Raw genomic sequence first — 46444 nt, forward strand, 5'->3', positions numbered from 1 at the left:
ACTTCCGAGAGGCTCTTTCGAACCTCGTCCACGTCGACGATGGCGTCGGCGAGCTCGTAGTAGAAGGGGTCGACCGTCTCGAAGTCGGGCCACTCGACGACGACGTTTTCGAGGTTGTCCGAGAGGATGTTCGACGCCGTCTGGAGCATCGACTGCTGAGCCTCCAACTTGTTCTGCTTCGCTCGCCCCGTGCGCGCGGCCCGCGAGAAGGCCTTGTCGATGAGTTCGTCCGACCGGGGCGTGGTCGGGAGAGACTCGAAAATCATTGCAGTCCGCTACATGGCCGAGCCGTAAAAGCGCGTCCGTTTGGGGTTCGGCGCTTCGAGCGGGGGATTCGCCGTGCAGGTCTCCTGCACGGTTCGACCGGAAGCGGAGGGGTCGCGGGCGGCCCGCCCGCAGACGCCGACGGACGAGAGCGGTCAGCCGGCGACCGCCACGAAGTTCTTGCCCGCCCGCGGCCTACCCCGACCCATGACTGACTGGAAAGCTGTCGCCGTCGGCTTCGTCGTCATCGTCGTTGTCGGCACGGGCGGGCTCGCGCTCCCCGTCGTCGGCCAGATCGGCGCGGGCCTGCTCGGCGGCTTCGCGGCGGGCTACCTCGCGGGCGGCACGCTCGGCAACGGCGCGTGGAACGGTCTCGTCGCGGGCTCTATCTCGGGTATCGTCGTGACGCTCCTCGCGGCGCTCCTCGGGGGCCTCGTGGGACTGGCCGGCGGACCGCTGGGCGGACTCCTCGGCGGCGTCGGTGTCCTCGTCGCGGGCGTCGTGCTGACGCTCGTCTTCGCCATCGACAGCGCCATCGCCGGGGCGGTCGGCGCGTGGGTGAAAGGATAGTCCGGTACGCGCCGAACCCGTCGGCCACCGGGGTCGTCGGGGAGCGTTGAAACGGGTTTAGACAGGTGATAAGCCGCGTTTGGACGCGTGAACGGTCACCGGCTTCTAAAGGGGTTGACCCAATACAGTGACCCCATATGGGTGAAAAGAAGACGTACACCCGGCGAAGAGCCCTCCAATCGATTGGCGCCGTCGCCGTCGCCGGTCTCGCTGGCTGTAGCTCCTCCGGCTCCGAAGGCGAAGGCCCGACGACACAGTCGACCGATACGGAGACTCAGACCACGACTGAGGCGACGACCGACGCGCAGACGACGACGAACGAGACGACCGAACAGACACAGGAAAGCACCGAAACCGGACCCGAAGCCGCCGATTTCGTCGAGAATCCCGAGGAGATACATCCGACGCTGGTCGAAGAGACGTCGGTCCCCTCGGACGAGGTACTTCTCGGCTTTCGGCTCGAAGACTCGTCGCTCCCGTTCACGACCGAGGTGTACCGCGCGGCCGACGACGCCGAGGTCCAAGCGACGGAGACCTACGACACGCAGGACCTCTCGGAAGTCGACCTGCTTCCCGACTCCCCGCAGGCGCTCGACACCGTCGATACCGACCGCGAAGACATCCACTACGGGACGACGACCATCGGAGAGCCGCTGAAAGTGACGCTGGTCGCGCGCAACGAGACCGACACCATCGACTGGAGCGCGTGGTCCAGAACCGGCTATCCGTACGACGGCCACAACGAGGACGACCCCGCGCTCGAAGTCGACTGTTACTGCGGCGGGATGAACTACACCGCGCCGAGCGGCGGGACGTGGGCGCGGGTGATTCAGGTGACGCCGACCGAACGCGTCGAGACGGGAACGACAATCGCGCTCAACTGGACGTCGAGCCGACTCTGAAGGGCGACCGAATCGGTTCACCGCCGCTGACTGGGGCTACTCGCGTTCGAGGTACTCCCGTTGAATCTCGACGACTTCGGTCGAGTCCGCGCACTCCGAGTACCGGCGCAGCGGTTCCTCGTTGAGTTCGAGGAACGTGTGGCCCCAGTTGAACTTCGAGAGCACGTCTTCGGCCCGCGTTTTCTCGCCGAAGATGCAGAGCGCGGCGGCTATCGCCTCGACGGTCGTCAACTGCATCGGGTGACCGAAGTTCACGGGGTTGGCGGCGACGAGATACGGGAGCGCGCGGTGCTCGCCGGGCAGCGAGAACATGGCCTCGCCGGCCGACTCCCACGAGCAGTCGAGCGCGACGAGCGCGCTCGTGTCCGCGTCGGCTGGCGACAGCGCCCTGTCGGCGTGGGGGTTGAGCACGACGCCGTAGGGGGTCTCGCGGTCGGAGCCGTGGAGGACGGCCATGTCGAAGCGTTCGAGCTTCTTCGCCGTGCACTTCTTCGGGTCGTCGTCGCCCTCGTATCGAACGTGCAGGTCCACAGCCGGGGTACGCGACTGGCCGAGAAAAGCGTCCCGAACGCGGCGTCGGCGCGCGCGCGACGCGTCACGACCGGCGGGTCGGCGTCGGATTCTTCCCGTCGGCCGACGAAGAAAGCGCGTGCATCCCGACGCGACGTATCTGGCCCGGCAGTACTACACGGCGCTCGACCACCACGGATACGACATGCTTCGGAACCTCCTCGAACCGGGGTTCGTCCAGCACCGCGGCGACATGACGCTCTCGGGGCGCGAGGAGTTCGTCTCGTTCATGCGGGACGACCGGCCGCGGAAGGACACGCGACACGTCATCGATCGCTACATCCAGTCGAAGTCCGCCGACGAAATCGTCGTCCGCGGCCATCTCGAAGACCGCGACGGAGACGAGCTGTTCGTCTTCCTCGACCGGTTTCGGGCGCGCGACGGGAAGCTCTCGGACCTGAAGACGTTCGTCAAGTCGTCGCCGAACTGACGGCGCGAGTCGCGAGGTCCGGGAACCGAGGTTCCGTTGGAATCCTCAGAACCGGTTAGGAAGGGCGTGCTGAGTACGGCGGGTGCGTCTATCAGCGGTCAATCAGCCGGATTGCGGTTCGAGGACCCTGCGTCAGCTGGCTTGTTCAGTTCTGCTCCGAGTCCGACTCCTGCAACTGCAATCCCCATCGCGAGCTGCACAAGTGCGAGTCGGTTCCCACCGAGTTGAAGCTCGGAGTGGATACTGTACAGAGGAAACGCCAACAGCAGGGAGAACAGAACCTGCGGGAGGGGGCTACTGTGCTTCAAAGCGGAGCGATTTCGAGTGAGTAGCCAGCCAGCAAGAGCCCAGATGAGGCCAAGCGAAAGCAGCAGTCGCGGGTTCCGCGACCCATCAACAGAGTGGACCCACGCGATGACTGCCCCCACGATGACACCGACCGAGAGGGCTTTGTAATCGGCCATGTCATCAAGACATTTCGTCAACATAAAAAGATTGAATCAGGACCAGACAAACCTCGGTGAATACGGTTAGTATCGGGTTGCGACCGTCCCGCGCTCTCTATTCAGTACGGTCCCAGCAGACGATCAGCGGCTGAGGATTACAACAGAGCCGGAACCGAGGGAATCCGCGAGGCGAGAAAAATACGCAGAGGGAGAATCCAAGAGCGGTTCGTCCCGGTCAGTCCTTCTTACCCGCACCGACCGCGGCCTCGCCGACGGGCTCGTGGCCCTCGATGACCTCGCGGCCGCCCATGTAGGGCTGGAGGGGTTCGGGCACGTCGACCGTGCCGTCCTCGTTCTGGTAGTATTCGAGCAGCGCGACCATGACGCGGCCGACGGCCGTGCCCGAGGCGTTGAGCGTGTGGAGGTACTCCGCCGACTCGTGGCGCTCGGGGCGGTACCGGAGGCCGGCGCGGCGCGCCTGGAAGTCCTCGAAGTTCGAGGCCGACGACACTTCCAGCCAGCGGCCGCCGAGGTCCTCGGGGCCGTCCTCAGACTCCGTGCCGGGGGCCCACACTTCGAGGTCGTAGGTCTTCGCCGACGCGAAGGTGAGGTCACCCGTACAGAGCGAGAGGACGCGGTACGGCAGGCCGAGGCGGTCGAGCACTTCGGCGGCCTCGTCGACGAGGGCTTCGAGCCGGTCGTACGACTCCTCGGGCTCGACGAAGTTGACGAGTTCGACCTTGTTGAACTGGTGGACGCGGACGATGCCGCGGGTCTCGGTGCCGTGTTCGCCCGCCTCGCGCCGGAAGTTCGGCGTGTACGCCTGGTGCTTCAGCGGGAGGTCGTCCTTCAGCAGAATCTCGTCGCGGTACATGTTCGTGACCGGGACCTCCGCGGTCGGACAGAGCCACAGGTCGTCGTCCTCGTAGTTCTCGGTCTCCGCGCCGCCGATTCGGTAGGCGTCCTCCGCGAACTTCGGGAGCTGACCGGTGCCCTCCATCGAGGTGGTCTTGACCGGAATCGGCGGGAACAGGTCGACGTACTCCTGTTCGCGGTGGACGTCGAGCATGAACTGGACGAGCGCGTGTTCGAGCATCGCGCCCTCGCCTTTCAGGAAGTAGAAGCCCGAGCCGGTGGTCTTGGCCGCGCGACCCTCGTCGATGATGTCGAGTTCCTCGCCGAGGTCGTAGTGCGGCGTCACCTCGTCGGGAAGCTCGCGGCGGTCGTCGAAGCCGACGCGGCGGACCTCCTCGTTGTCGGCCTCGTCGGCCCCGACGGGGACCGACTCGTGGGGGAGGTTCGGCAGCTCCATGAGCGCCTCGTCGAGCTCCGCTTCGAGCTCGTCGGCGCGGGTTTCCAGCTCCTGTAGCTCCGTCTTGAGCTCGCCCGAGCGGTCGATGGCCTCCTGTGCTTCCTCGTCTTTACCCTCCTGTTTCAGCTGGCCGATTTTCTGGCTGACCTCGTTGCGCTCGTGGCGGAGGTCGTCGCCCTCGGCCTTCAGCGAGCGCCACTCATCGTACACGTCGAGGACGCGGTCGATGTCCACGCCCTCCATGTTGCGGGCGGCGAGCGCGTCGCGAACTCGCTCCGGTTCGTCGCGGAGCAGTTGCCTGTCAATCATTGGGCTGTGGTTTCCGGGCGGGCGGGAAAATCGTATCGCATCGCCGAGGAACGAGAGCGGAGACCGCACGGAGAGACGCCGGCGAGCGTCGGGGACCGACGCGCCGACTACCAGAGGAACGCCGGCCAGACGAACTGGAAGAGGAACCAGATGAGAATCGTCAGCACGCCGGTCATCACGACGTTGAGGACGGTTCCCGCCCGCATCATGTGCGACTGCTTGATGTGGCCGCTCCCGAAGACGATGGCGTTCGGGGGCGTCGCCACCGGAAGCGCGAAGGCGAACGAGGCGGCGATGGCCCCGCTGACCGCGAGGAACACCGCCGCGGAGACCTCGGTGAGCCCGAGCGTCGCCGCGAAGATGCTCCCGATGCCGATGAGCACGGGAACGATAATCGTCGCCGTCGCGGTGTTCGAGGTCATCTCCGTGAGGAAGATGACCAGAAGCACGATAGCGCCGACGACGAGGATGATGGGCGCGCCGGTCAGGGAGCCGAAGACGGCCTCGGCGAGCCACCGCGTCGCGCCCGTGGAGGCGAACGCGTCGGCCAGCGAGATGCCGCCGCCGAACAGGAGAATCGTCCCCCAGTCGATGTCGACCAGTTCGTCCCACTCCATCGTGTCCGCGAGGACGAGCGTCGGGATGGAGACCATCCCGACCATCACGTAGTACAGGAGGCCTTGATGCCCCTCGACGCCGAGGAGCGTCGCCCCCTCGGCGGTCCCGAACAGCGTGTTGAACACCGGGTCCGAGAGGAACAACTCGAACACGGGATCGAGGCCGCCGACGACCCACAGCCCCGCCGTGGCGGCGAAGATGTACGCGACCCGGCGGCCGCGGGTCGAGAGCGCGCCTTGGTCGGCGAGGTACACGCGCGCCTGTTCGCGGGCACCCTCAACATCGTCGACCTCGGGCGGATAGAAGCGGAACGTGAGGAGGTACCAGACGATGGGGAGGGTGATGGCGACGATTGGGAGGCCGACGAGGAGCCACTCGACGAAGCCGATTTCGTAGCCGAGCAGCGCGTTGAGCTGGGTGGCGACGACCGCGTTCGGCGGCGTGCCGATGAGCGTTCCGACCCCGCCGACGCTCGCGGCGTAGGCGGTGCCGAGGAGCGTCGCTATCTGCATGTTCGAGAAGGAGCCCTCGGCGGCGTCGGCCTCGTAGACCTCCTCGCGGCCGAGCACCTGCGCGAGGACGCCGAGCGCGATGGGCGTCATCATCGCCGTCGTCGCGGTGTTCGAGACCCACATCGACAGGAACGCCGTGGCGAGCATGATAGCGAGGATGAGCCGCCGCGGCGACGACCCCATGACGGCCATGAGCCACAGCGCGATGCGGCGGTCGATGTTGTACTTCTGGAGCGCGTTCGCCAGCATGAAGCCGGCGATGAACAGGAAGATGAGGTGGTCGGCGAAGCCGGCGAGCGCCGGGTCGATGTCGCCGTAGACGCCGTAGGCCGTGAGCAACACCGGTATCGACAGCGCCGTCACCGCGAGGGGGAGCGCGCCGGACACCCAGAGGATGCCGGCGAACACCATCGTCGCTAATGCGTACTGCCCCCGCGTCGAAAGCCCCTCCAGCGACGGCCCGAAGGCCAGCGCGAGGGACGCGACGAGGGCGAGCGTGAAGACGGCGAATCGTCCGCGAGCAGTCTTTGTAACACCGCGTATCATTGATACACGGTATCTCTAACGATAGTCTTACTTAATTATTTTCAATACGGTAGCGAATGGCGGTATATCGGTGTCGACAGCCGCGTTCCCGTCGGAATCGGCAGACGGAAGCGAGGGTCCGCGTCGCGTCACGACGCGAGTTAAAAGTGTTCGACGAGCGTGCGGACCTGCTCGTCGTCGAGTTCCGCGGTGTAGAGTGCGAGCAGGGCGCGTCGGCGCGACCGTGAGAGGCCGCGGCTCCCGGATTCGAGCATCGAGATGTGCGCCTGCATGAGGTCGTCGACGGCGCGTTCGACGGCCCGCTGGTTGTAGCCGGCGGCGACTCTAAGCAGTCGCCACGCCATCGGAGAGATGTCCGTGATATCGACATCCGGAAGCGGTTCGCCGCCCTGTTCGGACATGGAGACGGCTTTGCAGTCGCCCGTAATCAACGTGGGGGGTCGGGGCGACCGAACGCTTTTCTCCCCCGGAGACGGGCGTCAACTATGGCTATTGGCGACGTCGAACCCGTCCCGGACAGCACGGACATCTACTACGTCGACAGCGGGATGTACGAGGTGGAGAAGTACGGCTCGGTCTACCTCATCGACGCCGAGAAGCCGGCGCTCGTCGACACCGGCATCGCCGCCGACAGGGAGGCGGTGTTCGGGATGCTCGACGAGGTCGGCGTCGACGACCTCGCGTACATCCTGCCGACGCACGTCCACCTCGACCACGCGGGCGGCGCGGGTTACCTCGCCGAGCGCTACCCCGACGCGACCGTCATGACCCACGAACTCGGCGCGCCGCACCTCGTGGACCCCTCGCGACTCGTCGAGGGCACGAAGGCGGCCGTCGAAGACCAGTGGCGGTTCTACGACGAACCGCTCCCAATCGACGAAGAGCGCGTCGAGGGGCTCACCGACGGCGACGAAATCGACCTCGGCGACCGGACGCTCACGGTCCACCACGCGCCCGGCCACGCGCCGCATCAGGTGATGTTCCACGACGACGGCGACGACGTGCTGTTCGTCGGCGACGCGCTCGGCATCTGGGAGCCGCGGTCGCGGACGCTCCGGCAGACCTCGCCGCCCTCGCAGTTCCACCTCCAGAAGGCGCTCGACGACGTGCGAACCATCGAGGACATCGACCCCGAGACGGTCTGTTTCGGCCACTTCGGCCCGAGACCCTACGACGCCGACCTCGCGGAGGCGTACAAGCGCGTCCTCGTGGAGTGGGTCGAGGCCATCCGACAGAAGCGCGCGGAACTCGGCGACGACGAGGCCGTCATCGACCACTTCGTCGAGCACACACAGATGGACGAGGTGTGGGGCGCGCGGAAGGCCCGCGACGAAGAGCGCCTGAACACCCGCGGCGTGCTCGGCTACCTCGACTACGTCGGCGACGACGAGTGACGCGACCGGGGTCGCAATCAACGTTTCCCCGCGGTATCGCGGGCTTTCAACAGACCGCACGTACATAGTTTTTAGATGTTGAATTATTACTAACAGAACATGGACTGGCGGGACGCGGAGGCGGCGTTCGACGACCCGGTCATCGAGCGGTCGACCCTCCCACGGATGTTCGAGGCGAGCGCGTCGCGGAACGCCTCGCGAGTCGCACAGCGATACAAAGGCGGCGTCTACCGGCGGTCGCTGGTCGCCGAGGGCGTCGTCCCGGCGGCCCCCGACGGCGACTACGCCGACCTGACCTACGAGGAGATGCGGGGCGTCGTCCGCCGCCTCGCGGCCGGGTTCCGCGACCTCGGCATCGAGAGCGGCGACCGGGTCGGCATCCTCTCGCACACGCGCATGGAGTGGGCGCAGACCGACTTCGCGGTCCTCGGCGCGGGCGGCGTCGTCACCACGGTCTACACCTCGTCGTCGGAGCGACAGACGCGGTACCTGCTTTCCGACCCCGGTGCGAACGCCGTCGTCGTCGAGAACCAAGAGCTACTGGAGCGCGTGCTCGCCGTCGAAGACGAGTTGGACCTGCGGTTCATCGTCGTCGTGGACGAGTACGACGGCCACGACGACCGCGAGGACGTGCTGACGCTCGGCGAACTCTACCGCCGCGGCGAGGAAGTGTACGACGAGGCGGCCTCCGAGTCGCGGCTGGACGAACGCGACCCCGACGACCTCGCCAGCCTCATCTACACCTCGGGGACGACGGGCCGGCCGAAGGGTGTCCAACTCACCCACTGGAACTTCCGGTCGAACGTCAACGAGAGCTACCGGCGCTTCGGCCCGCGCCCGGACAAAGGCGACACGCCGGTCATCGACCCCGACTCGGTGACGCTGTCGTTCCTGCCGCTGGCGCACGTCTTCGAGCGCATGGCCGGCCACTTCATGATGTTCGCGGCGGGCGCGACCGTCGCCTACGCCGAGAGCCCCGACACGCTCCGCGAGGACTTCCGACTCGTCCGCCCGACGACCGGGACGAGCGTCCCCCGGGTGTACGAGAAGCTCTACGACGCGATTCGGGCGGAGGCCGGCGAGTCGCCGGCGAAAAAGCGCATCTTCGAGTGGGCGGTCGACGTCGGGCGGGCGTACCACACGACCGACGCGCCGGGCTACCTGCTCACCGCGAAACACCGCCTCGCCGACCGGCTCGTGTTCGCGCAGGTCCGCGAGGCGCTCGGCGACGACCTCGATTTCTTCATCAGCGGCGGCGGGAGCCTCTCGGCCGAGCTGTGCGCGCTCTACCACGCGATGGGCCTCCCGATTTACGAGGGCTACGGCCTCACCGAGACCTCGCCGGTCATCTCGGTCAACCCCCCCGAGGAGCCGAAAATCGGCACCATCGGCTACCCGCTTCGGACCGTCGAGACGAAACTCGACACGACCGTCGTCGGCGACCGACTCGGCGACGCGGGCGGCGAGGTCGGCGAACTGCTCGTCCGCGGCCCGAGCGTCACCCAGGGCTACTGGAACGACCCCGAGGAGACCGAGGCGGCGTTCGTCGAGGACGACGAGGGCGAACGCTGGTTCCGCACCGGCGACGTGGTCGAACGCCGGCCCGACGGCTACATCGCGTTCCGCGAGCGCGCCAAGCAGATTCTCGTCCTCTCGACGGGCAAGAACGTCGCCCCCGGCCCCATCGAGGACGCCTTCGCCTCCTCGCCGGTGGTCGAGCAGTGCATGGTCCTCGGCGACGGCCGCAAGTTCGTCTCGGCGCTCATCGTCCCGAGTTTCGACGGCCTGCGGGAGTGGGCCGCCGAGGAGGGAATCGACCTCCCGGACGAGCCGGCGGCCGTCTGCCGCGACGACCGGGTGTACGAGCGCATCGAGGCCGAGGTGGACGCGGCCAACGAGAACTTCGAGCCCTACGAGCGAATCAAGCAGTTCCGCGTCGTCCCCGAGGAGTTCTCGGAGGGCAACGACCTGATGACGCCGACGATGAAGAAAAAGCGCCGGAACATCCTCGACCGCTACGCCGACGAGGTGTCGCTCATCTACGACGAGGACCGCCGGCCCGGAAAGCGGCGGAGCCGCGGGCGGGACGCGAGCCAGTAAAATCTGACAGACCAAACTTTTACGAGAATTTTCCACCCATTTGTATTCTCAACTCCGCGGAAATACCGCCCGAGATGTATGGTTTTATCTTCCGTCGCCACATGAACCGAATCCATGGAGGCGATATAGGTGGCCGCAGCAGGAGGGGCGAACCTCATCCCGCTCGTCGCCGCGATAATCGGCATCGGCGTGGTCTCGCAGGTGCTTTCGGACCGGTTTCAGGTCCCCAGCGTCGTGTTCCTCATCGCGTCGGGCATCCTGCTCGGCCCGGAGGTCCTCGGCGTCATCTCTCCCGACTCGTTCGGGAACGCACTACAGGCCATCGTCGGTCTCTCGGTCGCTATCATAGTGTTCGAGGGCGCGTTCCACCTTCGAATCGACAAGCTACGGGAAGCGCCGGCCGCGACGTTCCGACTCGTCACCGTCGGGGCGATAATCTCGTTCATCGCGACCGGCGTCGTCGTCCACTACGCGCTCGGCGCGCCGTGGCCGGTGTCGTTCCTCGTGGGCGCGCTCCTCGTCGCGACCGGGCCGACGGTCATCGCGCCGATTCTCGAAGTCGTCCCGGTCCGCGACCGGGTCGGCGCGGCGCTCGACACGGAGGGTATCGTCAACGACGTGACGGCGGCCATCGTCGCCGTCGTCATCTTCGAGGCCATCCTCGAAGGCGTCAGCAGTCCCAACGCTCTCGTGACGCTGTTCGCCGAGCGCCTCGGCGTCGGCGTCGTCGTCGGCGCAGTCGTCGCCGGGTCGCTGTACTACGCGCTCCGGTACGTCGACCTCTCGCCGGGCAACGCGCCGCAGAACGCGCGTCTGCTCGTCCTCGCCGGCGCGCTCGTGTCCTACGCGGCCGCCGACTACGTCGCCACTGAGGCCGGCATCGCCGCGGTGGCGACCGCCGGTATCCTCCTCGGCAACGCGGACGTGCCGTACGAAGAGGAGATTTCGGCGTTCAAAGGCGACATCACGCTGCTCGTGCTGTCGTTCGTCTTCATCGCGCTCGCGGCGCTGTTGGACTTCCAGAACCTCCTGAACCTCGGCGTCGGCGGCCTCGTCGTCGTCGCCGCCGTCGCGCTCGTGATTCGGCCGCTGTTGGTCTTCATCTCGGCCCGCGGCGACCGATTCACGAAAGGAGAGAAGCTCTTCATGAGCTTCGTCGGCCCGCGCGGTATCATCCCCGCGTCCGTGGCCTCGCTGTTCGCTATCGCCCTACAGGAGGAGGCGACGCGGCTGGCGGCCGAGGGAATGGCCCAGCAGGCCGCCGCGCTGAACCAGAGCGCCTCGATTCTCGTCGGCACGGTCTTCCTCGTCATCCTGACGACCGTCGTCTTCGAGGCCGGCCTCGCTCGCCAGATCGCAGAATACCTCGACGTCATCCCAATGCGTGTACTCATCATCGGAGGCGGGAAAGTGGGCCGTGCGCTCGCCGAACGCCTCGCAGACCGCGGAGAGAACGTGGTCCTCATCGAGCAGGACCAAGAAGTAGTCCAGACGGCCCGGAACATGGGCTTTACCGTCCATCACGGCGACGGCGCCGACACGAGCGTCTTACGCTCCGCGGGGGCCGCGAACGCCAAGTTCGTGGTCGCCGCGACCGGCGACGACGACGTGAACCTGCTCGTCGCGCAGTTGGCGAACTCGAAGTTCGAACCCGAGAGCGTCCTCGCGCGGGCGAACAACCCCGATAACGTCGAGGCGTTCGAAGAACTCGGCGTGCGGACCATCTCGTCGACCATCGCCACGGCGCAGGCGCTCGACAACTACATCGAGCGCCCGTCGATGTCGAACTGGATGGGCGAGATCGGCCGCTCCGGCGACGTCCAGGAGGTCGAGGTCACCGCCGAGCGACTCATCGGGCGGACCATCCGCGAAATCGGTCCCGAACTGCCCGACGGCTGTCTCGTCACGCTCGTCTCGCGGAACGGCGACACGACGGTCCCCAACGCGGAGTACACCCTCCAGGAGGGCGACCGCATCACCATCATCGGCGAGCGCGAGGCCGTCCGGGACGCAGAAGAGTTAGTCAACCCCGAGTAACGGCTCTCGCCGCCCGCCGCGCGGTCGAATTTTTCGCGTCGTCCCCGACCGGTCAGCGCCGCGCCCACCGGACGAACACCGTCCAGTAGCCGACGGTGAGCGCGACGAGGACGTACCAGACGGGCGCGCCGAGGTCGGGGCTCGGAGCGACTCCCGCGGAGGCGACCCCCGCGGCCGCCAGCGCCGCGACGCCCCCCGAGAGAACGGCCGTCGTGAGATTCATCACCGGGATACTCTCGACGACCGAAGTATGAACGTGACGAAAGGCGCACGTATATTCGTGAGCGATAGCCGAGGTCGGCGGTTCGGGGAACCACCGACGCGTGGTCCTCGGATTTCGCTCGCGTCCCACGACGAACCGGGATAAAAACGCGGGGCGACCTTACCGACTGAACTCGATTGCCGCACCTTGGCCGAAGCCGACGCAGAGCGACGCGAGGCCGCGGTCCACGCCGCGCTTCTGCATCTCGTGGATGAGCGTCACCGGGAGGCGCGCGCCGGACGCCCCGAGGGGGTGGCCGAGGGCGATTGCGCCGCCGTTGACGTTGAGTTCGTCCGCGTCGATACCGAGTTCGCGGCGGGAGTACTCACACTGGCTGGCGAACGCCTCGTTGATTTCGACGAGGCCGTAGTCGTCGATGTCGGTGCCGGCGCGGTCGAGGAGGCCGCGGGTGGCCGGGACCGGGCCGATGCCCATGACCGTCGGGTCGACGCCGGCGACGTTGTTCGTGCCGACCGAGGCGAGCACGTCGAGGCCGCGTTCGTCGGCGAACTCGCGGCTGGTGACGAGGACGGCGGCCGCGCCGTCGGTTATCTGCGAGGAGTTGCCGGCGGTGACCGAGCCGTCGCCCGAGAAGGCGGGGTCGAGGCCGGCGAGCACCTCCATCGAGGTGTCGCGGCGGATGCCCTCGTCTTCGGTGACGACGCCGTCGGCCGTCTCGACCGGGACGATTTCGTCGTCGAAGCGACCCGAGTCGGTCGCGTCGGCGGCGCGCCGGTGGCTCCGGAGCGCGAACTCGTCTTGGGCCTCGCGGGAGACCTCGTACTCCTCGGCGACCTTCTCGGCGGTCATCCCCATCTGGAGTTGGAAGATGTTGTACTGCTCGCTCAGTTCCGGGTGGAGGTGCTCGTAGGAGTCGCCGTCCATCGGCACGCGGGACATGCTCTCGACCCCGCCGGCGACGATGCACTCGCGGTTCCCGGCGGCGACGGCGTCGGACGCGGAGATGATGGCCTGCATCGAGGAGGCGCACCACCGGTTGATGCTCGTCGCGGGCGTCCCCTCGCCGAGTTCCGACAGGAGCGCGACGACGCGGGCGACGTTGTTGTCCTGTTCGGTGCGCTGTTGGGCGACGCCCCACATCAGGTCCTCCACGTCGTCGGGGTCGACGTCGTGTTCGTCGAGGATGTGGTCGATGAGCGTGACCGAGAGGTCCTCGCTTCGAACGTCTTCGAACACGCCGCCCGCCTTGCCGAACGGCGTGCGGTACGCGGCCGCGATGACTGGCTCTGGCATGGCACAGTGTCGGGGTTCGAACACCATAAATAGTTTAGAACTCGCTATTCGTCGTTACGAGTTGTTCGCAGGTCGAAAAACGCCGAGAAAGCGGTGAAAGTGGAGACGACGGCACCGACTCTCGGAACGTCAGGAACGAGTGGCGGAGTCGCTGTCCGGCCGACCGGGGATTCCGCCGGTACCCGCGTCGGCGACCGTTGGCTCCGCCGGGAAGAGTTCCGGCGCGACGTCCGCCGAGGCGTGCTCGAAAGGCGCGTCGTCGACGTCGGTGTCGGCGTCGTCTGCCGGGTCGTCGGATGCGATGCGGTCGGTCATGCTCAGTCGCTCGTGACCGGCTGTTCGGCCTTCGCTTCCTCTTCGGCGAACGGGTACCACGACTGCTTCGCGTCGTGCATGTACGGCGCTTCGAACTCCGTCTCCTCGGGGACGCAGTACTCGGTGACCGCCTCGGTCCCCTCGGCGTCGACCCACTCGCGGAACGTCTGTCCGGGCTCGCGGCGCTCGGCGAACGCCTCCACGAGCGACGCGATTGCGCCCGGAACCTCGTCGGCCGGGATGCGCTGTTGAATCCACTCGACGAACGACGGCTCCTCGCCGATGCCGCCGCCGACGCCGATGTCCATCGCCTCGACCATCTCGCCGTCCTTCTGGGCGCGCATACCGAACAGGCCGATGTCGGCCGTGTTCGCCTGCCCGCAGTCGGCGGTGCAGCCGGAGTAGTGAATCTTCAGTTGGCTCACGTCGTCGGGCACGTCCACGTTGTCGCGGAGCCACCGGAGCATCCGGGCGGTCCGGGCTTTCGTCTCCGTGAGCGCGAGCGAGCAGAACTCCGTGCCGGTGCAGGCGACGGTGCCGCGCTGGAACGGGTTCGGCACGGGCGTGTGCTTGCCGAGGAGCGGCTCTGCGAGCAGGTCGTCGAGCTTCTCCTCCGGCACGTCCATCAGAAGCGGGTTCTGCCGGCGGGTGAGCCGGACCTCGCCGGAGCCGTACTCGTCGGCGATGTCGGCCAGTTCGATGGCGTCCGAGGCCGTGAGCCGGCCGACCGCGACGCTGAGACCGACGTAGTAGTCGCCGTTGGCCTGCTCGTGGACGCCGATGTGGTCGTGTTTCCCCGCGGACTCCGGGCGGCCCGCGTTGTAGGTGTACTCGTCGCGGATGTTCTCGCCCGCAGACCGGAGTTCGAAGTCGACGTACTCCTCCTGGAGCAGGTCGCGAATCTTCTCCGTGCCCCACTCGTCCACGAAGAAGCGACTGCGGGCGCGGGCCCGTACGTCGCGGTTACCGTGTTCGTGGTAGAGTTCGACGAAGCCGCGGACGACCTCGTAGGCGCGGTCCTCGTCGGCGACGAAGATGTCGAGGTCGCGGGCGACGCGCGGCTTGCGGGAGCCGAGGCCGCCGCCGACGCGGACGTTGAAGCCGGTGACCGTCTCGCCGTCGATTTCCTTCTCCGCGGGTTCGAGCCCCACGTCGTTTATCGAGTCCTGCGCGCAGCCCTCGCGGCAGCCGGTGACGCTGATGTTGAACTTCCGCGGCATGTTCGACAGCGCGTCGTTCTCGCGGAGGTCCTCCTGGAAGCGGTCGAGGAGCGGCTGGGACTCGACGAGTTCGTGCTTGTCGCGGCCGGCGACCGGACAGCCGGTGATGTTCCGCATCGTGTCGCCACCCGCGGACCGCGAGGAGACGCCCGCGGCTTCGAGTTTGTCCCAGACCTCGGGGATGTCTTCGAGTTCGAGCCAGTGGAGCTGAATCGACTGGCGCGTCGTCAGGTCGATCCACGCGTCGCCGAACTCGGGGTTCTCGACGGGGCCGGAGGCGTAGTCCCGCGCGACCTCGCCGATAGCCCGGAGCTGTCCCGGTTCGAGGACGCCGTTGGCGTTCGTCAGCCGCATCATGAAATAGGAGTCCTGGCCCGTCCGCTGCTGGAAGACCCCCCAGAACTTGAAGCGGGTGAACCACTTGTCCCGTTCCTCCTCGGGGATGGCGTCGACGCCCTTCTCGGCGAACTCCTCTATCTTCTCGCGGACCGCGTCGCCGTAGAGCTCCGACTTCCACGCTTCCTTCTTACTCGCCATTTCCGACCACCAGTGGGCAATTATCCACTATTCCTGTGCGTTTGTTTGCGAACTTGGTCATGTTTCGTGATAACACGACTCGACAGAGGTTCATAAGAGTATTCGTTGAGAATCTTTAGAAATTGACCCAATAGGGCGCATTCGTCCATTCTATAACCGAATATTCCGAATATAAGGTTGTACTTTGGGCAGATAGTCGAGTGATTATTGGATAACCACAATTGAATATAATGGACGATAATGTGGTATGGGGCTCGAACGCGCTCACCGACGAGCGGCGAGCGCGCGCAAGTCGTCGAAGGAGTTCACGTTGTGAAACGCGTGCGTCCCGGCGTGAGCCTCCACTTCGCGGTCGTCGAGGACCGTGACGTCGAGCGCGGACATCACGGCCTGCAGGCGGTCGTCTCCGGCGCGGATGGTATCGGTGCAGGCGACCTCGCCGGCGCGGCAGTGAACGACCGCGGGGAGCGGTTGGGTCGTCTCCGAGACCCGCGGGACGATGCCAGCGCCGCCCTGCAGGCGGCCGAAGAGGTGCGAGATGAACCCGCTCGGAACCAGCGGCATATCGGTCGGGAGGACCGCCGCGTACTCGGCGCTCGTCGCCCGCAGCGCGGTTCGCAGGCCGAAGACGGGGCCCCGGTCGGGGTGTGCGTCCTCCGCGAACCGGACGTCGAAGTCCAAGAGCGCGCCGGCGAGCGAGTCCCGCTGTTCGGCGCGGCAGTTGACGACGAGTTCGTCGACGACGGGGTCGAGCGAGGCGGCGACCCGGTGAATCATGGGCTGGCCGCCGACGGTGGCCGTCGCCTTGTCGATGCCGTCGAATCTGGTCGAGCGGCCGCCGGCGAGGATGATACCCGCGCGGCCGGTGTCGAGGTGTGGGTGCGACGCGTCGGCCATTCTCAGGCGGCGGTGCGTCCGGGTTCGCGGGGCCGTCCGCCGGCGGCGACGAGCGCCATCAGTCGCTCACCTCGGCCGCGAGGAGGTCGGTGGACGCGGTCGTCTCGGGGTGTTCGAGGCGGACGGCGCACTGCTTGAAGTTCGGTTCGTTCGACTGCGGGTCGACCGCGGGGCTGGTGAGTCGGTTGGTCATGGGATGGTGGATAGAGAGCCAGACGAGGCCCGGCGGGACGGCGTCGTCGGGGTCGAGCGTCGCCGGAACCGACGCCCGGCGGGAGACGACGGTGGTTCGGCGGTCGCCCTCGGGGTCGGCGACCGCGTCGCGGTGCGCGTCGATTGTGTCGGGGTGCGCGCGTGCGACCGGCTCGTCCGGCGTGTCGCTTCGCGTGCGGACGCCGGTGTTGTACCCGTCGGCCTCGCGGCCGGTCGTGAGCGTCAGCGGGTACGACTCGTCGGCGGGTTCGGGGAGCGACGGCCCCGAGAGCGCGCTGAACTGCGCCTTCCCCGACGGCGTCGGGAACGACCACGTCGGGTCGTCGGACTCCTCGGCGGCGTCGTAGTAGCGGTAGCCGCCCTCGCTCGTCGGGTCCGGCGCGGGCCAGCGCACGGCGCGCTCGCCGTCGAGTCGCGTGTACGACAGTCCCGAGCAGTCGGCGTCGGTCCCCTCGGTGAGCGCGGCGAACTCGTCGAACAGGTCGCTCGGCGAGACCGACGGCCTCGGGAGCAGTCCGGGCGCGACGCGGGCGGCCACGTCGGCGATGATGTCGAGGTCCTGCCTGACGCCCGGCGGCGTCTCGGTGGCCGCGCGGACCCGCGAGACCGTCCGCTCCATGTTCATCGTGGTCCCCTCGGACTCTCCCCACGTCGCCGCGGGGAGCACCACGTCGGCGAGTTCGACCGTCTCGGACCGGAAGGCGTCCTGCACGACGAGGAACGAGTCTTCGAGGACCTCGCGGGCGGCCGTCGCGTCCGGGAACCCGGCGAGCGGGTTGGTGGCGACGGTCCAGACGACCGACGGCGACGACTCGAACATGCCGACCGGCCCCGGGCCGCTGTCGTCGGGGAGCCGGGAGACGGGCACGTCCCACGCCTCGGCGACGGTCCGGCGGTGGTCCGGGTGTTCGAACGGTCGGTGGCCGGGCCACGTCCCCTTCGAGGAGACCACGCGGGTGCCCATCGAGTTCGCCTGCCCGGTGAGCGAGAAGGGACCGGACCCGGGGCCGAGGTTCCCGGAGGCGAGACAGAGGTTCACGAGCGCGCCGGCGGTCGCGGTGCCCCGGACGCTCTGGTTGACGCCCATGCCCCAGTAGACGAGCGTGGGCGCGTCGAGGAGCGACGCCAGTTTCTCGACCTCGTCGAGGGTGACGCCGGCGTCCGCCGCCGCCTCCTCGACCGGCGGGAGCTCGTCGACGACGCGGTCGAACCCCTCGGTATGTTCCTCGACGAACGCCTCGTCCACGGAGTCGGTTTCGACGAGGCGTCCGAGAATCGCCTGCGCCAGCGCGAGGTCGCCGCCGGGGTCGATGGCGACGTGGTCGTCGGCGACCGCCGCGGTCTTCGTCTCGACGGGGTCGACGACGACGAGGTCGCCGTCGTCGGCCGACTGGCGTATCCACCGGAACATCACCGGGTGGGCGACCGCCGGGTTCGCCCCCCAGACGAGGTGCGTCTCGGCCTCGGGGATGTCGTCGTAGGTCGGCGGCGGCGCGTCGCTCCCGAAGGCGCGGTAGTAGGCCGTGACGGCGCTCGCCATGCAGAGCGTCGTGTTCGCGTCGTAGTTCCGGGTGCCGATACCGCCGCGGGCGAGCTTTCCGAGGGCGTAAGCGGCCTCGTTCGTCTGTTGGCCGCTCCCGAGGACGGCGACCTCGTCGGGGTCGTCGGCCATCGCGTCGTTGATGGCGTCTCCCGCGCGCGTGAGCGCGTCGGACCACGAGGTCTGCCGGAGTTCTCCGTTCTCCCTGACGAGCGGTCGCGTGAGCCACGACCCGTCCGGGTCTGCCGACTCGCGGATGCCGCGGCCGCAGGCCAGCCCGTTGTTCACGGGGTGCGAGGGGTCGCCCCGGACCGCGTCGAGACCGTACGCCGTGTCCGAGCCGAGGTGGACGTGACCGCAGCCGACCGCACAGCGCATGCAGGTCGTCGGGACTTGTTTCGCCACGCGATTCACCACCTACCGTCCGCGTCGAATGTACCGCATTCGGGCAAGTATCCCGTGCCGTTCGTGAATATCATTTCACTTTCTTGGCTCACAGTGGCGGAAGATAACCATAAAGACCTAATCGTTTACGAAGACATATTTTTCCCAATTGTTCTGAAGAAAGAACCAATATACAATCGAATAGAAGGAATATAATCACGTAATCAATCCGTTTTAGAATATATTTTTGAATTATTTTTCTGGAATTAATATCCGATAGCGGTTCAGCGTCTCGTTCCTTGCCATCGAGCCAGTTCGGTCGCGCGCGGCTCCCGGCGGCGCTCCGACGCTCTTATGCGTCTCCCCGGGCAATTTCTGGGGGATGAGTGAACGGGCGCTCGAGGTTGTCGAGTTTCTGCTGACGGCCCACCTCTACACTGACGACCGAACGCTTGACGAAAACGACCTTCCCCCGCGGTATCGGCGCGTCTTCTGGGCGGACGCCGAGGACGACGGCGACGAGGACGACTCGTCGATGGGCGGCATCGAGCGACCGCTCGTCGTGACCGAGTCCGTCGCGCGGAAGGCGACCGGCGTCGAACACCCCTGGGACGCGATTTCAGACCTCATGTTCACCCAGCGTGAGGAGTTCTCCGGGCGTCTCTCGCTGACCCAACCCGAGATGGCGCTGGAGTGGTTCGTCAAGCGAGCCGACCACGACCGGCTCGTGACGAATCCGACCGTCGCCAAGTCGGTCGAGGACCGCGACGACGTGGACGTGACCCACGCGGACGCGAGGGAACAGACCCGGCCGATTCACGCCGACCGCGTGTGGATAGACAGCCTGCTCGACGAGTACTTCGACGACGAGGACGACGCGGAGATGCTCGACCTCGTGCAGGTCCGCGCGCCCGAGGAAATCGAGATGACCCTCGACGACCTCGTGCTCACGACGGACCAAGAGGGCGAGATTCACAAGCTGATGAAGGCCATCGAGCACCGCGAGTACCTCGCGGACATCGGCCTCCGCGAAATCGGGAAAATACTGTTCGTCGGGCCGCCGGGGACCGGCAAGACCACCGTCTCGCGGGCGCTCGCCCACGAGCTCGGCCTCCCGTTCGTCGAGGTGAAGCTCTCGATGATAACGAGCCAGTACCTCGGCGAGACGGCCAAGAACGTCGAGAAGACCTTCGAGGTCGCAAAGCGGCTGTCGCCGTGTATCCTCTTTATCGACGAGTTCGACTCGGTGGCGAAGACCCGCCGGTCCGACGAGCACGCGGCGCTCAAGCGCGCGGTCAACACGCTGCTCAAGAGCATCGACGACATCTCGCTGATTCGCGACGAGGTCATCCTCATCGGCGCGACCAACCACCCCGACCAGCTCGACTCGGCGGCGTGGCGGCGCTTCGACGAGATCGTCAACTTCCCCAAGCCGGACCGCGGGATGCGCGCCGACATCCTCCGGGTCATCACGAACCGGATGGACATCGACGAGTTCGACCCCTCGGCCATCGCCGACGTGACGGAGGGCCTCACCGGCTCCGACCTCCGACTCGTCCTCCGCGAGGCCGTCCTCGAAGCGCTCACCGAAGAGCGGATGGAACTCACGCAGGAGGACCTGCTTGAGGCCGTCGCCGACTTCGAGGAGCGCGACAACCTGAAGAACCTCGACATGATGTCCGACTCGTCGGAACTCGTCGCGGGGTCGGCGTCCGGAGACGGTCACGACCACAGTCACGACCACGACCACGCGGACGAACACGAGGGCGAGACGCAGAAGGACGCCGGCGCGGCGCAGTAAGGCCGCTTTTCTGACAAAACATTTACTAGTGGACCGCAAACGACGAGCCGATGCCCTCCAGTAGACGCCGATTCGTTCGGACAGTCGCGGCGGGCGGGGTTCTGACGGCGCTCTCCGGATGTACATCGGACCCCAAACCGTCCACCGCGACGCCCCTTCCCGAACCCGAGTCGAACCCTGCGCCCGCCACTGGAGACCCGATTACACTCTCGCGCGACTACCGGGGGTCGTCGAAGTACGACTACTATCCGGATACTTCGGAGGTTCGACGACGCACCGGCTATCGCAAACACGTGAACGAGTCGGGTACGACGAAAGAGCCGGTATACGAGCGCGAACCAGCATCGTCGTGGGTGACGCGAGTCGGCGGGACCGTCGCGGGAGCCGAGGCGATGACGACGGTGCGAGAGCGACTCGGCGTGGAGTCGTTAGATAACATCAGCCGAGGGATTGGATACGACGACGGAGAGGCGAGGCGAGTGATGCTCGGCTACGAGGTGTGGCCGAATCGGAGCGGTGAAACGCGAACGCCGTCCGTCGAATTCGAGGCGCTCGTCTCGGCGGTTCCGCGTACGGTTACTGCAGACTTCCAGTTCGAAGCGACGACGCTCTCGGCGACGTTCCACCCCGTGGTCGAATTCCGGCAGATGTACCGGTCCTGACTCGCCGCGGTCGGCCACGTTTATACCTCGCCGCCCCCGTGGTTGAGTCAATGCGCGTGACCCTCCTCGGGACCGGCGACACGACCGGCACGCCCACCGTCGGGTGCGACTGCGAGACCTGCCTCGCGGCCCGCGAGCGAGGCATCGAGCGGACGCGCTTTTCGGTCCACGTGCAAAACGAGCGGACCGGCGAGTCGCTCCTCGTTGACTTCAGCCCCGACTTCCGCCACCAGTTTCTCACGCAGGAGGTGCCGCTTCCCGACGAGGCGCTCGTCACCCACATCCACTTCGACCACCTCGACGGCCTCGGGAACGTCTACCGCCTCCTCGACGACCTTTCGGTCCACGCCGCCGACGAGGTCGACCCGGTCACAGGCGAGAGCGTCGCCGACGCGATTCGCTCGAAGTTCGACTACCTCGACCGCATCTCGGTCGAAGACCGGACGCCGTTCGAGTCGTTCCGCGCCTGCGGCCTCGACGTGACGCTCGTGCCGGTCGTCCACCCGCCGCTGGTCTGTTACGGCGTCGCCATCGAGGACCCCGAGACGGGCGCGAAGCTCTCGCTTTCGGGCGATTCCACCTACGCCATCCCCGAGGAGTCCCGCGACGTGCTCCGCGACCCGGACCTGCTCCTCGCCGAGGCCATCGTCCCCGCGTCGGTCTGCGAGTACCACCCCATCGGCGGCGACGACTACGACGAAAACGGGGTCGCGCGGACCTTCGGCACGAAGCACATGACCCGCGAGGGGGCCATCGCGCTCGGCGAGGAACTCGACGCCGACGAAACGCGCCTCGTCCACGTGGCGCACTACTACCCCGCCGACGAGGCGTTCGAAGACCCGCTGGCGGTCGACGGCGAGGTGTACGAACTGTGAAGCTCCGAACTATCGCCGAGGACAAGGCGTTCAAGTACCTCGTGGTCGCCGGCTTCGCCGCGGCCGCGACGAACTTCGGCCTAACCTACTTCGATACGGGGCGACTCGACTTCTTCGGGGCCGCCCTGCAGTTCGCCCTCGTCGTCGTCATCGGCGTCGCGCTCGTCACCTACTGGAACTACATGGAGCGGCGGGCTGACGCGGAGTGAGGGTCGCTTCGACGCCCCGGCGTCTCTGTCAGACGAACCGGTCGAGTCCCGACTGTCTGCGGACCGCGCCGGGCGGGTCGGCAATCCAGCCCGTCCGCGACTCGCGGAGGCCGTCGCGGTCCAGTTCGGGCGGGTCGGCCGCCTCGAACGCCGGGCAGTCCGCGCCGCACTCGGAGCCGGGGTCGACCACGCGGCCGAAGTGGGCGCAGACCGGGCGGCCGTCGGCGTCGACGCGGGCGTTGGCACAGCCCGGCAGGTCGTACGCGCGCCATCCCTTTCCGTAGGCGCGCTCGGCGAGTCGGAGGCGGGCGGTTCGCTTTTCGGCGGGCGAGACGAGCGCCACGTCGGTGTGCAGCGAGTGGTATTCGACGGGTTCGACGCCGGTCGAGTCGGGCGAAAGCGGGCGGGGGTCGCGGACGACCTCCCGGTCGCCGGTGTCGGGGTCGAAGCGCCAGACGCCGACCTCCTCGGGGATGCGGTTGAGGTGCGCGCCGGTGACGTAGCTCTCGGTCGTGAGAATCACCTCGTCGAAGACCGCGAGGCTCGCGTCGAGGCGGAGCTGTCGGAGCAGGTCGCCGGGGGTCCCGAGGTCGGGTTTGTTCTCGATGCCGACGAGCCGGGCGAACCAGTCGTCGGGATAGCGGGCGGCGCGGCGGACGTACTCCCTGCTCCGGCGGCGCTCGGACTCGAAAAAGCCGACGTCGACGGCGCGGTCGGTGGCGCGTCGGGCGCGGCCGGGACGGCAGTCGAAGCCGTCGCGCCAGAAGACGGCGCTCCCGGCTCCGACGTCGCTCTCGATGGCTGCCGCGGGAATCGCGCGGTCGGTGATGCGGGCGCGCTCGTCGAATCCCGGCCCCGGGACGACGGCGCACACGTCGATGATGCGGCTCCCCGGCGAGGCGACCGACGCGCCGAGTTGGCGCGCGGGGAGCCAGTCCGTCGTCTGTTCGAGGTGGGCGCAGAGCGCCAGTTCGAAGGCGAACTCCGAGGGCGACGACACCGGTGCGGGCACGTGAGGCGCTCGGAGACGGAGCGGCAAAAAGGTCGCTCCCACGGCCGCCGGGTCGTGTCGGTGTTCTCGCATCTGATTCTCGGGGAGGTACCTATTTGAGACAGAGCGCGGCAGTACTGACCGATGAAGGGGGAAAACAACGAAACCCACAGTATCAGGCGGAGAGCGTACCTCGGTATCGCGGCCAGCGCGGGACTCGCGGGTCTCGCGGGCTGTAGCTCCGGAATGACCGCGAGCGCCGCGCGGGCACCGCCGCAGGTTCCCGAGGCGGCGCTCGAAGCCGGCGGCTGGGAGTACATCGGGGGACACTCTCTTGACCCGGCCTTCGAGCAGTCGATCGGTCCGGCGAGCGTCTCCGCGGCGTTCGAGACGGTCGTCTACGAGGACATGGACCTCTCGGAGGAGCTGAAGGAGAAGACGCTCGGGCAGGCCGAGGGGCAGTTCTCGCTGTTCTTCGCGACGCGCGTGACGCTCGACCCGAGCCTGTCGAACCTCCCGAAGGAGGTCCGGGGGACGGTCGTCGACTTGGTCGAAGACCACGCGCGGAAGAACTACGAGGGACAGTTAGAAGACGTGGACGTCACGGACATCGAACAGACGGGCACGCGGTCGACGACGGTCGACACCGGCGAGTCGGCGCGCGTGACCGAGTACGAGGCCACCATCGCCTTCGACGAGATTACGTTCCCGTTCACCGACGAACGGGAGTTCACCATCGAGGGCCAGGAGTTCGACGTCAGCGGGATGCTGGCCGTCTGGGAACACGACGGGACGATTCTCGTCGCCGGCGGCGCACACCCCGGCGAGAACATCGAACTCAGCGTGACCAAGGAGCCGACCGAGGCCATCGAGGTCTCGGTCGACATCGACCTCGGGCTCACGCCCGACGCCTACCGCGAGGAGCTTCAGTCGCTCGTCGCGGGCGTTGAATAACCGGCGAAGCCGGGGGCCGACAGCGGTTCGAGGGGTTACTCGAATCGGTCCGCGAACCGTCGTGCTGGGGGGCACGACGAACCATTTTTCGGAGCGTCGCCGGGACCGGGAGACGCCGCTGAGTCACCGCGCGCGGTGTGTGACCGCCCGACGCGGCCACAGCGCCGCCGCTCCGAGAACAGCACCTTTATCAGTCGTTCGGAGCCAAGTTCACGCAAGATTACTCTCAGGAGGTCAATGGTGACGAAAAACCCACAACAACCGGAGGTGAACATCGGACTCGTCGGTCACGTCGACCACGGAAAGACGACGCTCGTCCAGGCGTTGTCCGGCTCGTGGACGGACCAGCACTCGGAGGAGATGAAGCGCGGTATCTCCATCCGGCTGGGGTACGCCGACGCGACGTTCCGTCAGATTCCCGGCGCCGACGCGCCGGAGTGTTACACGGTCGAAGAGGAGACCGAAGACGGCGAGGAGACGGACGTACTCCGTACCGTCTCGTTCGTCGACGCGCCCGGCCACGAGACGCTCATGGCGACCATGCTCTCTGGTGCCGCCATCATGGACGGGGCCATCCTGCTCGTGAGCGCGACCGAGGACGTGCCGCAGGCCCAGACGGCCGAGCACCTGATGGCGCTCGATATCATCGGCATCGAGAACATCGTCATCGCGCAGAACAAGGTCGACCTCGTCGACCGCGAGCGCGCCCTCGACAACTACGAACAGATCAAGGAGTTCGTGGAGGGAACGGTGGCCGAGGACGCGCCAATCGTCCCCATCAGCGCCCAACAGGAGGTCAACCTCGACCTCCTCATCGAGGCCATCGAGGAGGAGATTCCGACGCCCGACCGCGACGAGACCGAAGACAGCCGGATGTTCGTCGCGCGCAGTTTCGACATCAACCGCCCGGGGACGACCTGGGAGGGACTCTCGGGCGGCGTCATCGGCGGCAGCGTCGTCGCCGGCAAGCTCGACGAAGGCGACGAACTCGAACTCCGTCCCGGCCGCGAGGTCGACGAGGAGGGCCAGACCGAGTGGCGCTCCATCACGACCGAGGTCCGCTCGCTGCAGGCGGGCGGCAACATGGTCGACGAGGTCCGCCCCGGCGGTCTCTGCGGCGTCGGGACCGGTCTCGACCCGAGCTTCACGAAGGGCGACGCGCTCGCGGGACAGGTCGCCGGCGAGCCCGGCACGCTCCCGCCGACGCGCGAGCAGTTCACCATGGACGTGGAACTGCTCGACCGCGTCGTCGGCGGCGAGGAAGACGAGGGTATCGACGAGATATCCACCGGCGAGCCCCTGATGCTCACCGTCGGCACCGCGACCACGGTCGGCGCGGTGACGAGCGCGCGAAGCGGCGAGGCGGAAGTCTCGCTCAAGCGCCCCGTCTGCGCCGCCGAGGGAGCGAAGATAGCCATCAACCGTCGCGTGGGCGCTCGCTGGCGGCTCATCGGTATCGGGACGCTCAAGTGACGTGACCGCCACCGTAGTCGTCATGGACACGAACGCGCTCATGATGCCGGTCGAACTCGACGTCCGCGTGTTCGACGAACTCGACCGGCTCCTCGCGGCCGACGCGGACCTCGTGGTCCCCACGGCCGTCCTCGACGAGCTGGAGAAGCTCTCGTCGGGCGGCGGGACCGAAGGCGTCGCGGCGAGCGTGGGCGCGGACCTGGCGACCCGGTGCCGAGCGGTCGAAACCGAGGAAACGTACGCCGACGACGCGGTCGTCGAACTCGCCGAATCGGGCGAGGTCGACTACGTCGTCACGAACGACAAGCCCCTCCGTGACCGGGTGCTCGACTGCGGGATTCCCGTCGTCGGCATCCGGGGGCACGCCACGCTGGCAATCACGGAACCTTAACGAAACTATGTACAAACGGGTACGACTCAAAGATACAGTCGAAGTCCCACCCCGACACCTGGGCGACGTGACGCCCGAGCGGGTCAAGCGACTGTTGCAGGACAAGTTGGAAGGACGGATGGACGAGGACGTGGGGAGCGTCGTGAGCGTCGTGAACGTCAACGACATCGGCGAGGGCACCGTGCTGCCCAACCGCCCCGGCGTCTACTACGAGGCCGATTTCGACGCCATCACCTACGACCCCGACATGCAGGAGGTCGTCGACGGCATCGTGGTCGAGGTCGTCGAGTTCGGTGCCTTCGTCGGCATCGGCCCGGTCGACGGGCTGCTGCACGTCTCGCAGATATCCGACGAATACCTCGCCTACGACGGCGAGAACCAGCAGCTCGCGTCGACCGAGTCCAACCAGACGCTCGCCGTCGACGACGAGGTGCGCGCCCGCATCGTCACCAAGAGCATCGACGAGCGCAACCCGCGCGACTCGAAGATCGGCCTCACGGCCAAACAGCCGGGGCTCGGCAAGCACGGCTGGCTCGAATCGAAGCGCCAGCAGAGCGAGGCCTCGGCGGAGGGTAACTGATGGCGAAGCCCCGTCTCGCCTGCCGCGAGTGCCACTTCGTCAACGACCCGGACAAACAGACGTGCGAGAACTGCGGGTCGAGCAGTCTCACCGAGGACTGGGCGGGCTACGTCGTCATCACCCACCCCGAAGACAGCGAAATCGCCACCGAGATGAACGTCACCGAACCCGGCGGCTACGCGCTCAAGGTCCGCTGAGGATGCTCACCCTGCCGGCGGCGCTTCGGGCGGCGTTCAAAGAGCCGTTCGGCCCGGTGTACACCGAGGCCGACGACCTCCTCGCAGACGCATCCAGCGAGGGCGCGGGCGCGCCGCTCGTCGCCGTCGGCGACGTCGTCACCTTCCACCTCCGCCGCGCCGGTCGCCCGCCGGACGTGGCCGTCGTCGACGGCAAAACGAAACGCGAGGCCGTCGGCAAGGAGATTCGGCAGGCGGTCGAGACCGGCCGCCTCGTCGAGGTCGAAAACGAACCGGGAACCGTCTCCGTCGCCCTCGTCGAGGCGCTCGTGGCCGCGCTCGACGACCCCGAGCCGACGACGCTGCTCGTCGCGGGCGAAGAGGACCTCGCCACGCTCCCGGCGGTGCTCGCCGCGCCCGTCGGCTCGACGGTCGTCTACGGCCAACCCGACGAGGGAATGGTCCGCGTCGCCGTCACCGACGCGACCAAGACCGAGATGCGGGACCTCCTCGCGCGGTTCGACGGCGACTTCGACGCCGTCGTCGCCCCCATCGACGCCTGAGACGCGGGCGCGCTCGTCCCTTCGAAATCCTTTTACTTGCTTCGGGGGGAATTACAGGTAACTGAACCATGGATATCGAAATCATCTCCGAGGAGGAGAACCCCATGTTGCACCGGACGGACGTTCGATTCGAGATCGTCCACGAGGAAGCGACGCCGTCTCGTCTGTCGGTCCGCGACTCGCTCGCGGCCAAGTTGAACAAGGACTCCGACGAGGTCGTCGTCCACGAACTCGACACGAAGTTCGGCATGCGCAAGACCGCGGGCTACGCGAAGGTCTACGAGAGCCCCGAGTTCGCGCGCGACGTCGAACAGGACCACATGCTCGAACGCAACAAGATCACCGACGCCGACGCCGAAGTCGAAGCCGAAGAGGCGTAATCCCGGCTTCGAACCGTCGTTTCTTCACACTCGATGCGCATTCTCGGAATCGAAGGTACAGCGTGGGCCGCGAGCGCAGCGGTTTTCGAGACCGACGACCCCGACGCGCTCCGCTCCGGGACCGGGCGGACGCCCGACCCCGCGGCCGACCACGTCTTCATCGAATCTGACCCCTACCAGCCGGACAGCGGCGGCATCCACCCGCGCGAGGCCGCAGAACACATGGGGAGCGCCGTCCCCGAAGTCGTCGAGACCGCGCTCGAACACGCCGCGGCGCGGCACGACGGCGACGGCCCCGTCGTCGACGGCGTCGCCTTCTCCCGCGGCCCCGGTCTCGGGCCGTGTCTCCGCATCGTCGGCACGGCGGCCCGGTCGGTCGCCCAGACGCTCGACGTGCCGTTGCTGGGCGTCAACCACATGGTCGCGCACCTCGAAATCGGTCGCTACCAGTCCGGCTTCGACTCCCCGGTCTGTCTGAACGCCTCGGGCGCGAACGCCCACCTCTTGGGCTACCACAACGGTCGCTACCGCGTCCTCGGCGAGACGATGGACACCGGCGTCGGCAACGCTCTCGACAAGTTCACCCGCCACGTCGGCTGGACCCACCCCGGCGGCCCGAAGGTCGAGGCGGCCGCGGCGGACGGCGACTACGTCGAACTGCCGTACGTCGTCAAGGGGATGGACTTCTCGTTTTCCGGCATCATGAGCGCCGCGAAGGACGAGGCGGACGCGGGCACGCCCGTCCCCGACATCTGCGCCGGCCTCCAGGAGACCGTCTTCGCGATGCTCGCCGAGGTGGCCGAGCGCGCGCTGTCGCTGACGGGGACGGACGAACTCGTCCTCGGCGGCGGCGTGGGCCAGAACGCCCGCCTGCGCGAGATGCTCGCGGAGATGTGCGACCAGCGCGGGGCGAAGTTCTACGCGCCCGAACCGCGGTTCCTCCGCGACAACGCAGGCATGATAGCCGCCCTCGGCGCGCGGATGCTCGCCGCGGGCGACACGCTCGCGGTCGAGGAGTCCACCGTGGACCCGAACTTCCGACCCGACCAAGTGGCCGTGACGTGGCGCGGCGCGGACGAGTCGGTCGCTCGCGCCCACACGGACGACGGCGCGATTCGCGGGGCCGAGGCGACCGTCGATATCGGCTCCGACGAGGTCGTCAAGCGGCGCGTGCCGAAGACGTACCGCCACCCGGAACTGGACGAGAGAATCCGCCGCGAGCGGACCAAAGCCGAGGCGCGGCTGACGAGCGACGCCCGGCGCGCCGGCGTTCGGACGCCCGTCATTCGGGACATCGACCCCGTCGAGGGCGTCATCACGTTCCAGCGGGTCGGCGACGCCGACCTCGCGGAGCGCCTCGACGCCGAGGCCGTCCGCGTCGTCGGCGAGTACCTCGCGCGACTCCACGAGGCCGGTATCGTCCACGGCGACCCGACGACGCGGAACGTCCGGGTCGGAGCGGGGCCGGACGGCGACCCGCGCGTGTACCTCATCGACTTCGGCCTCGGCTTCCACACGGGTCACGTCGAGGACCACGCGATGGACCTCCACGTCTTCGCTCAGAGCGTCGAGGGCACCGCAGACGACGCCGACCCGCTTCTCGACGCGCTCGAAGCGGGCTACGAGGCCGTCGGCTCCGAGGAGGTCATCGCCCGGTTGCGAGAAGTCGAGTCCCGCGGCCGGTACCGATAGTCGGCGCGGACACCTCGCCGGAAGGCCAAAACGATTTATCCCGAGCCGGCGTATTCGTCTCACATGGCAGACAAACCGCAGCGCGGAACGCTTTTCGGCATCCCGTACAACTTCGAGCGACCGAGCGCCGGTCGACTGCTCTCGTCGTACTGGCAGCCCGGCAAGGGCATGCTGGTCGAGAAGCCGTTCGGCATCGGCTACACGCTGAACCTCGCGAGCTGGCGGTCGTGGGTCGTCCTCCTCGTCGCCGGCGGCCTCCTCTGGAACGAGCGCCAGAAGGCGGAGGAGACAGAAGAGGAAGCCGAGGCCGACGACGGCCCCGTCGAAGTCATCGTCGACTGAGGCGAAGCGACCGACACCGACGACTTTTCCACGTCCGCCCGCGGAGGGGCGGGCATGCTCCGATACGTCACCACGAACGCGGGGAAGGTCCGCGAGGCGCTTTCGTACCTCGACGACGACGTGACCCAACTCGACTTCGACTACACCGAGGTACAGGCGTCCGACCTCGGCCCCATCGCGGCCCACGGCGCGCGCGAGGCGTACCGCTACGCCGACGAACCGGTGCTCGTGGACGACGCCGGGCTCTTCATCGACGGCTTCGAGGGCTTCCCGGGCCCGTACTCCTCGTACGTCGAAGACACCCTCGGCGTCGAGGCGGTCCACCGACTGGCCGCGGCCGAACTCGACGAGCCCCGGCGGGCCTCCTTCCGATGTGTCCTCGCGTACTGCGACGGCGAGCCCTTCGAGGCGAGTCCGGACCCGATAGACCGCGACGACCGGACCGTCGCGGCCGCCCGCGGCGCGGAGCAGGACGCGGAGGAGACGGAGGCGCTCCCGGTGAAACTCTTTACGGGGAGCGTCAACGGCCGCATCGTCCCGCCGCGCGGCGAGGGCGGCTTCGGCTACGACCCCATCTTCGAACACGACGGCGCGACGTTCGCGGAGATGAGCGCCGAGGAGAAAAACGGCATCTCCCACCGCGGGCGGGCGTTGGCGAAGTTCGCGACGTGGTTTGCTGAGCGAACGGAGTGAGCGAAGCAAACGTCGTCGGGCGCGAAGCGTCCGACGGAAGTACGCCGAGCGGTAGCGAAGCGTCCGACGGAAGTTCGCTGAACGGGAGCGGCCGGCGACCACCGCCACCGGCCGCTACGTTTACCCCGGCGGAGCGACCCCGAGACGCATGGACCCGAGCGACTTCTTCGAGGGCGGGACCGTGACCGTCTCGGCGGCGACCTACGCGGTCGTCAAGACCGAGCGGGGCGACCCGGACGCCTTCGCGACGATTCGAGACGAGAACGAGACGACCGTCGTTGTCGAGGAGGGACAGGTCGACGAGGCGGCCGCCATCGACGTCGAGCGGGGCTGGAAGCGACTCACCTTCGAGATGGTCCTGCCGTTCGAACTCGTCGGCTTTCTGGCGCGGGTCGCGGGCGCGCTCGCCGAGGAGGACATCTCGATATTCGCGCTGTCGGCGTACTCGACCGACCACGTGCTCGTCCCGGGGGGCGACGTGGCGGCGGCCGCGACGAAACTCGAATCGCTCGGCTGTACCGTCGAGCGCGCCGGGACCGACGGCGACGGGAACTAACGTCGAGACTGGTTTGCGAGCGAACAATTTGATACGTTCGGCGTTGACAGACTAGTCGTGATGTTCCCCGACTACGACGAGCCCCTTCCCCTCGTCACCGACCCCTCCAGCGGTATCGACCGCGCGCGCGCCGCCCGATTGACAGCTGACCCTGGCCCCGTCATTCCCCGCAATCGCGGGGGTCGCCACTCAGGCACGACGGGCGCGTACGGGGACGTATGAACCGAGCGAACGTCGTCGCCGCCGGCGCGGCCAGCGGCTACGGAATCGCCGTCTTCGCCGCCATCGCGGTGTTCTTCGGCGACGCCTCGCAGGGCCTCGGTGTCGCCGTCGCGTTCGGCCTCGTGACCGTCCTCGCCATCTTCGCGGTGACGCGCGTCCTCAACGACTGAGCCGACGGGTGGTCGGCGATCCGGCCGGCGCTGGCGACTACGCCCGCGGGTCGCGGTCCGGGCCGGGGTACGACCCGCCTTCGACTTCGACGTAGAGGCTCTCCGGCGCGAACAGCGACGCGAACGCCTTCGGATGGCGAATACTGACCGGGAAGCGACCGCCGAGCGCCGCGCCCGCCCGCGCCGAACTCAGCCGGTCGTCGAACGTGAGGAGGTGCATCGCGCCGCCGCGGTAGGCCGACGCCAGCGCGGGGTTGTCGCCGTCCGGGTGGGAGACGAGTTCGGCCCACGAGTCGACCTTCTCGCGCCAGTCGGCCGCGAGGTCGGCGTCCGCGAGCGACGAGACGACCGCCTCGGTGTCGTCGAGAAGCGGGTCGCTGGCGACGAGCGTCGTCCACGAGTGCCGCCGGAGGTGGTCGAGCGCCGCTCTCGCGGGACCGTCGGCGAGGAGGTCCGCCGCGAGCACGTCGGCGTCGGCGACGACCCGCGCGGGCGAGGGCTCCGTCTCAGGCATCGTCGCCCCGCCGGGCGCGGAGCGCCTCGGTGACGTCGGCTTCGGTGGTCTCGTAGGCGGCGGCGCGGGCGAAGAGCGATTCCCAACTCATGTGCGCTAGGACGGAGGGGTTCGAAAAGAATCCGACGCAACCGATTTCCGGCTCAGGTCGTTTCAAATCCCCGTGATTGAAATCGGTTGTGGTTACATCACATGGGAAACAGTTATTCCCCGTTCGGCGAACCACAATGCATGGCGATAGAGCGACGGCGCTTCCTACAGGCCGCCGGTGTCGGCGCGGTTCTCGGACTGAGCGGATGCACGGGGAACGCGAGTCCCCCGGAGGCGAACAACGAGACTGCGGAGGGCTCCGGCGGGAGCCGAAGCGAGGGCGAGAGCGGCGCGACCCGGGAGCTGACGCTGGCGACGACGACGAGCACGTACGACACGGGGCTGCTCGACGCCCTGAACCCGGTGTTCGAGGAGCAGTTCAACGCCCGGGTGAAGACCATCTCGCAGGGGACCGGCGCGGCCATCGAGACGGCGCGGAACGGCGACGCGGACGTGATTCTCGTCCACGCCCGCGGCGCTGAAGACGAGTTCCTCCGGGACGGCTACGGCGTCAACCGCCGCGACGTGATGTTCAACGACTTCGTCGTCGTCGGGCCGGCCGACGACCCCGCGGGCATCTCGGGGATGGAGAGCGCGACCGACGCCTTTGCGACCATCGCCGAGGCCGAGGCGACGTTCGTCTCCCGCGGCGACGACTCGGGGACGAACAAGAAGGAACTGCTCATCTGGGAGGCCGCCGGCGTCGAGCCGTCGGGAAGGTGGTACCGCGAAATCGGCAAGGGCATGGGCGACACGCTCGTACAGGCCGACCAGTCGGGCGCGTACACGCTCTCGGACCGCGGGACGTTCCTCGCGACGCAGGACAACGTCGACCTCGAAATCCAGGTGCAGGGGCCGCTCAAGGGCGGACCGACCATCCTGAAGAACCCCTACGGCGTCATCCCCGTGAACCCCGCGAAGTACCCCGACGTGAACTACTCGCTGGCGATGGCCTACGCCGGCTTCCTCACGGGGCCCGAGGGACAGGAGATAATCAGCAACTACACGGCGAACGGGTCCCAGCTGTTCTTCCCCAACGCGCTCTCGGAGGAGCCGCAGTTCGGCCAGTACGTCCCCGAGAACTACGACGGCGGGGAGAACGCCTCGTCGTCGGCGTCGGTGTCCGACGCGCAGTTCGAGTCGTGGGTGGCACAGCACGTCCCCGAGGACTTTTAGTCCGGTCGGACCCCACCACCGACCGTGTTCGGCCTCGGCGACCTGAACCTCACCTACCTCGTCAGCATCACGGCCGTCTCGCTGTACGTGAGCACCGCGGCGGTCGCGCTCAGCGCCGCAATCGGCCTGCCCATCTCGCTTTTGGTCGGCTTTCGCGACTTCACCGGGAAGTCCGCCGTGACCTCGCTCATCTCGACCGGCATGGGCTTTCCGAGCGTCGTCGTGGGGCTCGTCGTGCTCTTGGCGCTCTCCCGGTCGGGGCCGCTGGGGGCGTTCGAACTGCTGTTTACGCCCGAGGCGATGATTCTCTCGCAGACCGTCCTCGCGCTTCCCGTCCTCGTGAGCGTCTCGCTGTCGGCGGTCCAGTCGGTCCCGCAGGACCTCAGAGACGCCGCGTTCGCCGCCGGCGGCACCTCGACTGACGTGGCGCTGTTGGTCGTCCGCGAGGCGCGGTACGGCATCGTCACGGCGCTTCTGGCCGCCTACGGCCGCGCCATCAGCGAGGTCGGCTCCGTGCTCATCGTCGGCGGCAACATCGTCTTCTCGGACAGCACGTCGTTCACCCGGACGCTCACGACGGCCATCACCGTCGAGGCGCGGAAGGGGAACATCGAGACTGGCATCGCCCTCGGAGCCATCCTGCTCGCGCTCGTCCTCGGCGTGAACGCCCTCGGCGCGCGGTTCCGCGACCGGACTCCCGGACGGAACGGGAGGGGACGATGACGGCCGGGCTCCACGGTGGCGGGGAGTCCGACGGGTCCGACTCCACATCGACCGGCGCGCGGCACGGTCGGACTCGGCTCGCGGCCCGCGACCTCAGCCACGGTTTCGGCGACGGCGCGGTGCTGGACGACGTCTCGCTCGCCGTCGAACCGGGCGAAATTCTCGCCGTCGTCGGTCCCTCGGGGACGGGGAAGACGACGCTCTTCCGACTGCTCGCCATGTTCGAGCGTCCCGACGAGGGGACGGTCGAAGTCGGCGGCGACGACGTGTGGGACCTCCCGGAGGCTCGCCGGCTGGCGGTCAGACGCCGGGTCGGGATGGCGTTCCAGACCCGGAGCCTCTTTTCGACGACGGTCGCGGAGAACGTCTCCTACGGGCTCCGCGTCCGCCGACCGTGGTCGGCTCGCGTCCGCGACGCGGTAGCGGGGCTGTTCGGCCGCGACGAGCGCGCAGACACCGTCGGCGACGCCCTTCGGACCGTCGGCATGTTCGACAAGGTCGACCGCGACGCCGGCTCGCTGTCGGCCGGGGAGGCCCAGCGCGTCGCCATCGCTCGCGCGCTCGCGCCCGACCCCGACGTGTTACTGCTGGACGAGCCGACCTCGAACCTCGACCCGCGGAACACCGCCGCCATCGAGTCGGCGATGCGCGCGGCCAGAGACCGCGGCATCGCCGTCGCGCTCGCCACCCACGACATGCAGCAGGCCCGGCGGGTGTCGGACCGGACGGCCGTCATCCTCGGCGGGACGTGCATCGAATCGGGGGCGACCGACGCGGTGTTCGAGTCGCCGGACGACGACCGGGTCCGCCAGTTCGTCGAGGGGAAACTCGTCTACTGAACGCGGGGCGTCAGCCGCGGTCTCGTCACCGGTATAACAGCAGATTTTGCGTGTAGATGGCGTGTGACCCCCGTCTGACGCAGATTTAAGGTTCCCCGTACGTACCCGAGGATGGGGCGCGCATTCGGCCTCAGTTCCCATCCTCCCACCGGCGCGCCCGGCACGAAAACCACCACCACCATCGTCGTTCTGGTTTCCCCCGGTACGACACGCGGCGCCGCCACCACGGCGCTGTTTTCCGAGGTAGACTGCGCCGCAGAGCGGCGTCTCGGCCGCGACGACCGGCGTCTGCGTCGGGTCAGCCGAGCAGTTTCGACCGGACTCGCTCCAGCGCGTTTCGCTCCGTGAGGAGCGCGAGCTGGTCGCCGGGCTCGACGGCAGTCCCGGGAAGCGGAATCGTCATCGGCTCGCGCTCCCGGCCGTGGGCGTAGACGCGACCGTCGGCACCGAGGTCGATGTTGGCGACGTGCTGGCCGACGACGGGCGCGCCGTCGGGGACGGTCACCGTCGTCAGTCGGAGCTGGTCGGTCAGGTCGCCGATGGCGTTGAAGTCGCCGCCGAGAAGCGCCGTCTTCGCGCCGGCCGCGCCGAGGCGTTCGGGGTAGATAATCTCGTCCACGTCGTCGGCGTAGCGCTCGTAAATCTCCTGCCGGTAGTCCTCGCTGATGCGCATGACCGTCCGGCAGTCGAACTCCTTGCCGAGCATGCAGGCCGCGAAGTTGACGTTCGGGTCGCCGGTCAGTCCGCCGACGGCGTCCGCTCCCTCGACGCCCGCCTCCCGCAGCACGCTCTCGGTTCCGCCGTCGCCGAGAACGGCCTCGAACCCCTCGTCGCGGGCGCGGTCGACCTTCTTTTCGTCGTTGTCGACGACCGTCACGTCGTGGCCCTCCTCGCGGAGCACGCGAGCGGTCCGCGAGCCCACACGTCCGTACCCAACGATAACGAGTTTCATGGTAGTAGTATGCACACCGGGTGGCTAAAAGATGGCCCCGTCAGGGTCGGGTCCGTTCGAGTCGCTCCCGAACCGAATCGATGGTGTCCGCGAGCGGCGGCGTCCCGAAGAGGGCGACGAGCACCGCGCCGACCGTGTCGAAGATGAGGTCGACGATTGTGTCGCCGAGACCGTACTGGACGAGGACGGACTCGGAGCCGACGGCTTCGGCGGCGAGGCGCGCGCCGAACTCCAGTACCTCCCAGAACACGCCGGCCGCGAGCGTGAAAAGCAGGACGTAGACGAACATGAAGCGGTCGGGGAGGTAGACGGCCTCGGTGTACTCGTCGACGGCCCGCGCGGTGACGTAACCGACGGCCGCGACCACGGTCGCCGAGAGCGTGTGGGTGACGTGGTCCCACCAGTCGATGTAGTTGTACGGGCCGAGCATGCCGACGGCGTGGAGCAACACCGCCAGCGCCAACCAGAGGCCGAGAAGCGGGTGGAGCCGAATCTGCCAGTCGCGGCGGAGCACCGCGGGGAGGAACGTCGCGCTCAGCGCGAGCACCGCGTTGACGACGACGCTCAGGTTCCGCGTGTAGACGCCGACGAGGAAGATACACAGGATGACGGCCTGAATCGCCCGCCCCGCCAGTCGCTCGATTCGACGAGAGACCATTGCGGTGCGCTACGACCTGAGCGCCCTAAATTTGAGCGTGTGACTAGCTAGCACGACCACCGACACCGTTTTTCGCCCTGATTGCATACGCTCCACCGATGATGGCCACCACTCACGCCCTCGCGGGTGTCGTTCTCGGCACCGCCGTGTGGGCGCTGGTCCCCGAGGCCGGGATGCTCCCGGTGCTCGCGGCCGCACTCGGCGGCCTGTTCCCCGACTTCGACCTGTACGCGGGCCACCGGAAGACTCTCCACTTCCCCGTGTACTTCAGCGCGCTCGCCGTGCCCGCAGTCGCGGTCGCCGCGCTGAACCCGACCACGACCACGCTCGCGGTCGCGCTGTTCCTCGCGGCGGCCGCGCTCCACTCCGCGTCGGACGTGCTCGGCGGCGGCCTCGAACTCAAGCCGTGGCTCGGCACCTCCGAGCGCGCCGTCTACGACCACTGGAACGGCCGGTGGCTCGCCCCGAAGCGGCTGATTCGCTACGACGGCGCGCCCGAGGACCTCGCGCTGACGCTCGCCTTCGCCGTCCCGCCGGTCCTCGCGTTCGACGGCCTCGCCGAGACGCTCGTCATCGCCGCGGTCGCCGTCTCCGGCGTCTACGTCCTGCTCCGCAAGCCGATGGTCGCCATCGCCGAGACCGCCGTCGCGGCGATACCCGACCACGTCGTCGACTACGTACCGGAGCGGTTCGTCCGCGACCTTCGGTAAGCGGCTCCCCGTTTTCGAGGCGTCTCGACCACCGATTCTCCGTTTTTCAGCGTCGCTTCCGTCTCGAACCGACAGCCCGCGAGCGGGCCGACCGGGACAAGACACTTATCCGGCGACCGCGCGGTCGAACTCACCAGAGTTCCAGAATGACAGACCAACGACGCGCCGTCAGAGACGCGTACGACCGCCTCGCCGACGACTACCGCGACCAGCGGAACGACGACGCGCCCGCGGCGCTCGACGAGCTCGCCGACGCTCTCGACTCGGGCGCGCGGGTCCTCGACGCCGGATGCGGGCAGGGAACGCCCGTGACGGACGCCCTCGCGGCCGACTTCGACGTGGTCGGCGTCGACTTCTCCCGCGAACAACTGCGACTCGCCCGACGGGACGTGCCGGCGGCGAGGTTCGGGCAGGGCGACATGACGGCGCTCCCGGTTCGCTCGGACGCCTTCGACGCCGTCTGCGCGTTCTACTCCGTCATCCACGTCCCAATCGCAGAACACGAACGGGTGTTCGCGGAGTTCGCCCGCGTCCTCCGGCCCGGCGGCACCCTGCTTTCGACCGTCGGCGGCGAGGCGTGGTCCGGGTCGAACCCCGACTGGCTCGACAGCGGCGTCGAGATGCGCTGGAGTTTCCCCGACATCGAGGAGACCTACGAAACGCTCGATTCGACCGGGTTCGCGGTCGAATCCGAGTTCGTCGTGGACGACGAACTCGGGAGTCAGTACCCGTTCGTGTTAGCGCGATACGAGGGCTGAGGCGGTTGCGTTAGCGGGGAGCGACACGTTCCTCAGTCGGTCGGCTCCGCGGTCGCCGACGGGGCCGCGTCGGTCCGGGACTCCCGCCGGTGGAGCAGGTACGCACAGCACACCGCGACGACGCCCGCGGCGGTGGCGATGCCGAACGCGACGCGGTAGCCGGTCGGCGTGTAGACCCGCGCGCCGGCCACCGTCTCGCCCGTCCAGTAGGCGTCGAGGGCGAGGCCCATCACCGCCGGGAGCAGCGCCGCGCCGAAGTAGCCCATGCTGTTTATCGCGCCCGTGGCCGTCGCGCTCGCGGTGGCGTCGTGGCGCTCCTTGGCGACCGTGAAGGCGATGACGGCCCCGCCCATGACGAACAGCGCCGAGAACAGCAGGACGCCGACGAGCAAGAGCGGCGGCGTCACGAGGAGGAAGACGAGTCCGTACGCGAGGGTGAAGATGACACAGGAGGCGACGATGAGTTCGGTGCGGTAGCCGATGCGGTCCGAGAGCGTCCCGAGCACGGGCGACCCGAGGAGGAAGCCGACGTTGCCGACGAAGACGAAAAGCGACGCCGTCCGGACCGACAGGTCGTAGAGGTCGGCGATGTAGGGCACGCCCCACAGGCCGGTGACGGTGAAGTTCGTGCCCAAGACCAGAAACAGCATCGTCCCCATCAGCCACGTCTCGCCCTCGCGGAGGACGCGCCTCGTGTTCTCGATGACCGTCCCGAGTTCGACCGACGACGCGGGCGGACGAACGCCGTCGAGGGGGTCGAACCCGGCGTCTCGCGGCCGGTCGCGGACCGCGAGGTACGTCACGACGGCGAGGCCGACGCCGCCGACGCCGACCGCGAGAAGGACCGAACGCCAGCCGACCGCGTCGATTGCGACCGCGAGCGACGTCGTCGCGAGCACGCCGCCCATGCCCGCCGCGGCGACGGTCCACCCGGTCATCGTGGCGAACTCGTCCGGCCGGTACCAGTTCGCGAGGAACCGGAGCGTCGCCGTGTAGAGGACGCTTCCACCGAGGCCGAGAAGCGCCCGCGAGGCGAACGCCACCCCGTAGGTCGGCGCGAGCGCGAAGCCGAAGACGCCGAGCGCCATCACGGCGAGTCCGCCGGCGGCGACCCGGCGCGGCCCCGCGCGGTCCACGAGGATGCCCGCCGGGAGCTGCAGGCCGGCGTAGATGTAGAAAAAGGAGGCGTGGAGCATGCCGAGTTCCGCGCCGGTCGTGTCGAACGTCCGCGCGAGGTCGTCGGCGAGGACCGCCGAGGTGACGCGATGGAAACTGACGAGGAGAAACCCCGTCGTCAGGAGCGCCCAGAGCGCCCACCGGACGCGGGTCGGCCCGAACCGCGAAAACCGTGTCATGGCTCAGGCGACAGCGCGTGCGTGTAAATGTCTATCGCGAATATTCGTGTGGGACGGGACGGGCGAGCGGTGGCCCGTTCCCGTCTCCGACTCGACCGTGAGTTCCTCCGCTATCCCCCAAGCGTATATCGGCGGCACGTCACGTACGCGCCATGCTCGCGTCCCTCACCCTCGCGTTGGTCTCGCTCGGCGTCGCCGTCGGGTTGCTCGGCACGCTCGCCGAATCCGACGACCCCGACGAGTACGATTACGTCGTCGCCAAGGACGGCAGCGGCGACTACGAGACGATTCAGGCCGCCATCGACGGCGCGAAGTCGTTCCCGCCGGACCGAATCCGCATCCTCGTCCGAGGCGGCGTGTACGACGAGAAGGTCGAAGTCCACGCGTGGAACCCCGACGTCACCCTCGTCGGCGAGAGCGCCGCAGAGACGGTCATCACCCACGGCGACCACTTCGAGAAAATCGACCGCGGGCGCAACAGCACCTTCTTCACCTACACGCTGAAGGTCCGCGGCAACGACTTCCGCGCCCGAAACCTGACCGTCGAGAACAGCGCCGGCCCGGTCGGACAGGCCGTCGCCCTCCACGTCGACGCCGACCGCGCCGTCTTCGAGAACTGCCGCTTCCTCGGCCACCAAGACACCGTCTACGCGGCCGGCGAGGGCGCGCGTCAGTACTTCTCGAACTGCGACGTCGAGGGGACGACCGACTTCGTCTTCGGCGGTTCGACCGCCGTCTTCGAGGACTGCCGCGTCCACTCGAAAGCCGACTCGTACGTGACGGCGGCCTCAACGCCGGAGAGCGAACCCTTCGGCTTCGTCTTTCTCGACTGCGAACTGACCGCCGACCCCGACGTGTCCGAGGCGTATCTCGGCCGTCCGTGGCGGAATTACGCCCGGACCGCGTTTATCCGCACCCGGATGGGCTCGCACGTGCTCCCCGCCGGCTGGCACAACTGGTCGCGCCCGGAAGCCGAGAAGACGGTCGAATACGCGGAGTACGACAGCCGAGGACCGGGTTCGGAGGGCGAGCGAGTTCCGTGGGCGACGGCGTTGACTGAGGCGGAGGCTGAGCGGTATTCGAAGGCGAACGTGTTGGGTTCGGAGGGTGATGGGGAGTGGTGGGACTGGGAGGAGTGAGAGTGCGAGTGGGGCGGGTCAGTTTCGACCGAAATCCGGCAACTGCTCGGCGACGAGACGCCTCGCTCGGCAGTTGGAGTTCGAGAAGAGCCTAGGCCGGGATGTGAACATCATCTTCATAATCTCTGTATTCAATGTTAAGTTATCGGAATGTCCGACACACGCGCCAAAGTCGAGTCCCTCCGCGAACGCATCCAGGACTCCAACGAAATCAGCGAGGAGGACCGAGAGGCCCTTCTCCAGTTCAGCGACACCATCTACCTCCTGAAGTCGGAGTACACCGACTACCGACACGACAAACTGCTTCGGCACTGCACCCGAATCGCCGAGCAGGTCGGCGGATTGGCCGACTCCCTCGAAGACCGGGGCGCTACCGAAGACATCGTTCGCTGGATCAACCAGACGTATACGAACGAGTACACTAATCACGACTACCGGACGGCGCTCCGGGTCTTCGGTCGGCGTGTCTCTGAGGACAGCGAAATTCCGGACAGCATCGAATGGGTACCCTCGGGAACGTCGAGCAGCCACGACCCGGTGCCGAACCCCTCGGAGATGCTGAAATGGGAAGAAGACGTTCTCCCCATGATCGAAGAGACGCGGAACGCTCGCGACGCCGCCCTGATTGCCGTCGCCTTCGACGCCGGGGCACGGAGTGGTGAGCTGCAGGACCTCACTGTCGGCGACGTGACCGACGCGAAGAACGGCCTTCGCATCTTCGTCGACGGAAAGATGGGACAACGCTCTGTCCTGCTCATCCCGAGCGTTCCCTACCTTCAGCGCTGGTTGTCCGACCATCCGGGCTCCGACGACGGTGACGCTCCCCTTTGGTCGAAGCTCAGCAAGTCGGAGGAGCTGACCTATCGGCGCTTCAGATCCATCTTCGACGACGTGGCCCGACGTGCCGGCGTCACGAAGCCGGTGACTCCGACCAATTTCAGGAAGTCGAACGCCTCCTGGTTGGCCGAGAAGGGAATGAACCAGGCCTACATCGAGGACCGACAGGGTCGGAAACGCGGCAGCGACGCAACCGCGCACTACGTCGCCCGCTTCGGCGGGGAAGCCGAGGACGAATACGCACGTATGCAGGGGGTCGAGGTCGACGAGGAAGAACCCGAACCGATTGGTCCGGTTGAGTGTCCCCGCTGCGGTCGTGACACGCCACGCCACGAACCGGCCTGTGTCTGGTGCAACCAGGCTATCAGTCACGCGGGCATCCAGTCTCTCGACGAGCAGCAACAGGAGGTCCGGGACGCGCTGTTTCGGTTCGCCCAAGAGAAGCCGGAGCTCATCGAGGACTTCAAACGTGCTCGTGATCTCACCGACCTGCTGGAAAACAACCCCGACCTCTTCGGGGACGCTCAGGAGTTCGTCGACGCCCTTTCGGAGAGTTAGCATCTCCTCAGGCCAGTTCTAACTTGATTCGGCCCAGCTGTTCCTCAACGTCCTCGACGCTATCTGACGCCTCGCAGTTAGCGAGCAGAGCGAGGGCGTAAGCACGGGCCTCTTCGTTACCACAGGCGAGCACTCGGCTGAGCATCTCGCTGTTCTCCCGAACGAATTCGTCGAGGTTCTCCTCGTTCATAGCGCCCCCTCTGGAGAGTCTTCTAAGGCGTTCAGGACCGCCAGAGACCGCTCCAGTGGAGTGCCCACCTCCAGGATGGTCCTCACCTGGGTGAGGGAGAGGGGTTCGGCTATCTCACCGTCCTCGTTAGTTCGCTCGTTCTGGATTTCGGTGATGATGGCGAGAGCGTTCTCGACCTCGGAATACGCGCGTTCGTAATGGGCCGCTGTACTTTCCGAGAAGCCCTCTGGGGAGGGGAGTTCGTAGTCGATTCGTTGCCCGCAGACGTTTTCGTTGCTCGGCATTTGGGTTGCGTGTTGGTCGTACCCCGTTCCCGGCCGGGTACACCGACGATGAGGAGAACGCCGAGCAGACCGACGAAAGTTTAAGCCCCATCGGCCCAGATAGCCGATAGGGATTCGCGGCCTGGCCGACGATCCCATCACCGTCGTGCCGTGTTTCGAGCGGAGGTAGCACGGGTACCAATCGCGCATTACCTCGCTCGCCTGGTTGCGGCACGACGTGCGTCACGTCGTGAGCGTGCGATGTCGTGTTTCGTTCCTGTATACCTACGTATCCATCCGTATACCCGGTTTGTAATAAGTCTAAGTTCTTGTTAGACCCTTCAGAAAACCGCAAGGCGGCGGCCCGAAGTTGGTCAAATTTCAGCCCTTGATTTCACGGTTTTTTCGCCGGTCTTTGGTCTCTACCGCGACGGTTGAGAGCTTCCACACCGCGACCAACACGACCACCGCCAGAAGGGCGTGCGACCAATTCACCTGGTGCTGTACCGAGTGCTCGAAGCTGTGGGACCGAACCACCCGACCCTCGACGTTCTCCGGGGAGGGATTCAAAACAGCTCCTCCGTCGGATCGTAGGGCGAGCCCGTCCCGGATTGGTCGGTTGCAGTCGTCCGTTCCGGGCCGGACGTGGCGCTGTTCTCCTCGGAATTGGTCGAATGGGATCGGGCACTCCGCCGTTGCGATTGGTCGAGTACGTCGAGACCGTCCGGATTCTCCCGAACGTAGTACCGGATTGCTCGCCGCACCAGCTCCGACCGGAAGGCGTTGTTCTCGGCTGCGGCCGAGTCAAGCTGTTCTCCGAGAGCCGCCGGGAGACGGCACGAAACGTGGGATGTCACACGTATACTGACGGATACGCTAGATAAATAGATTGGTGAAAGTTCAGGTGGCTCCCGGGTTCATAGAAGTAAGATAGTGCCTCAGGACGGTTGTTCCCTGTTCTCGGTTATTCGTGTTCCTCTTCAACAGCTTCTATCGTTCTGTCCAGTGATTTCACGAGCTTTACCGCGTTCTCGTAATCTGTGACGATTTTATACCCCTCCTCAACTTGCTCGACTACTCCGATACTGGGATGACTCAAGAACTGGAGCGTCTGTGTAATCTCTTCGCCACTGGGCACGTCACTCGGGTCCTGCATTCCAACGACGATCCAGCGGAGGTCAGCAGCAGTTGCAACGGGTCCGTCAGCGCGTTGAAGGGCACGAATCACGTCTAAGATAGTTGAACCAGCATCAACACGGCTCTCGATAGCCTCATTAAGAAGATCGAGCCGATCATCTTGGAACGCCCCGGGGCGAGCTAGTAATTCAAGCACTTCCTCCGGTGCAACGGCGTAACGGTCCCGGCGGTCGAGTAGCTCAATCAAGTCATCGACAGCTAGTGTCGTGAGTTCATTCGTCGTTGCGTTCTCAATGACCTTTGGCGTAAATGCCGGTGCGACAACGATTGCGTGGTCTGCACCTTTTTGGCGACGATGTTTGTCGATATTGGTCGCTTCGAGTGAATTTAGTTTTCCCGAGCTTCGAGTCTTCGCTTCGACTACGACGTGCATGGGAGAACTAATCTCGACATCCGTATCCCCACCTCCTTCGATCCAGTTCGTAGTGCATCCCAGGCGGGTGAACGCTTTCGCGACAAGCTGCTCAAACTCCTCTGAGCGGGTACCGTCCGTACTCGCAGCACGGAGTTCTTCTTTGAGTCCGGGCGTCTCTTCAACATCGTCGTCGTCGACGTGGTGAACCTTTTCACCAGCACCTGTTAGCTCAGCGAGTGCCGTCTCAACGGAATCGTATTCCTCAGTAAGACGTGAGAGGCGATTGTCTGCTACTCGTGTGAACCCTTGGGGTCGATAGGTTTCGTCGTACCCAACGAGTTCATTGAATGCCTCAACGTCCACGTCGGTTTCTTCAACTTCGGTTAGAAACGTGAGGTACTTCCACGGGTTATCAGGGTCCCATCTGTCGTGATCGACGCCGTCATTCCACAGCCGTTCAGCTAATTCGTAGTTCTCTCGCAATAGGATAACCCGCCCACGGGATACGAATCGTCCATCATGGTAGACGAGCGCAACGTCACCCACTTCCACGTTTTGCCATTTTCCAGGTACGGAGCTTCCCCATAGATGGACCCGGTTGTCCTCAGAGGTCACTTCGAGTTCCTCGATGTCCTCGTCAGAGAGGAAGGGAGCGACTTCATCCAGTTCGTGTCCCTGCTTGACGGATTTCTCGTAGTCCTCGTATGCGTCTTGACGGCCGGCAGTAAAGATGACAATTCCAGCCATGATTGATACTCAAGACTGTATAGAGAGCCATCAAATACCTGTCCCTGGACGTTCCTCCTGGTTACGAAAGACCCACAGCCGGACGTAGGGACCTGGTGACTTCCAGAAAGTAATAAAAAGCCAAAGGGAGACCGTAGGCATATGGCTTCTGACGACGAGAGTCTCCTCCGCTATACCGAGGGCGGGCAGACCCTCGATCTCGACACGCTCGAATCTCACCTTTGGGAGGCTGCCGACATCCTCCGCGGCAGTATCGACGCGGCCGACTACAAGAACTACATCTTCGGCCTGCTATTTCTGAAGCGAATCAACGACCGCTTCGAGGAAGAAACCGAGGAAATTGCCGAGGAGTACGACGTAGACGAGGGAACCGTTCGTGGCGACCGCGACCTCCACGAAGAGTTCTGGGTTCCGGACCGCGCCCGATGGGATCACATCGCCGCACAGGACACCGACATCGGCGCGACGCTGAACAAAGCGCTCGAAGCCGTCGAAGACGAGAACGACGCCATCGCCGACCGCGTGCTCACCTCCGTCGACTTCAACGACAAGGACCGGCTCAGCGACGCGACGCTCGACGAACTCGTCACGCACTTCTCGAAGCACCGTTACCGCAACGAGGACCTCGAAGACCCCGACATCTTCGGCCGGGCCTACGAGTATCTCATCCGGCAATTCGCCGACGACGCCGGGAAGAAGGGTGGCGAGTTCTACACGCCCCGCGAGGTCGTTCAGTTACTCGTTGACTGCGTTGACCCGGAGCCGGGGGACCGCGTCTACGACCCCGCGTGTGGCTCCGGCGGGATGCTCATCTACTCCGCCCAGCACGTCGAGCAAGAAGGCGGCGACCGCGACGACATCTCGCTCTACGGCCAGGAGAAGAACCTGAATACGTGGGCTATCGGCCAGATGAACGTCTTGCTGCACGAGCTGCAGGATGCGAAGATCGCGAAGGGTGACACCATCACCGAACCGAAGTTCGTCACCGAGCACGACGAGCTGGAGGTCTTCGACCGTGTCGTTGCAAATCCGCCGTGGAACCAAAAGAAGTGGAGCAAGGAGTGGGTCGAGGAGAACGAGCCGTACAACCGCTTCCCGTATGGACTCCCATGGGCCAACCGAGGCGATTGGGCCTGGGCTCAACTGATCATTGCAAGCCTAAGCGAAAGTGGAAAAGCTGGACTCGTCATCGATCACGGAATACTGACTCGTGATTCTGGACAGGATATCCGTGAGAAGGTCGTTGAAAATGATTTAATAGAGGCTGTTATCACTCTTCCAGAGAAGTTATTTTATAATACTGACTCGCCGGGATGTCTCTTGATTTTTAACAAGGACAAGTCCCCAGAAATGGAGAGGAAAATACAGTTTATTTACGCTGAAGACCAAACATTGCGTGGGTCTGGGGTCAAGATTTATGAGGAACTCTCGAACCAAAATCTGCTTACTGATGAAGCAATAACGAAAATTTCGAAGACCTACCTTACAAACTCTGAGGAAGATCACCATAGCCAGATAGTTGCCGTAGATGAGGTTCTAAAGAATGATAGTAACTTGAGTGTTGAACGGTATGTTGACACCACGGAGCCAGAAGAGGAGATTGATGTCCCATCTGCGCTTCGGCATCTTAGCACCCTTGAACAAGAACGAAAGAAATCTGATGAGCGGTTCTCCGAATACATCACCTCTCTCCCAGAGCTGGGATTAGACCACTCAACGTTCAAATCCATCTCACTTGGACCAAGAAAGATGGAAATACCGGAACACTGGGAAAAGGTCCGACTAGATAGTGTCACAGAAATAATAACCCGTGGTAAGCAGCCCGACTATGTAGAAGAAGGTGGTGTTCCTGTTCTGAATCAGGCGTGTATCTATTGGGATGGTTTGCATGAAGAGGCACTGTCTAGTTAAGCCAGTTTGAGGAACGAGCAGGTCGTTGAGTTAGTTGGTCAAGATGCTCGCAGACCTGCTCAGCGAGTGCTTTGCGACGGATTTAGAAGAAACTTGGGAGCGTGAGCGGA

At 66.4% G+C, this 46444-nt stretch carries 50 protein-coding genes (1 of these 50 cut by a window edge); 30 read left to right on the forward strand and 20 right to left on the reverse strand.

Going from position 1 to position 46444, the window contains the following annotated elements; translation table 11 throughout:
* Positions 1-266, reverse strand: partial view of an NOG1 family protein gene (locus tag NDI65_RS17005; protein ID WP_089776887.1) — the 5' portion only. 712 nt of this gene lie to the left of the window's left edge; 266 of the gene's 978 nt are visible here — the first part of the coding sequence; its start codon is at positions 264-266; its stop codon lies off the left edge, out of view.
* Positions 267-471: 205 nt separating this feature from the next.
* Here NDI65_RS17005 and NDI65_RS17010 point away from each other — a divergent pair, with 205 nt between their 5' ends.
* Together NDI65_RS17010 and NDI65_RS17015 are read left to right on the forward strand one after the other, a co-directional pair.
* Positions 472-834: a DUF5518 domain-containing protein gene (locus tag NDI65_RS17010; RefSeq protein ID WP_089776888.1), complete on the forward strand. Its 363-nt coding sequence runs from the start codon at positions 472-474 to the stop codon at positions 832-834.
* Between the two features lie 137 nt (positions 835-971).
* Positions 972-1736, forward strand: coding sequence for a hypothetical protein (locus NDI65_RS17015; RefSeq protein ID WP_089776889.1), 765 nt, complete (start codon positions 972-974; stop codon positions 1734-1736).
* 36 nt (positions 1737-1772) lie between these two features.
* Here the strand turns inward: NDI65_RS17015 and NDI65_RS17020 are convergent, their stop codons facing one another.
* Positions 1773-2267: a DUF367 family protein gene (locus tag NDI65_RS17020; RefSeq protein ID WP_089776890.1), complete on the reverse strand. Its 495-nt coding sequence runs from the start codon at positions 2265-2267 to the stop codon at positions 1773-1775.
* 118 nt (positions 2268-2385) lie between these two features.
* On the opposite strand from NDI65_RS17020, the gene NDI65_RS17025 reads away from it, so the two are divergent.
* The gene (locus NDI65_RS17025) at positions 2386-2736 is read left to right on the forward strand and encodes a nuclear transport factor 2 family protein (protein WP_310893871.1); all 351 of its coding nucleotides are present in this window, start codon (positions 2386-2388) and stop codon (positions 2734-2736) included.
* Positions 2737-2834: 98 nt separating this feature from the next.
* On the opposite strand, the gene NDI65_RS17030 is transcribed toward NDI65_RS17025, so the two are convergent.
* The 4 genes from NDI65_RS17030 to NDI65_RS17045 all read right to left on the reverse strand — a co-directional run bounded on the left by NDI65_RS17030 (position 2835) and on the right by NDI65_RS17045 (position 6880).
* Positions 2835-3200, reverse strand: a complete 366-nt coding sequence (locus NDI65_RS17030; RefSeq protein WP_310893872.1) for a hypothetical protein — start codon at positions 3198-3200, stop codon at positions 2835-2837.
* 217 nt (positions 3201-3417) lie between these two features.
* A complete protein-coding gene (gene serS / locus NDI65_RS17035; protein WP_310893873.1) occupies positions 3418-4803 on the reverse strand; it encodes a serine--tRNA ligase in 1386 nt (461 codons plus the stop codon).
* Between the two features lie 107 nt (positions 4804-4910).
* Positions 4911-6479, reverse strand: coding sequence for a DASS family sodium-coupled anion symporter (locus NDI65_RS17040; protein WP_042663938.1), 1569 nt, complete (start codon positions 6477-6479; stop codon positions 4911-4913).
* 140 nt (positions 6480-6619) lie between these two features.
* Positions 6620-6880, reverse strand: a complete 261-nt coding sequence (locus NDI65_RS17045; RefSeq protein WP_089776892.1) for a hypothetical protein — start codon at positions 6878-6880, stop codon at positions 6620-6622.
* 84 nt (positions 6881-6964) lie between these two features.
* Here NDI65_RS17045 and NDI65_RS17050 point away from each other — a divergent pair, with 84 nt between their 5' ends.
* The 3 genes from NDI65_RS17050 to NDI65_RS17060 all read left to right on the forward strand — a co-directional run bounded on the left by NDI65_RS17050 (position 6965) and on the right by NDI65_RS17060 (position 12010).
* Positions 6965-7873: an MBL fold metallo-hydrolase gene (locus NDI65_RS17050; protein ID WP_089776893.1), complete on the forward strand. Its 909-nt coding sequence runs from the start codon at positions 6965-6967 to the stop codon at positions 7871-7873.
* Between the two features lie 99 nt (positions 7874-7972).
* A complete protein-coding gene (locus NDI65_RS17055) occupies positions 7973-9973 on the forward strand; it encodes a long-chain fatty acid--CoA ligase (protein ID WP_089776894.1) in 2001 nt (666 codons plus the stop codon).
* Positions 9974-10102: 129 nt separating this feature from the next.
* Positions 10103-12010 (forward strand): cation:proton antiporter, encoded by a 1908-nt coding sequence (locus tag NDI65_RS17060; protein ID WP_310893874.1) that lies wholly within the window; start codon positions 10103-10105, stop codon positions 12008-12010.
* Between the two features lie 52 nt (positions 12011-12062).
* Here NDI65_RS17060 and NDI65_RS17065 read toward each other — a convergent pair whose 3' ends face one another.
* The 6 genes from NDI65_RS17065 to nasA form a co-directional block, all read right to left on the reverse strand.
* A complete protein-coding gene (locus NDI65_RS17065) occupies positions 12063-12233 on the reverse strand; it encodes a hypothetical protein (protein WP_007276136.1) in 171 nt (56 codons plus the stop codon).
* A gap of 159 nt (positions 12234-12392) precedes the next feature.
* Entirely contained in the window at positions 12393-13526 is a 1134-nt protein-coding gene (locus NDI65_RS17070) for a thiolase family protein (RefSeq protein WP_089776896.1), read from the reverse strand.
* A 129-nt stretch (positions 13527-13655) separates the two neighbouring features.
* Positions 13656-13841, reverse strand: coding sequence for a hypothetical protein (locus NDI65_RS17075; RefSeq protein WP_042663946.1), 186 nt, complete (start codon positions 13839-13841; stop codon positions 13656-13658).
* A gap of 2 nt (positions 13842-13843) precedes the next feature.
* Complete coding sequence (locus tag NDI65_RS17080) at positions 13844-15598, reverse strand: ferredoxin--nitrite reductase (RefSeq protein WP_089776897.1); 1755 nt, start codon at positions 15596-15598, stop codon at positions 13844-13846.
* Between the two features lie 264 nt (positions 15599-15862).
* On the reverse strand, positions 15863-16495 hold the full coding sequence (locus tag NDI65_RS17085; RefSeq protein WP_042663950.1) for a molybdenum cofactor guanylyltransferase: 633 nt from the start codon (positions 16493-16495) through the stop codon (positions 15863-15865).
* Between the two features lie 58 nt (positions 16496-16553).
* Positions 16554-18665, reverse strand: coding sequence for an assimilatory nitrate reductase NasA (gene nasA / locus NDI65_RS17090; protein WP_089776898.1), 2112 nt, complete (start codon positions 18663-18665; stop codon positions 16554-16556).
* 349 nt (positions 18666-19014) lie between these two features.
* Between nasA and NDI65_RS17095 the strand changes: the two genes are divergently transcribed.
* The 4 genes from NDI65_RS17095 to NDI65_RS17110 are packed head-to-tail and all read left to right on the forward strand — an operon-like array spanning position 19015 to position 22179.
* Complete coding sequence (locus tag NDI65_RS17095; protein WP_089776899.1) at positions 19015-20433, forward strand: ATP-binding protein; 1419 nt, start codon at positions 19015-19017, stop codon at positions 20431-20433.
* 50 nt (positions 20434-20483) lie between these two features.
* Complete coding sequence (locus NDI65_RS17100; RefSeq protein WP_310893875.1) at positions 20484-21095, forward strand: twin-arginine translocation signal domain-containing protein; 612 nt, start codon at positions 20484-20486, stop codon at positions 21093-21095.
* A 50-nt stretch (positions 21096-21145) separates the two neighbouring features.
* Positions 21146-21970, forward strand: coding sequence for an MBL fold metallo-hydrolase (locus tag NDI65_RS17105; RefSeq protein ID WP_089776901.1), 825 nt, complete (start codon positions 21146-21148; stop codon positions 21968-21970).
* The gene (locus NDI65_RS17110; protein WP_089776902.1) at positions 21967-22179 is read left to right on the forward strand and encodes a hypothetical protein; all 213 of its coding nucleotides are present in this window, start codon (positions 21967-21969) and stop codon (positions 22177-22179) included. Before NDI65_RS17105 ends, NDI65_RS17110 begins: the two co-directional genes overlap by 4 nt.
* Before the next feature lie 28 nt (positions 22180-22207).
* Here NDI65_RS17110 and NDI65_RS17115 read toward each other — a convergent pair whose 3' ends face one another.
* Positions 22208-23191: a DUF5787 family protein gene (locus NDI65_RS17115; RefSeq protein ID WP_310893876.1), complete on the reverse strand. Its 984-nt coding sequence runs from the start codon at positions 23189-23191 to the stop codon at positions 22208-22210.
* Positions 23192-23416: 225 nt separating this feature from the next.
* On the opposite strand from NDI65_RS17115, the gene NDI65_RS17120 reads away from it, so the two are divergent.
* The 12 genes from NDI65_RS17120 to NDI65_RS17175 all read left to right on the forward strand — a co-directional run bounded on the left by NDI65_RS17120 (position 23417) and on the right by NDI65_RS17175 (position 31362).
* Positions 23417-24124, forward strand: a complete 708-nt coding sequence (locus NDI65_RS17120) for a hypothetical protein (RefSeq protein ID WP_089777294.1) — start codon at positions 23417-23419, stop codon at positions 24122-24124.
* Positions 24125-24361: 237 nt separating this feature from the next.
* Positions 24362-25597, forward strand: a complete 1236-nt coding sequence (locus tag NDI65_RS17125) for a translation initiation factor IF-2 subunit gamma (RefSeq protein ID WP_089776903.1) — start codon at positions 24362-24364, stop codon at positions 25595-25597.
* 22 nt (positions 25598-25619) lie between these two features.
* Positions 25620-25988 carry a twitching motility protein PilT gene (locus tag NDI65_RS17130; protein WP_089777295.1) on the forward strand — a complete coding sequence of 123 codons (369 nt, stop codon included), beginning with the start codon at positions 25620-25622 and terminating at the stop codon, positions 25986-25988.
* A 7-nt stretch (positions 25989-25995) separates the two neighbouring features.
* Positions 25996-26568, forward strand: a complete 573-nt coding sequence (locus NDI65_RS17135) for a DNA-directed RNA polymerase (RefSeq protein WP_004041780.1) — start codon at positions 25996-25998, stop codon at positions 26566-26568.
* Positions 26568-26765: a transcription elongation factor subunit Spt4 gene (gene spt4, locus NDI65_RS17140; protein WP_004041779.1), complete on the forward strand. Its 198-nt coding sequence runs from the start codon at positions 26568-26570 to the stop codon at positions 26763-26765. The genes NDI65_RS17135 and spt4 overlap by 1 nt, the downstream gene beginning before the upstream one ends.
* Positions 26766-26767: 2 nt before the next feature.
* Positions 26768-27307 carry a GTP-dependent dephospho-CoA kinase family protein gene (locus tag NDI65_RS17145; protein ID WP_089776904.1) on the forward strand — a complete coding sequence of 180 codons (540 nt, stop codon included), beginning with the start codon at positions 26768-26770 and terminating at the stop codon, positions 27305-27307.
* A gap of 68 nt (positions 27308-27375) precedes the next feature.
* A complete protein-coding gene (locus tag NDI65_RS17150; protein WP_004967452.1) occupies positions 27376-27687 on the forward strand; it encodes a 30S ribosomal protein S24e in 312 nt (103 codons plus the stop codon).
* Positions 27688-27720: 33 nt separating this feature from the next.
* Entirely contained in the window at positions 27721-29379 is a 1659-nt protein-coding gene (locus NDI65_RS17155; protein WP_089776905.1) for a bifunctional N(6)-L-threonylcarbamoyladenine synthase/serine/threonine protein kinase, read from the forward strand.
* 63 nt (positions 29380-29442) lie between these two features.
* The gene (locus NDI65_RS17160; RefSeq protein ID WP_007276153.1) at positions 29443-29721 is read left to right on the forward strand and encodes a DUF5808 domain-containing protein; all 279 of its coding nucleotides are present in this window, start codon (positions 29443-29445) and stop codon (positions 29719-29721) included.
* Between the two features lie 54 nt (positions 29722-29775).
* Positions 29776-30414 (forward strand): non-canonical purine NTP pyrophosphatase, encoded by a 639-nt coding sequence (locus NDI65_RS17165; RefSeq protein WP_089776906.1) that lies wholly within the window; start codon positions 29776-29778, stop codon positions 30412-30414.
* 148 nt (positions 30415-30562) lie between these two features.
* On the forward strand, positions 30563-30970 hold the full coding sequence (locus NDI65_RS17170; protein ID WP_089776907.1) for an ACT domain-containing protein: 408 nt from the start codon (positions 30563-30565) through the stop codon (positions 30968-30970).
* 218 nt (positions 30971-31188) lie between these two features.
* The gene (locus NDI65_RS17175) at positions 31189-31362 is read left to right on the forward strand and encodes a hypothetical protein (protein ID WP_167344088.1); all 174 of its coding nucleotides are present in this window, start codon (positions 31189-31191) and stop codon (positions 31360-31362) included.
* A 37-nt stretch (positions 31363-31399) separates the two neighbouring features.
* On the opposite strand, the gene NDI65_RS17180 is transcribed toward NDI65_RS17175, so the two are convergent.
* A complete protein-coding gene (locus NDI65_RS17180; RefSeq protein ID WP_089776908.1) occupies positions 31400-31876 on the reverse strand; it encodes a PIN domain-containing protein in 477 nt (158 codons plus the stop codon).
* Between the two features lie 231 nt (positions 31877-32107).
* Between NDI65_RS17180 and NDI65_RS17185 the strand changes: the two genes are divergently transcribed.
* From NDI65_RS17185 to NDI65_RS17195, 3 genes are read left to right on the forward strand one after another with little or no spacing between them, the layout of a single operon-like run.
* Entirely contained in the window at positions 32108-33142 is a 1035-nt protein-coding gene (locus NDI65_RS17185) for a substrate-binding domain-containing protein (protein ID WP_089776909.1), read from the forward strand.
* 24 nt (positions 33143-33166) lie between these two features.
* The gene (locus NDI65_RS17190) at positions 33167-33865 is read left to right on the forward strand and encodes an ABC transporter permease (protein WP_089776910.1); all 699 of its coding nucleotides are present in this window, start codon (positions 33167-33169) and stop codon (positions 33863-33865) included.
* The gene (locus NDI65_RS17195) at positions 33862-34704 is read left to right on the forward strand and encodes a phosphate ABC transporter ATP-binding protein (protein ID WP_193310917.1); all 843 of its coding nucleotides are present in this window, start codon (positions 33862-33864) and stop codon (positions 34702-34704) included. The genes NDI65_RS17190 and NDI65_RS17195 overlap by 4 nt, the downstream gene beginning before the upstream one ends.
* A gap of 298 nt (positions 34705-35002) precedes the next feature.
* On the opposite strand, the gene NDI65_RS17200 is transcribed toward NDI65_RS17195, so the two are convergent.
* A complete protein-coding gene (locus NDI65_RS17200) occupies positions 35003-35656 on the reverse strand; it encodes a TrkA family potassium uptake protein (protein ID WP_089776911.1) in 654 nt (217 codons plus the stop codon).
* A 40-nt stretch (positions 35657-35696) separates the two neighbouring features.
* Positions 35697-36314, reverse strand: a complete 618-nt coding sequence (locus tag NDI65_RS17205) for a hypothetical protein (protein WP_310893877.1) — start codon at positions 36312-36314, stop codon at positions 35697-35699.
* 98 nt (positions 36315-36412) lie between these two features.
* Between NDI65_RS17205 and NDI65_RS17210 the strand changes: the two genes are divergently transcribed.
* Together NDI65_RS17210 and NDI65_RS17215 are read left to right on the forward strand one after the other, a co-directional pair.
* On the forward strand, positions 36413-37024 hold the full coding sequence (locus NDI65_RS17210) for a metal-dependent hydrolase (RefSeq protein ID WP_172795736.1): 612 nt from the start codon (positions 36413-36415) through the stop codon (positions 37022-37024).
* Between the two features lie 146 nt (positions 37025-37170).
* Entirely contained in the window at positions 37171-37782 is a 612-nt protein-coding gene (locus NDI65_RS17215; RefSeq protein WP_089776913.1) for a class I SAM-dependent methyltransferase, read from the forward strand.
* 32 nt (positions 37783-37814) lie between these two features.
* Here NDI65_RS17215 and NDI65_RS17220 read toward each other — a convergent pair whose 3' ends face one another.
* A complete protein-coding gene (locus NDI65_RS17220; RefSeq protein WP_310893878.1) occupies positions 37815-39137 on the reverse strand; it encodes an MFS transporter in 1323 nt (440 codons plus the stop codon).
* A gap of 152 nt (positions 39138-39289) precedes the next feature.
* Between NDI65_RS17220 and NDI65_RS17225 the strand changes: the two genes are divergently transcribed.
* Both NDI65_RS17225 and NDI65_RS17230 read left to right on the forward strand, forming a co-directional pair.
* Positions 39290-40276, forward strand: coding sequence for a pectinesterase family protein (locus NDI65_RS17225; protein ID WP_089776915.1), 987 nt, complete (start codon positions 39290-39292; stop codon positions 40274-40276).
* Between the two features lie 150 nt (positions 40277-40426).
* Positions 40427-41671, forward strand: a complete 1245-nt coding sequence (locus tag NDI65_RS17230; RefSeq protein WP_310893879.1) for a tyrosine-type recombinase/integrase — start codon at positions 40427-40429, stop codon at positions 41669-41671.
* Between the two features lie 7 nt (positions 41672-41678).
* Here the strand turns inward: NDI65_RS17230 and NDI65_RS17235 are convergent, their stop codons facing one another.
* From NDI65_RS17235 to NDI65_RS17245, 3 genes are all read right to left on the reverse strand, one after another.
* Positions 41679-41861, reverse strand: coding sequence for a hypothetical protein (locus NDI65_RS17235; protein WP_310893880.1), 183 nt, complete (start codon positions 41859-41861; stop codon positions 41679-41681).
* Positions 41858-42145 (reverse strand): hypothetical protein, encoded by a 288-nt coding sequence (locus NDI65_RS17240; RefSeq protein WP_310893881.1) that lies wholly within the window; start codon positions 42143-42145, stop codon positions 41858-41860. The genes NDI65_RS17235 and NDI65_RS17240 overlap by 4 nt, the downstream gene beginning before the upstream one ends.
* 943 nt (positions 42146-43088) lie before the next feature.
* Positions 43089-44423: a restriction endonuclease gene (locus NDI65_RS17245; protein WP_310893882.1), complete on the reverse strand. Its 1335-nt coding sequence runs from the start codon at positions 44421-44423 to the stop codon at positions 43089-43091.
* A 141-nt stretch (positions 44424-44564) separates the two neighbouring features.
* On the opposite strand from NDI65_RS17245, the gene NDI65_RS17250 reads away from it, so the two are divergent.
* On the forward strand, positions 44565-46334 hold the full coding sequence (locus tag NDI65_RS17250) for a class I SAM-dependent DNA methyltransferase (RefSeq protein ID WP_310893883.1): 1770 nt from the start codon (positions 44565-44567) through the stop codon (positions 46332-46334).
* Positions 46335-46444: the final 110 nt, after the last annotated feature.

It is taken from the genome of Haloferax sp. S2CR25 (assembly GCF_031624535.1).
Lineage (GTDB): Archaea > Halobacteriota > Halobacteria > Halobacteriales > Haloferacaceae > Haloferax > Haloferax massiliensis.

What these genes read in the sequence shown, in the direction of transcription:
- NDI65_RS17010 (WP_089776888.1), top strand. Translation starts at nt 472, where the DNA reads ATGACTGACTGGAAAGCTGTCGCCGTCGGCTTCGTCGTCATCGTCGTT.
- NDI65_RS17015 (WP_089776889.1), top strand. Translation starts at nt 972, where the DNA reads ATGGGTGAAAAGAAGACGTACACCCGGCGAAGAGCCCTCCAATCGATT.
- NDI65_RS17030 (WP_310893872.1), bottom strand. Translation starts at nt 3,200, where the DNA reads ATGGCCGATTACAAAGCCCTCTCGGTCGGTGTCATCGTGGGGGCAGTC.
- serS (WP_310893873.1), bottom strand. Translation starts at nt 4,803, where the DNA reads ATGATTGACAGGCAACTGCTCCGCGACGAACCGGAGCGAGTTCGCGAC.
- NDI65_RS17040 (WP_042663938.1), bottom strand. Translation starts at nt 6,479, where the DNA reads ATGATACGCGGTGTTACAAAGACTGCTCGCGGACGATTCGCCGTCTTC.
- NDI65_RS17045 (WP_089776892.1), bottom strand. Translation starts at nt 6,880, where the DNA reads ATGTCCGAACAGGGCGGCGAACCGCTTCCGGATGTCGATATCACGGAC.
- NDI65_RS17050 (WP_089776893.1), top strand. Translation starts at nt 6,965, where the DNA reads ATGGCTATTGGCGACGTCGAACCCGTCCCGGACAGCACGGACATCTAC.
- NDI65_RS17055 (WP_089776894.1), top strand. Translation starts at nt 7,973, where the DNA reads ATGGACTGGCGGGACGCGGAGGCGGCGTTCGACGACCCGGTCATCGAG.
- NDI65_RS17065 (WP_007276136.1), bottom strand. Translation starts at nt 12,233, where the DNA reads ATGAATCTCACGACGGCCGTTCTCTCGGGGGGCGTCGCGGCGCTGGCG.
- NDI65_RS17070 (WP_089776896.1), bottom strand. Translation starts at nt 13,526, where the DNA reads ATGCCAGAGCCAGTCATCGCGGCCGCGTACCGCACGCCGTTCGGCAAG.
- NDI65_RS17075 (WP_042663946.1), bottom strand. Translation starts at nt 13,841, where the DNA reads ATGACCGACCGCATCGCATCCGACGACCCGGCAGACGACGCCGACACC.
- NDI65_RS17080 (WP_089776897.1), bottom strand. Translation starts at nt 15,598, where the DNA reads ATGGCGAGTAAGAAGGAAGCGTGGAAGTCGGAGCTCTACGGCGACGCG.
- NDI65_RS17085 (WP_042663950.1), bottom strand. Translation starts at nt 16,495, where the DNA reads ATGGCCGACGCGTCGCACCCACACCTCGACACCGGCCGCGCGGGTATC.
- NDI65_RS17095 (WP_089776899.1), top strand. Translation starts at nt 19,015, where the DNA reads ATGAGTGAACGGGCGCTCGAGGTTGTCGAGTTTCTGCTGACGGCCCAC.
- NDI65_RS17100 (WP_310893875.1), top strand. Translation starts at nt 20,484, where the DNA reads ATGCCCTCCAGTAGACGCCGATTCGTTCGGACAGTCGCGGCGGGCGGG.
- NDI65_RS17105 (WP_089776901.1), top strand. Translation starts at nt 21,146, where the DNA reads ATGCGCGTGACCCTCCTCGGGACCGGCGACACGACCGGCACGCCCACC.
- NDI65_RS17120 (WP_089777294.1), top strand. Translation starts at nt 23,417, where the DNA reads ATGACCGCGAGCGCCGCGCGGGCACCGCCGCAGGTTCCCGAGGCGGCG.
- NDI65_RS17125 (WP_089776903.1), top strand. Translation starts at nt 24,362, where the DNA reads ATGGTGACGAAAAACCCACAACAACCGGAGGTGAACATCGGACTCGTC.
- NDI65_RS17130 (WP_089777295.1), top strand. Translation starts at nt 25,620, where the DNA reads ATGGACACGAACGCGCTCATGATGCCGGTCGAACTCGACGTCCGCGTG.
- NDI65_RS17135 (WP_004041780.1), top strand. Translation starts at nt 25,996, where the DNA reads ATGTACAAACGGGTACGACTCAAAGATACAGTCGAAGTCCCACCCCGA.
- spt4 (WP_004041779.1), top strand. Translation starts at nt 26,568, where the DNA reads ATGGCGAAGCCCCGTCTCGCCTGCCGCGAGTGCCACTTCGTCAACGAC.
- NDI65_RS17145 (WP_089776904.1), top strand. Translation starts at nt 26,768, where the DNA reads ATGCTCACCCTGCCGGCGGCGCTTCGGGCGGCGTTCAAAGAGCCGTTC.
- NDI65_RS17150 (WP_004967452.1), top strand. Translation starts at nt 27,376, where the DNA reads ATGGATATCGAAATCATCTCCGAGGAGGAGAACCCCATGTTGCACCGG.
- NDI65_RS17155 (WP_089776905.1), top strand. Translation starts at nt 27,721, where the DNA reads ATGCGCATTCTCGGAATCGAAGGTACAGCGTGGGCCGCGAGCGCAGCG.
- NDI65_RS17160 (WP_007276153.1), top strand. Translation starts at nt 29,443, where the DNA reads ATGGCAGACAAACCGCAGCGCGGAACGCTTTTCGGCATCCCGTACAAC.
- NDI65_RS17165 (WP_089776906.1), top strand. Translation starts at nt 29,776, where the DNA reads ATGCTCCGATACGTCACCACGAACGCGGGGAAGGTCCGCGAGGCGCTT.
- NDI65_RS17170 (WP_089776907.1), top strand. Translation starts at nt 30,563, where the DNA reads ATGGACCCGAGCGACTTCTTCGAGGGCGGGACCGTGACCGTCTCGGCG.
- NDI65_RS17175 (WP_167344088.1), top strand. Translation starts at nt 31,189, where the DNA reads ATGAACCGAGCGAACGTCGTCGCCGCCGGCGCGGCCAGCGGCTACGGA.
- NDI65_RS17180 (WP_089776908.1), bottom strand. Translation starts at nt 31,876, where the DNA reads ATGCCTGAGACGGAGCCCTCGCCCGCGCGGGTCGTCGCCGACGCCGAC.
- NDI65_RS17185 (WP_089776909.1), top strand. Translation starts at nt 32,108, where the DNA reads ATGGCGATAGAGCGACGGCGCTTCCTACAGGCCGCCGGTGTCGGCGCG.
- NDI65_RS17195 (WP_193310917.1), top strand. Translation starts at nt 33,862, where the DNA reads ATGACGGCCGGGCTCCACGGTGGCGGGGAGTCCGACGGGTCCGACTCC.
- NDI65_RS17200 (WP_089776911.1), bottom strand. Translation starts at nt 35,656, where the DNA reads ATGAAACTCGTTATCGTTGGGTACGGACGTGTGGGCTCGCGGACCGCT.
- NDI65_RS17205 (WP_310893877.1), bottom strand. Translation starts at nt 36,314, where the DNA reads ATGGTCTCTCGTCGAATCGAGCGACTGGCGGGGCGGGCGATTCAGGCC.
- NDI65_RS17210 (WP_172795736.1), top strand. Translation starts at nt 36,413, where the DNA reads ATGATGGCCACCACTCACGCCCTCGCGGGTGTCGTTCTCGGCACCGCC.
- NDI65_RS17215 (WP_089776913.1), top strand. Translation starts at nt 37,171, where the DNA reads ATGACAGACCAACGACGCGCCGTCAGAGACGCGTACGACCGCCTCGCC.
- NDI65_RS17220 (WP_310893878.1), bottom strand. Translation starts at nt 39,137, where the DNA reads ATGACACGGTTTTCGCGGTTCGGGCCGACCCGCGTCCGGTGGGCGCTC.
- NDI65_RS17225 (WP_089776915.1), top strand. Translation starts at nt 39,290, where the DNA reads ATGCTCGCGTCCCTCACCCTCGCGTTGGTCTCGCTCGGCGTCGCCGTC.
- NDI65_RS17230 (WP_310893879.1), top strand. Translation starts at nt 40,427, where the DNA reads ATGTCCGACACACGCGCCAAAGTCGAGTCCCTCCGCGAACGCATCCAG.
- NDI65_RS17235 (WP_310893880.1), bottom strand. Translation starts at nt 41,861, where the DNA reads ATGAACGAGGAGAACCTCGACGAATTCGTTCGGGAGAACAGCGAGATG.
- NDI65_RS17240 (WP_310893881.1), bottom strand. Translation starts at nt 42,145, where the DNA reads ATGCCGAGCAACGAAAACGTCTGCGGGCAACGAATCGACTACGAACTC.
- NDI65_RS17245 (WP_310893882.1), bottom strand. Translation starts at nt 44,423, where the DNA reads ATGGCTGGAATTGTCATCTTTACTGCCGGCCGTCAAGACGCATACGAG.
- NDI65_RS17250 (WP_310893883.1), top strand. Translation starts at nt 44,565, where the DNA reads ATGGCTTCTGACGACGAGAGTCTCCTCCGCTATACCGAGGGCGGGCAG.